At 73.5% G+C, this 56,455-nt stretch carries 49 protein-coding genes (2 of these 49 only partly in view); 31 read left to right on the top strand and 18 right to left on the bottom strand.

Going from position 1 to position 56,455, the window contains the following annotated elements; all coding sequences use genetic code 11:
- Nucleotides 1–1,121 carry the 5' portion of a sensor histidine kinase gene (locus tag ACIRRS_RS17930; protein ID WP_402971621.1) on the bottom strand. 139 nt of this gene lie to the left of the window's left edge, so 1,121 of the gene's 1,260 nt are visible here — the first part of the coding sequence; its start codon is at nucleotides 1,119–1,121; its stop codon lies off the left edge, out of view.
- 260 nt (nucleotides 1,122–1,381) lie between these two features.
- On the opposite strand from ACIRRS_RS17930, the gene ACIRRS_RS17925 reads away from it, so the two are divergent.
- A complete protein-coding gene (locus ACIRRS_RS17925) occupies nucleotides 1,382–3,586 on the top strand; it encodes an MMPL family transporter (RefSeq protein WP_402971620.1) in 2,205 nt (734 codons plus the stop codon).
- Nucleotides 3,587–3,962: 376 nt separating this feature from the next.
- A complete protein-coding gene (locus ACIRRS_RS17920; protein ID WP_402971618.1) occupies nucleotides 3,963–5,054 on the top strand; it encodes a vWA domain-containing protein in 1,092 nt (363 codons plus the stop codon).
- A 78-nt stretch (nucleotides 5,055–5,132) separates the two neighbouring features.
- On the opposite strand, the gene ACIRRS_RS17915 is transcribed toward ACIRRS_RS17920, so the two are convergent.
- On the bottom strand, nucleotides 5,133–5,939 hold the full coding sequence (locus ACIRRS_RS17915; protein WP_402971653.1) for an NAD(P)H-binding protein: 807 nt from the start codon (nucleotides 5,937–5,939) through the stop codon (nucleotides 5,133–5,135).
- A 92-nt stretch (nucleotides 5,940–6,031) separates the two neighbouring features.
- On the opposite strand from ACIRRS_RS17915, the gene ACIRRS_RS17910 reads away from it, so the two are divergent.
- The 11 genes from ACIRRS_RS17910 to ACIRRS_RS17860 all read left to right on the top strand — a co-directional run bounded on the left by ACIRRS_RS17910 (nucleotide 6,032) and on the right by ACIRRS_RS17860 (nucleotide 19,040).
- Nucleotides 6,032–6,451 carry a winged helix-turn-helix transcriptional regulator gene (locus ACIRRS_RS17910; protein WP_402971615.1) on the top strand — a complete coding sequence of 140 codons (420 nt, stop codon included), beginning with the start codon at nucleotides 6,032–6,034 and terminating at the stop codon, nucleotides 6,449–6,451.
- A gap of 66 nt (nucleotides 6,452–6,517) precedes the next feature.
- Nucleotides 6,518–7,192: a TetR/AcrR family transcriptional regulator gene (locus tag ACIRRS_RS17905; protein ID WP_402971612.1), complete on the top strand. Its 675-nt coding sequence runs from the start codon at nucleotides 6,518–6,520 to the stop codon at nucleotides 7,190–7,192.
- A 50-nt stretch (nucleotides 7,193–7,242) separates the two neighbouring features.
- On the top strand, nucleotides 7,243–8,802 hold the full coding sequence (locus ACIRRS_RS17900; RefSeq protein WP_402971609.1) for an FAD-dependent monooxygenase: 1,560 nt from the start codon (nucleotides 7,243–7,245) through the stop codon (nucleotides 8,800–8,802).
- An 82-nt stretch (nucleotides 8,803–8,884) separates the two neighbouring features.
- On the top strand, nucleotides 8,885–10,156 hold the full coding sequence (locus ACIRRS_RS17895; protein WP_402971606.1) for a serine/threonine-protein kinase: 1,272 nt from the start codon (nucleotides 8,885–8,887) through the stop codon (nucleotides 10,154–10,156).
- A 158-nt stretch (nucleotides 10,157–10,314) separates the two neighbouring features.
- Nucleotides 10,315–11,073, top strand: coding sequence for a class I SAM-dependent methyltransferase (locus ACIRRS_RS17890; RefSeq protein WP_402971603.1), 759 nt, complete (start codon nucleotides 10,315–10,317; stop codon nucleotides 11,071–11,073).
- A 290-nt stretch (nucleotides 11,074–11,363) separates the two neighbouring features.
- Complete coding sequence (locus tag ACIRRS_RS17885; protein WP_402971600.1) at nucleotides 11,364–12,941, top strand: Y4yA family PLP-dependent enzyme; 1,578 nt, start codon at nucleotides 11,364–11,366, stop codon at nucleotides 12,939–12,941.
- Complete coding sequence (locus ACIRRS_RS17880) at nucleotides 12,938–14,278, top strand: pyridoxal-phosphate dependent enzyme (RefSeq protein ID WP_402971598.1); 1,341 nt, start codon at nucleotides 12,938–12,940, stop codon at nucleotides 14,276–14,278. Before ACIRRS_RS17885 ends, ACIRRS_RS17880 begins: the two co-directional genes overlap by 4 nt.
- A 12-nt stretch (nucleotides 14,279–14,290) precedes the next feature.
- Nucleotides 14,291–15,505, top strand: coding sequence for an aminotransferase class V-fold PLP-dependent enzyme (locus tag ACIRRS_RS17875; RefSeq protein ID WP_402971595.1), 1,215 nt, complete (start codon nucleotides 14,291–14,293; stop codon nucleotides 15,503–15,505).
- Nucleotides 15,506–15,623: 118 nt separating this feature from the next.
- Nucleotides 15,624–16,361, top strand: a complete 738-nt coding sequence (locus tag ACIRRS_RS17870) for a Mut7-C RNAse domain-containing protein (protein ID WP_402971594.1) — start codon at nucleotides 15,624–15,626, stop codon at nucleotides 16,359–16,361.
- A gap of 160 nt (nucleotides 16,362–16,521) precedes the next feature.
- Nucleotides 16,522–18,378, top strand: coding sequence for a CocE/NonD family hydrolase (locus ACIRRS_RS17865; RefSeq protein ID WP_402971591.1), 1,857 nt, complete (start codon nucleotides 16,522–16,524; stop codon nucleotides 18,376–18,378).
- Between the two features lie 161 nt (nucleotides 18,379–18,539).
- On the top strand, nucleotides 18,540–19,040 hold the full coding sequence (locus ACIRRS_RS17860) for an inorganic diphosphatase (protein ID WP_402971652.1): 501 nt from the start codon (nucleotides 18,540–18,542) through the stop codon (nucleotides 19,038–19,040).
- Here ACIRRS_RS17860 and ACIRRS_RS17855 read toward each other — a convergent pair.
- The gene (locus ACIRRS_RS17855; protein WP_402971588.1) at nucleotides 19,037–20,323 is read right to left on the bottom strand and encodes a pyroglutamyl peptidase; all 1,287 of its coding nucleotides are present in this window, start codon (nucleotides 20,321–20,323) and stop codon (nucleotides 19,037–19,039) included. The two genes, ACIRRS_RS17860 and ACIRRS_RS17855, sit on opposite strands and share 4 nt — an antisense overlap.
- A 165-nt stretch (nucleotides 20,324–20,488) precedes the next feature.
- Here ACIRRS_RS17855 and ACIRRS_RS17850 point away from each other — a divergent pair, with 165 nt between their 5' ends.
- On the top strand, nucleotides 20,489–21,505 hold the full coding sequence (locus tag ACIRRS_RS17850) for a TerD family protein (RefSeq protein ID WP_402971586.1): 1,017 nt from the start codon (nucleotides 20,489–20,491) through the stop codon (nucleotides 21,503–21,505).
- On the opposite strand, the gene ACIRRS_RS17845 is transcribed toward ACIRRS_RS17850, so the two are convergent.
- Nucleotides 21,475–22,194, bottom strand: a complete 720-nt coding sequence (locus tag ACIRRS_RS17845) for a TetR/AcrR family transcriptional regulator (RefSeq protein ID WP_402971583.1) — start codon at nucleotides 22,192–22,194, stop codon at nucleotides 21,475–21,477. The genes ACIRRS_RS17850 and ACIRRS_RS17845 overlap by 31 nt on opposite strands.
- 115 nt (nucleotides 22,195–22,309) lie before the next feature.
- Here ACIRRS_RS17845 and ACIRRS_RS17840 point away from each other — a divergent pair, with 115 nt between their 5' ends.
- Nucleotides 22,310–23,347, top strand: coding sequence for an aldo/keto reductase (locus ACIRRS_RS17840; RefSeq protein WP_402971650.1), 1,038 nt, complete (start codon nucleotides 22,310–22,312; stop codon nucleotides 23,345–23,347).
- Nucleotides 23,348–23,460: 113 nt separating this feature from the next.
- A complete protein-coding gene (locus tag ACIRRS_RS17835) occupies nucleotides 23,461–24,030 on the top strand; it encodes a Uma2 family endonuclease (RefSeq protein ID WP_402971580.1) in 570 nt (189 codons plus the stop codon).
- Between the two features lie 47 nt (nucleotides 24,031–24,077).
- Here ACIRRS_RS17835 and ACIRRS_RS17830 read toward each other — a convergent pair whose 3' ends face one another.
- Nucleotides 24,078–26,144, bottom strand: coding sequence for an MDR family MFS transporter (locus ACIRRS_RS17830; protein ID WP_402971577.1), 2,067 nt, complete (start codon nucleotides 26,142–26,144; stop codon nucleotides 24,078–24,080).
- A 144-nt stretch (nucleotides 26,145–26,288) separates the two neighbouring features.
- Between ACIRRS_RS17830 and ACIRRS_RS17825 the strand changes: the two genes are divergently transcribed.
- Nucleotides 26,289–27,779 carry an MFS transporter gene (locus ACIRRS_RS17825; RefSeq protein ID WP_402971574.1) on the top strand — a complete coding sequence of 497 codons (1,491 nt, stop codon included), beginning with the start codon at nucleotides 26,289–26,291 and terminating at the stop codon, nucleotides 27,777–27,779.
- A 3-nt stretch (nucleotides 27,780–27,782) separates the two neighbouring features.
- Here the strand turns inward: ACIRRS_RS17825 and ACIRRS_RS17820 are convergent, their stop codons facing one another.
- The 3 genes from ACIRRS_RS17820 to ACIRRS_RS17810 all read right to left on the bottom strand — a co-directional run bounded on the left by ACIRRS_RS17820 (nucleotide 27,783) and on the right by ACIRRS_RS17810 (nucleotide 30,005).
- Nucleotides 27,783–28,535 (bottom strand): hypothetical protein, encoded by a 753-nt coding sequence (locus ACIRRS_RS17820; protein WP_402971571.1) that lies wholly within the window; start codon nucleotides 28,533–28,535, stop codon nucleotides 27,783–27,785.
- Nucleotides 28,536–28,641: 106 nt separating this feature from the next.
- Entirely contained in the window at nucleotides 28,642–29,661 is a 1,020-nt protein-coding gene (locus ACIRRS_RS17815; protein WP_402971568.1) for a DUF1648 domain-containing protein, read from the bottom strand.
- Nucleotides 29,658–30,005: a GntR family transcriptional regulator gene (locus tag ACIRRS_RS17810; RefSeq protein WP_402971565.1), complete on the bottom strand. Its 348-nt coding sequence runs from the start codon at nucleotides 30,003–30,005 to the stop codon at nucleotides 29,658–29,660. The genes ACIRRS_RS17815 and ACIRRS_RS17810 overlap by 4 nt, the downstream gene beginning before the upstream one ends.
- Nucleotides 30,006–30,098: 93 nt before the next feature.
- On the opposite strand from ACIRRS_RS17810, the gene ACIRRS_RS17805 reads away from it, so the two are divergent.
- On the top strand, nucleotides 30,099–32,474 hold the full coding sequence (locus ACIRRS_RS17805) for a DUF4118 domain-containing protein (protein ID WP_402971562.1): 2,376 nt from the start codon (nucleotides 30,099–30,101) through the stop codon (nucleotides 32,472–32,474).
- 16 nt (nucleotides 32,475–32,490) lie between these two features.
- On the opposite strand, the gene ACIRRS_RS17800 is transcribed toward ACIRRS_RS17805, so the two are convergent.
- Together ACIRRS_RS17800 and ACIRRS_RS17795 are read right to left on the bottom strand one after the other, a co-directional pair.
- The gene (locus ACIRRS_RS17800) at nucleotides 32,491–33,678 is read right to left on the bottom strand and encodes an MFS transporter (protein WP_402971559.1); all 1,188 of its coding nucleotides are present in this window, start codon (nucleotides 33,676–33,678) and stop codon (nucleotides 32,491–32,493) included.
- Nucleotides 33,679–33,810: 132 nt separating this feature from the next.
- A complete protein-coding gene (locus ACIRRS_RS17795) occupies nucleotides 33,811–35,601 on the bottom strand; it encodes an oleate hydratase (protein WP_402971556.1) in 1,791 nt (596 codons plus the stop codon).
- Nucleotides 35,602–35,877: 276 nt separating this feature from the next.
- Between ACIRRS_RS17795 and ACIRRS_RS17790 the strand changes: the two genes are divergently transcribed.
- Nucleotides 35,878–36,432 carry a universal stress protein gene (locus ACIRRS_RS17790; protein ID WP_402971553.1) on the top strand — a complete coding sequence of 185 codons (555 nt, stop codon included), beginning with the start codon at nucleotides 35,878–35,880 and terminating at the stop codon, nucleotides 36,430–36,432.
- A 208-nt stretch (nucleotides 36,433–36,640) separates the two neighbouring features.
- Here the strand turns inward: ACIRRS_RS17790 and ACIRRS_RS17785 are convergent, their stop codons facing one another.
- A complete protein-coding gene (locus ACIRRS_RS17785) occupies nucleotides 36,641–36,934 on the bottom strand; it encodes a hypothetical protein (RefSeq protein ID WP_402971551.1) in 294 nt (97 codons plus the stop codon).
- Between the two features lie 219 nt (nucleotides 36,935–37,153).
- Between ACIRRS_RS17785 and ACIRRS_RS17780 the strand changes: the two genes are divergently transcribed.
- From ACIRRS_RS17780 to ACIRRS_RS17765, 4 genes are all read left to right on the top strand, one after another.
- Nucleotides 37,154–37,543 carry a hypothetical protein gene (locus tag ACIRRS_RS17780; RefSeq protein ID WP_402971549.1) on the top strand — a complete coding sequence of 130 codons (390 nt, stop codon included), beginning with the start codon at nucleotides 37,154–37,156 and terminating at the stop codon, nucleotides 37,541–37,543.
- Nucleotides 37,544–38,227, top strand: a complete 684-nt coding sequence (locus ACIRRS_RS17775) for a GPP34 family phosphoprotein (RefSeq protein ID WP_402971546.1) — start codon at nucleotides 37,544–37,546, stop codon at nucleotides 38,225–38,227.
- A 145-nt stretch (nucleotides 38,228–38,372) separates the two neighbouring features.
- A complete protein-coding gene (locus tag ACIRRS_RS17770) occupies nucleotides 38,373–39,395 on the top strand; it encodes a hypothetical protein (RefSeq protein WP_402971543.1) in 1,023 nt (340 codons plus the stop codon).
- Nucleotides 39,396–39,499: 104 nt separating this feature from the next.
- Complete coding sequence (locus ACIRRS_RS17765) at nucleotides 39,500–39,901, top strand: SMI1/KNR4 family protein (RefSeq protein WP_402971540.1); 402 nt, start codon at nucleotides 39,500–39,502, stop codon at nucleotides 39,899–39,901.
- A 97-nt stretch (nucleotides 39,902–39,998) separates the two neighbouring features.
- On the opposite strand, the gene ACIRRS_RS17760 is transcribed toward ACIRRS_RS17765, so the two are convergent.
- The 3 genes from ACIRRS_RS17760 to ACIRRS_RS17750 all read right to left on the bottom strand — a co-directional run bounded on the left by ACIRRS_RS17760 (nucleotide 39,999) and on the right by ACIRRS_RS17750 (nucleotide 41,781).
- Complete coding sequence (locus tag ACIRRS_RS17760) at nucleotides 39,999–40,457, bottom strand: hypothetical protein (RefSeq protein WP_402971537.1); 459 nt, start codon at nucleotides 40,455–40,457, stop codon at nucleotides 39,999–40,001.
- A gap of 666 nt (nucleotides 40,458–41,123) precedes the next feature.
- A complete protein-coding gene (locus ACIRRS_RS17755; protein ID WP_402971534.1) occupies nucleotides 41,124–41,525 on the bottom strand; it encodes a DUF3592 domain-containing protein in 402 nt (133 codons plus the stop codon).
- A 31-nt stretch (nucleotides 41,526–41,556) separates the two neighbouring features.
- Entirely contained in the window at nucleotides 41,557–41,781 is a 225-nt protein-coding gene (locus ACIRRS_RS17750) for an oxidoreductase C-terminal domain-containing protein (protein ID WP_402971531.1), read from the bottom strand.
- A gap of 106 nt (nucleotides 41,782–41,887) precedes the next feature.
- Here ACIRRS_RS17750 and ACIRRS_RS17745 point away from each other — a divergent pair, with 106 nt between their 5' ends.
- The 5 genes from ACIRRS_RS17745 (at nucleotide 41,888) to ACIRRS_RS17725 (ending at nucleotide 45,854) form a co-directional block, all read left to right on the top strand.
- Nucleotides 41,888–43,102 carry a multiprotein-bridging factor 1 family protein gene (locus ACIRRS_RS17745; protein ID WP_402971529.1) on the top strand — a complete coding sequence of 405 codons (1,215 nt, stop codon included), beginning with the start codon at nucleotides 41,888–41,890 and terminating at the stop codon, nucleotides 43,100–43,102.
- A 595-nt stretch (nucleotides 43,103–43,697) separates the two neighbouring features.
- Entirely contained in the window at nucleotides 43,698–44,135 is a 438-nt protein-coding gene (locus ACIRRS_RS17740; protein ID WP_402971526.1) for a hypothetical protein, read from the top strand.
- Between the two features lie 141 nt (nucleotides 44,136–44,276).
- Nucleotides 44,277–44,423, top strand: coding sequence for a hypothetical protein (locus ACIRRS_RS17735; protein WP_402971523.1), 147 nt, complete (start codon nucleotides 44,277–44,279; stop codon nucleotides 44,421–44,423).
- 419 nt (nucleotides 44,424–44,842) lie between these two features.
- Nucleotides 44,843–45,421: a hypothetical protein gene (locus ACIRRS_RS17730; RefSeq protein ID WP_402971521.1), complete on the top strand. Its 579-nt coding sequence runs from the start codon at nucleotides 44,843–44,845 to the stop codon at nucleotides 45,419–45,421.
- Nucleotides 45,422–45,623: 202 nt separating this feature from the next.
- On the top strand, nucleotides 45,624–45,854 hold the full coding sequence (locus ACIRRS_RS17725; RefSeq protein ID WP_402971518.1) for a hypothetical protein: 231 nt from the start codon (nucleotides 45,624–45,626) through the stop codon (nucleotides 45,852–45,854).
- Between the two features lie 141 nt (nucleotides 45,855–45,995).
- Here ACIRRS_RS17725 and ACIRRS_RS17720 read toward each other — a convergent pair whose 3' ends face one another.
- The 4 genes from ACIRRS_RS17720 to ACIRRS_RS17705 form a co-directional block, all read right to left on the bottom strand.
- Nucleotides 45,996–47,237, bottom strand: coding sequence for an NAD(P)/FAD-dependent oxidoreductase (locus tag ACIRRS_RS17720; RefSeq protein ID WP_402971515.1), 1,242 nt, complete (start codon nucleotides 47,235–47,237; stop codon nucleotides 45,996–45,998).
- 116 nt (nucleotides 47,238–47,353) lie between these two features.
- A complete protein-coding gene (locus ACIRRS_RS17715; RefSeq protein ID WP_402971513.1) occupies nucleotides 47,354–47,785 on the bottom strand; it encodes a nuclear transport factor 2 family protein in 432 nt (143 codons plus the stop codon).
- Nucleotides 47,786–47,792: 7 nt separating this feature from the next.
- A complete protein-coding gene (locus tag ACIRRS_RS17710) occupies nucleotides 47,793–48,596 on the bottom strand; it encodes an MBL fold metallo-hydrolase (protein ID WP_402971510.1) in 804 nt (267 codons plus the stop codon).
- A gap of 101 nt (nucleotides 48,597–48,697) precedes the next feature.
- The gene (locus ACIRRS_RS17705) at nucleotides 48,698–49,933 is read right to left on the bottom strand and encodes an MFS transporter (RefSeq protein ID WP_402971508.1); all 1,236 of its coding nucleotides are present in this window, start codon (nucleotides 49,931–49,933) and stop codon (nucleotides 48,698–48,700) included.
- 101 nt (nucleotides 49,934–50,034) lie between these two features.
- Here ACIRRS_RS17705 and ACIRRS_RS17700 point away from each other — a divergent pair, with 101 nt between their 5' ends.
- From ACIRRS_RS17700 to ACIRRS_RS17690, 3 genes are all read left to right on the top strand, one after another.
- Nucleotides 50,035–51,138 (top strand): DUF5937 family protein, encoded by a 1,104-nt coding sequence (locus ACIRRS_RS17700; RefSeq protein ID WP_402971506.1) that lies wholly within the window; start codon nucleotides 50,035–50,037, stop codon nucleotides 51,136–51,138.
- A 36-nt stretch (nucleotides 51,139–51,174) separates the two neighbouring features.
- Nucleotides 51,175–52,041 carry a PhzF family phenazine biosynthesis protein gene (locus ACIRRS_RS17695; protein WP_402971503.1) on the top strand — a complete coding sequence of 289 codons (867 nt, stop codon included), beginning with the start codon at nucleotides 51,175–51,177 and terminating at the stop codon, nucleotides 52,039–52,041.
- A gap of 238 nt (nucleotides 52,042–52,279) precedes the next feature.
- Nucleotides 52,280–56,455: the start of a LamG-like jellyroll fold domain-containing protein gene (locus ACIRRS_RS17690; RefSeq protein ID WP_402971500.1), read on the top strand. It continues 7,434 nt past the right edge of the window; the window shows 4,176 of its 11,610 coding nt (coding positions 1–4,176); the start codon lies at nucleotides 52,280–52,282; its stop codon lies off the right edge, out of view.

The raw sequence follows: 56,455 nt of genomic DNA, 5'->3' as shown, positions 1-56,455 counted from the left end.
TCGGCCAGCACCGCGAACCCGCCGCCCGGCCGGGGCCCGGCCTCCAGGGTGCCGCCGTGCAGGGCGACGCGTTCGCGCATGCCCACCAGGCCGTAGCCCGCCGGGCCCGTCTTCTCCGGCGGGGGCGCGCCCCCGCCGTCGTCGCGCACCTCCACGGTGACGCTGTCCGGCCCGTACTCCAGGCGGACGGCGGCCCGGGCGGGGCCCGCGTACTTGCGGGCGTTGGTCAGGCCCTCCTGGACGATCCGGTACACCGTCAGCCCGACGGTCGGCGGCAGCGGGCGCCGGGGCCCGTCCACGGTGAGCTCGGTGGGCAGCCCGGCCAGGCAGGACTCGTCCACCAACTGCTGGACGTCCTCCGCCCCGGGCTGCGGCGCGGGCGGGGCCGCCTCCGTCTCGTCGTCGGCCCGCAGGACGGTCAGCAGCTGGCGCATCTCGCGCAGCGCCAGCCGCCCCGAGGACTCCAGGGTGACGAGGGAGTCCCGGACGACCTCCGGCCGGGCGAGGTTGGCCCGGGCGCCGCCGGCCATCAGCTGCATGGTGGTGATGTGGTGCGCCACGATGTCGTGCAACTCCCGTGCGATGCGCCGCCGTTCCTCCGCCACCGCGCGGTCGGCGAGCAGCCGGCGGTTGGCCGCGACCTCGCGCTGCCAGCGGGCGACGGCCAGGCCCGCGCTGCTGACCATGACGGCGGAGATGAGCGAGGCGAGCGAGTCGGCCACGGACGTCGGGTGGTAGTGGCTCTGGTTCAGCGCCGTGACCACCGCCGTGACGAGTGTGGCCGCCGCCGTCACCGGGAGCGTGCAGGTGCTGCTGACGGAGTACAGCGCGATGACGAGCACCGCGCCGAAGTGGACGGTCACCGGCCCGGACAGGTCGGTCGCGGCCTGGAGGACCAGGACGCCGGCCAGCGCCGTCAGGGGGTGGGTGCGCCGGGCGAGCAGCGGCAGGCCGGACACGGCGACGAGGAGGAAGCTCAGCACCGTCACCTGGTGCCCCTCCACGACCTGGCCGACGAGCACCCGGGCGAGCAGGTCCAGCGCCGTGGCGACGACGACCACCAGGGCGTCGGCCTGGCTCCAGAGCGGTGCCCCGCGCCCCTGGCCCCGACGTCCGTCCATCTGTTTCCTCCCGGGTCATCCGTGCTGACCTGGCCATTCTCGCATCGGCCGGCAGGCGCGGGGCTCGTCCCCAGGGGCGAGGAACGGGGAGGGCGGACCAGGACCACGCTCCCAGGTGGGGGCCCGCCGGGGGAGCCAGGACCCCGCTGCGGATCGTCCGCGACTCGGACGCCCGGCGCCGATTCCCCTGATGGTCTGGATACAGGCCGGGAACCCCCGGCGCCGAAGCCGACGCAAGCGTCGCTGAGCCGGAGGACAACGTGATCCGCGCACTGACCGGATTCTCCACGAGACACGCCTGGAAGGTCATCATCGTCTGGGTCGTGGTGGCCGTGGGGATGAGCGTCGTCGCCCCGATGCTGCTGCCCCGGGTGACGCAGTCCCAGACCGGGGACTTCCTGCCGAAGAGCTACGACTCGGCCGTCGCGATGCGCATCGCCGAGGAGAACTTCGGGGTGCGGTCGGACGCCGTCACCGTCACCGTGCTGGTCGCCCGTACGGACGGGGCCAAGCTCGGCGCCGCCGACCAGCACCAGATCGAGGACGTGGCGGCGAAGCTCGCCAAGCGCCGGGTCGTGATGCCCCGGAACCACGACGAGCCCGACTTCATGACCAACGACCGCTCCCAGACGCCCAAGATCGCGCCCGCCGCGATGGCGCCGGACCGCAGCTTCGAGCTGCTCACCGTCGAACTGACCGGCAACCCGCAGGAGGAGGGCGTCCAGGGCGTCTACCGGGCCTTCCGCGACAGCGCCCGCACCGAGTTCGCCGAGACGGGGATGCGCACCGGGTTCACCGGCTCCCTCGCCCAGCTCAACGACACCGTCAAGGACCACGAGACGGCCGCGAAGATCGGCGGCGCGCTGATCATGGGCCTGATCGTGCTGCTCAACGTGCTGGTCTTCCGCAGCGTGCTCGCGGCCCTGCTGCCGCTGCTCGCCGTCTCCTTCGTCGGGATCGCGGCCTCGGGCGTGGTGGCCGCCGCGGCCGACCTCGCCGGCCTCAAGCTGGACGCCGGCACTCCGACGCTGATCACCACCGTGCTGCTCGGCATCGGCATCGACTACCTGCTGTTCCTGCTCTTCCGCTTCCGCGAGCACCTGCGCTCGCACCCCGACCAGCCCGCCCGGACGGCCGCCGCCGAGGTCTCCGGCCGGGTCGGCACCGCGATCACCTCGGCCGCGCTGACCATCGTCGCCGCCTTCGCCACCCTGGGCGTCGCCAGCTTCGGCCAGTTCCGGTCCATGGGCCCGGCCATCGCGCTCGCCGTCCTGGTCATGCTGCTGGCCAGCCTCACCCTGATGCCCGCCCTGCTCGCCGCCTGCGGCCGCAAGATGTTCTGGCCCTCCCGCACCCTGCGGCACACGCCCCGCGAGGGCGTCGCCGCCCGGTACGGCCGATTCGTCGCCCGCCGTCCGCTGATGGTGCTGGCCGCCTCCGTCGCCCTGCTGGGCGCGCTGGCCGCCGGGACGGTCGGCATGAAGATGGACTACAGCCTGGGCGACGACAAGAAGACGGCCGCCGCCGCCACCGCCGCCGAGATCGCCCGGGCCATGCCGGCGGGCATCTCCGACCCGACCAGCGTCTACCTCACCGCCAAGGACGGCGCCGCCCTCGACGCCGGGCGCTTCGACGGGCTCGCAAAGGCCCTGGGCAAGGTCGAGGGCGTCGGGCAGGTCGCCCCGACCGTGATCAGCCAGGACCACCGGGCGGCCCGGATCGACCTCTACCTGAACGTCGACCCGCAGAGCGACAAGGCGCGCGCCCTCGCCTCCGGCCCCGTCCGGGCCGCCGTCGCGGCCAACGCCCCCGCGGGGACCAGCGGCCACGTCGGCGGGATCGCGGCGATCTTCGCGGACGTCGCCGACGCGGTGGACCACGACCTGGCCGTGGTCTTCCCGGTCGCGGCCGGCCTGATCGCGCTGATCCTGCTGCTGCTCCTGCGCAGCCTGCTCGCCCCGCTCGTGCTGATGATCGCCGTCGGCCTCGGCTTCGCCGCGACCCTCGGCGCCGCCACGATGGTCTTCCAGCACGGGCTGGACCGGCCCGGCGTCACCTTCACGCTGCCGCTGGTGCTGTTCCTGTTCGTCGTCGCGCTGGGCACCGACTACAACATCCTCATCACCGACCGCCTGCGGGAGGAGATGGGCCGCCCCGGCCCGGCCCGCGCCGCCGTGGCCCGCGCCGTCCAGCACACCGCCCCGGCCATCACGGCGGCGGGCATCGTCCTGGCGGGCTCCTTCGCCTCGCTGGTGGCCACCCCGGGCACCGAGCAGATGGCCTTCGCCCTGACCGTCGGCATCCTGCTCTCCGCCCTCGTCCTCTCCCTCGCCACCGTCCCGGCCGTCGCCGCCCTCCTCGGCCGCTCCCTCTGGTGGCCCCTGCGCCCCACCCACACCCCGACGGAGCCCCCGCGCACCGTCCCGACCCCCCAGCCCGCCCCGGACCACTTCGCCTCCTACTGACCGCCCCGCCCCCCGAACCCCGCAGGCCCGGCCCCCTCTCCCCGAGGGCCGGGCCTGCGGCCTTCGCCCCACCGGCTCGCGACCACTCCTCCACCCGCCGACCCCACCCTCGGAGCGTCGCAGGCCCGGCCTCCTCCCCCCCGGAGGCCGGGCCCGCGGCCGCCGCCACCCTCAATGCCCCGCAGGCCCGGCCGCCACCCCCGCGGAGGCCGGGCCCGCGGCTTCGGCCGGCCCCCGCCCGTCCGACCTGCTCTGCCCCCCGCAGGCCTGCCCCGCCGCAGGCCGGGTTCGCGGGAGGAGGGGGTGTCAGTGCTGGTTCGTAGGGTGGGAAGCACGTCGGAGGGGGCGCCGAGAGGCGTCGGGAAAGGGGCGGGCCATGGCTGCGAACCGGATCAAGCACAAGGTCAACCACGTGTCGCTCGTGGTCGACAAGTCGGGCTCGATGGGTCCGCACGAGGGGCAACTCGTGCGGGTGGTGGACGAGTTCGTGAAGGGGCTCCAGGAGGAGTCGGACCGGCTCGGGCACGAGACGCGGATCAGCCTCTACGCGTTCGACCACCAGGTGCAGAACCTGGTGTGGGACATGGACGTCAAGCACCTGCCGTCGCTGCACGGCCTCTACAAGGTCGACAGCGGGGCGACGGCGCTGATCGAGGCGGCCGTGAAGTCCGTCGACGACCTGAAGAACATCTGGGAGGGCTACGGGGAGCACTCCTTCCTCCAGGTCGTCGTCACCGACGGCGAGGAGAACGCCTCCGGCTGCTCGGAGACCGGCGAGATGCACACCCGGATGAGCGCCGGCCGGGGCTCCGCCGTGCTGAAGAAGTGGCTGGGCCGGATCCAGAACGCGATGGACGAGCTGCCCGACCACTGGACGTCGGCGATCCTCGTCCCGAACTCGCTCGCCAAGCGCACCGCGCAGGAGTACGGCTTCCCGGCGGGCAACATCGCGATCTGGGACGCGGACTCCAGCCAGGGCGTGGAGGAGGCCATCGGCACGGTCAAGTCGGCCGCGACCAGCTTCCTGCGCGGCCGCGAACAGGGCGTGCGCGGCACCAGGAACCTGTTCGCGATGGGCCAGGACCTCAGCACCGCCGACGTGACGGCCAACCTGGACGCCCTGGCCGGCGGCAAGTACATCCTGCTGCCGGTCGACGAGCAGCTGCCGATCCGCGAGTTCGTCACCAGCTCCGGGCACGCCTACACGACCGGCTGCGCCTTCTACGAGCTGTCCAAGCGGGAGAAGATCCAGGGCACCAAGCAGCTCGCCGTGGCGGAGAAGGACCCGAAGACGGGCCGGATGACGGGCCGGGTGTTCTCCGGCCCGGCGGCTCGCCGGCTCCTCGGGCTGCCGAACGCGGAGGCGTCGGTGAAGCCGGGGGAGAACCCGGCGTACACCGTGTTCGTCCAGTCGACCTCCGTCAACCGGAAGCTGGTCCCCGGGACGAAGCTGCTCGTGATGCTCTGAAGGCTCTGAAGGCTCTGACCGCGTGATGCTCCGAGGGCTCCGAGGGCTCCGAGGGCTCCGACCCCGGGGGCCCGGGGCTCAGGGCCGGTTCGCGGCGGCCGCCGCGACGGCGAGGGGCAGCGGGTCCCGGGCCGGGCGGCCCAGGAGGGCCGCCAGGTCCGGGGCGGGGGCGGCGAGGAAGCCGTGGCGGACGGCGGTGGCGATGGAGGCGGCCATCGGGGGCTGGAAGGGCAGCAGGCCGGGGGCCTGCGCGAGGCGGCGGCGGTGCTCGGCCAGGCCGATGGTGCGGTGGGGGACTCCGAGACGGGCGGCGACCTGGCCCGCCGTGACGGGCGCGCCGACCAGGTCGTAGACCCGTCCGGCGTGCGGGCCCGGGTCGGTGGCGACGGCGGCCGCGGCCTCGGCGAGGTCCGCACGGGCCACGGCCGCCAGGGCGCCCTCGCCGAACGGGGACTCCAGGGCCTCGCCCGCCCAGGTCAGCAGGCCGCCGAACAGTTCGGCGTACAGGCCGTTGCGCAGGATCGTCCAGGGCAGGCCGCTCGCCCGGACGAGCCGTTCGGTGGCGCGGTGGGCGAGGGCGAAGGCGAGATGGTCCCCGGCGGTGGTGAGGCTCGTGTAGACGAGGTGGCCGACGCCGTCCCGTACGGCGGCGTCCAGGACCGCCGCGTGCCGTGCGATGACCTGGTCGTCCTCGCCGACGCCGGCGGAGACCAGCACCAGGGTGGAGACCCCGGTGAGGTCGAGGCTCGCGGGATCGTCGAAGTCGAGGCGCCGCCCGCCCTCGCCGGGGGTGCGGCTGCCGCCCGTCGCGGGGGTGCCGGCGGACCGCAGCGCCGCGAGGGTGGCCGAGCCGAGGTGCCCGCCGGTTCCGGTCACCAGGATCATGGGGCTCATGGGGATCACGCCTTCCGTGGTTCTCTTCGGTAACTAGGCTTGATCCTCGACCGACCGTCCGGCGGCCACAAGGAGGCAGTTCCGTGTCACCCACGCACACCGGGGTAACCACCCCCGCCGCCCTCGACCCCTGCGGCCGTCAGGACCACCCGGACTGCGGCATCCGGGACGTGCTGGACCGCATCGGCGACAAGTGGTCCGTCCTCGTCATCGTCGAACTGGCAAGCGGGCCACGGAGGTTCAGGGAGCTCCAGCGCGCCGTCGAGGGCATCTCCCAGCGGATGCTGACCCTCACCGTCCGCCGCCTCGAACGCGACGGGCTGGTGCTGCGCACCGTCTACCCGACCGTCCCGGCCCAGGTCGACTACCGCCTCACCGGGACGGGCGCGGGCCTCACCCACCTGGTGAAGGCCCTCGCCGACTGGTCCCTCGCCCACCGCGCCGTCATCGCCGAGGCGCGGCACGTCTACGACGAGGCGCACCCGGACCACGACATCCGCTGACGGTTCCTAAAACTTGCCGCCACGGAAACATTGCCGTGGCGGCAAGTTTTGCCCTACGCTGCTCCCATGGCACCCGCAGACGAGACCCGTACGACCGCCGAGCGGCCCGAACAGCCCGGACGGCTCGAACAGCCAGAACAGCCCGGACTCCGCGAGCGCAAGAAGCAGGAGACCCGGGCCGCCCTGAGCCTGGCGGCGATCAGGCTCTGCGTCCTGCACGGCTGGGACGCGGTGACGGTCGACCGGATCGCGGCCGAGGCGAACGTCTCCGTCCGCACCTTCCGCAACTACTTCGCGGGCAAGGCCGAGGCGATCGCCTCCCGGCACGAGGAGCGGATGCGCCTCGTCGCCGCCGACCTGCTGGAGCGCCCGGCCGACGAGCCGCTCTGGGACGCGCTGCGCCACGCCGTCCTGGGGCGCTTCGCGCCACCCGGCGAGCCCGCGCCGCAGGACGGGCGCTGGCGCGAGGGCGTGCGGCTGATGCTGGCCGAACCGGCGCTGGCCGGGGAGCTGGTCAAGGCCAACGCCGCCGCCCAGCAGGAGCTGGCCGCGGCCGTCGCCCGGCGCACCGGCACGGACCTCGAGCGCGACCTCCACCCGCACCTGGTCGCGGCCGTCGTCGCGGCCGGCACCGGGGTGGCCGTCGAGCGCAGCCTGCGCGCGGACGGGTCGTCCGCGCCACTGGGCGCCGTCCTGGCCGAGGTCTTCGAGCGGCTCGCCGCCGGTCTGCCCGTTCCGTAGCGAATCGACGAGTGCCATGGTCCGTACCGCTTGCAGCGAGGAGATATGACATGAGCGCGACAGATATCGAGAATGTGATCATCGTGGGAGGTGGGCCCAACGGCCTCATGCTCGCCTGCGAACTGAGCCTGGCGGGCGTGCGCCCGATCGTCCTGGAGCAGCTCGACGAGCCCAGCACCGAACCCAAGGCCAACGGCCTCCTCGGCCAGGTGGTGCGCCTGGCCGACCACCGCGGCCTGTACGAGCCGCTCAGCGGCAGCGCGGAGCCCCCGAAGGCGAACTCCGCCTACTTCATGTTCGCGGCCATGGGCCTCAACCTCGCCCTGCTGGACGACAGCCCGATCCACGCCCTGCCCGTCCCGCAGCTGCGCATCGTCCAGGTCCTTGAGCAGCGCGCCCTCGAACTCGGCGTCGACCTGCGGCGCGGGTACCGGGTGGACGGCGTCTCCCAGGACGAGGAGGCGGTGACCCTCGACGTCACCGGCCCCGACGCCGCCCGGCGGCTGCGCGCCCGCTACGTGGTCGGCGCGGACGGCGCGCGCAGCCTGATCCGCAAGCACAGCGGCATCGGGTTCCCCGGCGTCAGCTACGACCGCCGCACCAACCGCACCGTCCACGCCACCGTCCCCGCCGACTGGATCGACCCGGCGAACGGCGCCCTCGTCGTCCCCGGCCACGGGCCCATCCTGCCCTTCCTGCCCCGGCGCACCGAGGCGGGCGGCTTCACGTACGCGCCGCTGCCGGGCCACCCGCCGCTGATCAGCACCACCGAATGGGACCAGCCCGCGACCGAGGAGCCGATGAGCCTGGCCGAGATGGAGGCGAGCGTGCGCCGCGTCCTCGGCGTCGACCTGCCGCTCGGCCCGCCGCCGGGGGAGGGCCCGCACGTGCTGCGCCGGCTCGACGGCGGCAACACCCGGGTCGCCGACCGCTTCCGCGAGGGCCGGGTGTTCCTGATCGGCGACGCCGCCCACGTCTATACCGCCGGCGGCGGCCCCGGCCTCAACCTCGGCCTCCAGGACGCCGCCAACCTCGGCTGGAAGCTCGCCGCCGCCCTGCGCGACACCGCCCCGCCCGGGCTGCTCGACAGCTACGACACCGAGCGCCGCCAGGCCGCCCGCCGCATGGTGCTCAACTCCGAGGCGCAGTCCGCCCTCACGGCCCCGGGCAGCGACATCACCGCCCTGCGCGAGCTGTTCGGCGAACTGCTCGCCCAGAAGGAGGTCGTCCGGCACCTCGCCGACCTCACCGCCGGTACGGACGTGCGCTACGAGATGGGCGTGGCCGACCCCCACCCGGCCGTCGGCCGCTTCGCGCCGGACCTGGAGCTGGGCACCGCCGCGGGGAAGGTCAGGATCGCCGAACTCGCGCGCGGGGCACGGCCGTTGCTCATCGACCTGACGGAGGACGGGAGCCTGGTGGCCGCGTTGGAGGGCGCCGAGCGCGAGGCCGTGGAGCCCGTCCTCGCCGAGGGCGGCCCGGAGGGCCTCACCGGGCTGCTGATCCGCCCGGACGGCTACGTCGCCTGGGCGGGCGCCTCGCCGAGCACCGACGCGGAAGCCGACCGGGACGGCCTGCGGCAGGCGATCGGGCGCTGGTTCGCGAGCTGACGGACCGCCACCCCGACCGGCCGGGGCCGAACGGTACGGCTACGCTCTGCTCTTGACCGTCGGCGGACAGGGGAGTCGGGCAGTGGTGGCGCGTGAGGTGCAGTCGGGGCAGGTGGTCGGCGGGAGGTACCGGCTGATCGCCCGCCTCGGGTCGGGCGGGTTCGGCCGGGTGTGGCGGGCCCGCGACGAGCGGCTCCGGGTGGACGTGGCCGTCAAGGAGCTCCGGCTCGCGGAGGAGGGCCGGCAGGCGGCCGGGCTGCGCGGCCACCCGAACATCCTCGCCGTGCAGGAGGTGCTGGTCGACGAGGGCCGGCCGTGGGCCGTCATGCCGCTGGTCGACGGCTGCTCCCTGGAGGAACTCCTCGACCGGTACGGCCCGTTGCCCGCCGACCGCGCCGTCCACCTCGCCCGGTGCCTGCTCACCGCGCTGGGCGCCGTGCACCGGGAGGGCCTCGCTCACGGCGGGGTGAACCCGGCCGCCGTACTGGTCGCCTCGGACTGGCAGGTGCTGCTCACGGGCTTCGGCGCGGAGCACCGGCCGCCGGAGTACGCGGCTCCGGGGTTCGCGGCTTCGGAGTACGCGGCCCCCGAGCGCCTGCGGGGCCAGGTCGGGCTGCCCGCGAGCGACCTGTTCTCGGTGGGCGCGACGCTGTTCCAGGCCGTCGAGGGCTACTCCCCGTTCCGGCGGGGCTCGGCCGAGGCCTCGCTCACGGCGGTACTGACCGAGGGGCCGCCGCCGGTGCGCGCCGGGTGGCCGCTGGACCGGCTGCTGCCCGCGCTGCTGCACAAGGACCCGGCCGGGCGGCCCTCGCCCGCCCAGGCGTTGGCGATGCTGACCGCCCCGTCCTCCCCTTCGGCTTCTTCGGGGACGGCGGCGACGGGCTGGCCCGCCGCCGCCGCGAGGCCCGCCCGGGGCGCGCTGGCGACACTCGACGAGCTGCGCGAGCGCGCGGCCCGGCGCAGGGCCCGCCGCCGGGTGACGCTGGCGGCCGCGGGCTCGGTGGTGCTGCTGGTCGCCGGGATCGGCGTCCCGGTCTACCTGCACGTGCAGGACTCGGGCCCCTGGCGCTCGGTGGACACCAAGGCCTGCCGGCTCGCGACGGGCCGCCTGACGGCCTTCGACAACGAGCACCCGACGGCGGGCGTCTTCCACGACTTCACGGAGGCCGACGCCGTCAGGGGCCTCTCCTCCGACCTCGCCGACGCCAGGCGCCAGGCCCACAACGCCGACCTGGTCGCGGCGCTGGACCGCGCCCACGCCTACCTGGACGACGGCATGATCCGCGTGACCGACAGGTCGGTCTGGCAGACCCGCCGGCAGGCCGTCCTCGACACCTGCAAGGGGCACTCCTGAGGGGGCGACAGGGGTCCGGCGTGCCAAGCTAATTGAAAACGGATATCATTACGCTCGGGTCTTCCTCCTTGTGCCCCATTGCGGCTCGGGGTGGACATGACAAACACTGGCAACGAGCGGAGCTCTCGAAGATGCGCGCGAACACGGCGGGAGTGGACATGCCAGTCGATGCGGCCCTGGCCGAGACCTGGATCGAGCGCTGGGAACGCCAGCAGGAGCGGTACGCGGTCGAGCGCGAGGAGCGCTTCACCGTCGTCGCCGACGTGGTCGAGCAGATCGCCGGGGACCGCGAGCGCCCGCTCGTGGCCGACCTCGGCAGCGGGCCCGGCTCGCTGTCCGCGCGGGTCGCCGCGCGGCTGCCGCACGCCGAGGTGGTCGCCGTCGACATCGACCCGCTGCTGCTCGGCCTCGGCAAGGCCCTGCGGCCCCAGGTCACCCGCTGGGTCGAGACGCTGATCGGGCGGCCGGGCTGGCTCGACGCGCTCGCGCTGGACCGTCCGCTGGACGCCGTGGTCTCCTCCACCGCGCTGCACTACCCGCCGCCGGAGACCCTGCTGGAGATCTACCGCGACCTCGCGGGCGTGATGCGCCCCGGCGCCGTCCTGGTCAACGCCGACCACCTCGTCCCCGAGGAGCCGTCGCTGGCCGAACTCGCCCTCGCCGTCGAGCGACGCTGCTCCCAGCGCCGGGGCGGCGCGAACTCCGAGGACTGGTCGCAGTGGTGGGACGCCGCCGCCCGCATCCCCGAGTTCGCCGAACTGCTCGCGGCCCGCGAGCGGCAGCTGCCGCCGAGCGAGGGCGACGGCAACGGGCTGTCGGCCGCCCGGCACGCGGACCTGCTGCTGCGGGCGGGCTTCCGCCAGGCCGGGCCGGTGTGGCAGTACGGCACGAGCGCAGTGCTGGTGGCCCTGCGCTGACAACGAACTGACGCACCGTCAAGCAGGGGTAACTGGACGTCAACTCTCCGCATTGGCACAGTCTTTGCGATGGCGTGACAGAAAATCCTGTCGCTTGAAACTGAAAACAGTTACCGTTTCCCTCGGTGGCCGACGCCCCACGCGGTGACTTCCGCGCGCGGTGTCCGACCTCCCGCGCGCCGGCGGTTCGGCGCGCGGACGACCGGGGACGACGGCCGACAAGGGGCAGCCTGTCGGTGGCTGCCGTACCCCTTCATGCCGATTTCCGATGACGGGGAGCTGTTTTCGCCATGCGGTCATCACCGCTCTTTCTCGAACCACGGCTGGAGCCCCGGCTCCGAACCCTCCTGGAAGCGGGCGACTTCCTGCACCCGCTGGTCGACGCGCTCGGGTCACCCCTGAACGTGCTCCTGCCGGAACAACTCGCGGACAACCTCGCCCGCTTCCGCGCCGTCTACCGCAAGCACCACCTCACCGGCCCCATCCACTTCGCCCACAAGGCGAACCGCTCCCGCGCGCTCGTGCGCCGCCTCGCCGCCACCGGGGCCGGGCTCGACGTCGCCTCCCTCGCCGAACTCCAGCACGTCCTCGGGGACGGCTTCACCCCCGACCGGATCATCGCCACCGGCCCCAAGAACCGCGAGTTCCTCTGGCTCGCGGCCCGCACCGGCGTCACCGTCGGCCTCGACTCCCGGGGCGAACTCGAGGAACTGGCCGAGCTGGTGCGCAAGAACGCCCTGCCCCGGGTGCGCGTCATGCCCCGGCTCTCCGGCTTCCGGGCGCCGGGCGTCACCCGGCTCAGCCGTCCGAGCCGCTTCGGCACGGACGCCGCCGAGCTCGACACCCTGCTCGACGCCCTGGAGCGCCACCGGGGCGCCGTCGAACTCACCGGCCTGGCCTACCACCTGGACACCATCGACCTGCCCGAGAAGGCCGTCGCCCTCGAAGGCTGCATCAAGGCGATGAACGAGTGCCACCGCCGGGGCTTCGCGCCCCGCACGATCGACATCGGCGGCGGCTTCGGCGTCGACTACCTCGCGGACGGCGCCCAGTGGGAGCGGTACACCACCGAACTCACCAACGCCGTGCTCGGCAGCCGCCCCCCGCTCACCTGGCAGGGCCACGGCTACGGGCTGCGCAACGAGGCCGGCACCCTGCGCGGCGCCCTCGGCCTCTACCCGGCGCACCGCCCGCTCGCCGCCGACGCCTACCTGGACGCGCTGCTCTCCTCCCCGGCCCCCTCGCTCGGGCGCCCGCTCGCCACCCTGCTGCTGGAGAGCCTCTACGACCTGGCCGTGGAGCCCGGCCGGGCTCTGGCCGACCAGTGCGGCGCGGCCCTCGCCAAGGTCCTGGAGGTGCGCCGCACCCCGGACGGCGAGTACCTGGTGCGCCTGGAGATGAACGCCCGCGACGTCAGCCTCGAGGAGCACGGCGTCCTGATGGACCCGCTGCTCGTCCCCGGGCCCGGCGCGCCCGCCGTGCCCGTGGCAACCGAGGGCCCGACCGGGGTCTACCTGATCGGCAACCTCTGCCTGGAGGCCGACCTGATCACCCGGCGGAAGGTCTTCCTGCCCCGACTCCCGGCCCCCGGTGACCTGTTGGCCTTCGCCAACACCGCCGGGTACTTCATGGACTTCAGCGCCGACCGGGCCCTCCAGCAGCCCGTCGCGCGCAAGGTCGCCGCCTGGCGGCAGGACGGCGCCTGGCACTGGCGCCTCGACGAGCAGTACTGGCCCATCGACGCGACGGCGCCCGACGGCACGGACATCGGCACCGGCACGGACACGGACACGGACGCCGGCACCGGCACGGACACCGATACGGACGCCGACGCGGTCGCGGCGGGAGCGGGGGAGAGACGCGCATGAGGTACGACAGCATCACGGACGCGATCGGCGACACCCCGCTGGTCCGGATCGACCCGGCGGTGACCGGTCTGCGACACATCGACCTGTACGCCAAGCTGGAGATGCTCAACCCGTTCGGCTCGGTCAAGGACCGCGCCGCCTGGGCCATGACCCGCGACGCGCTCCCGGCGGCCGTCGAACGCGGCGACACCATCGTCGAACTGTCCAGCGGCAACACCGCCAAGGCCCTCGCCGCCATCGCCGGCATGCACGGACTGCCGTTCAAGAGCGTCACCAACCGGATGAAGGTCCCCGAGGTCAAGGAACTGCTGCTCCTCCTCGGCGCCGAGATCGAGGAACTGCCCGGCCGCACCGAGTGCCTCGACCCGACCGACACCGACGACCCGCTCACCCGCATCCACCGGATGCTCTCCGAGGCGGACTCCGGGTACCTGCACACCGACCAGTACTACAGCCCGCTCAACGTCGAGGCGCACCTCACCGGCACCGGCCCGGAGATCCTGCGCGACCTCGACGGCCGCGCCCCGGACCACTTCATCGCCTGCGTCGGCACCGCCGGCTCCTCCACCGGCGTGGCCTCCGTGCTGCGCGGGCAGGACCCCGGGATCGAGGTGGTCGGCCTGGTCGCCCACAAGTCCGACTTCATCCCCGGCATCCGCACCATCGACGAGGTGCACGAGGTCGGCCTGTTCGACCCCGCCACCTACGACGTCATCGAGTCCGTCACCGCCGACGAGGCCATCGACGGCATGCTCACCCTGATCCGCCGCTGCGGTCTGTTGGCCGGCCCCACCGGCGGCGGCGCCTTCTTCGGGGCGCTGCGCCATCTGCGCCCGGTGGACGAGCAGTTGGACGAGCAGGTGGAGGAGAGCGGCGAGCGCAGGACGGCCGTCTTCATCGTCTGCGACAGGGTGGAGAGCTATCTGAGCTACGTTCGCCAGCGCCGCCCCGAGCTGCTCAACCAGCCCGCGCGGGCCGACTCCCTGGCCTCGCTGACGGCGGCCGAGCTCGACGCCGCCACGTCCCTGGACGTCGAGGCCGCCCGTACGTGGATCGCCGAGGAGCGCCCGCTGGTCGTCGACCTGCGCGGTTCCTTCGCCTACGCGGCGCTGCACATCGAGGGCTCGATCAACATCGTCGACGAGCTCTTCGACGAACTCCTGCGCGGCGGCCTCCCGTTCGGCGCCGGCCGGCCCGTGCTGCTGGCCTGCCCGGTCGGCGAGAAGTCCGTCCGGTACGCGGCGCTGCTCACCCGGATGGGACACCGGGACGTGCGCAGCCTCGCGGGCGGCGTCATCGGCTGGCGCGACGCCGGCGCACCCCTGGTCCGGGACTGAGCGGAGGCGGCCATGACCATGCACGAAGAACGATGTACCGTCCACGACCTCGACGAACTCCAGGACTGGCAGCGGGAGTTGCGCGCCCAGTTCCCGATCGTCACCGGCAGCCCCGACCTGGCCTACCTCGACAGCGCGGCCACCTCCCAGAAGCCGCGCGCGGTGCTCGACACCGTCCAGCGTTACCTCACCACCGCCAACGCCAACGCCGGTCGCGGCACCTACACCTGGGCCAACGCCACCACCGCCCTGGTCGAGCGCACCCGCGCCAGGGTCGCCCGCTTCCTCGGCGACCCGGCGCCGCTGGAGCGCTCCGGCGTCCACTTCACCAGCGGCGCGACCGAGGGCCTGCGCGCCGTCGCCCGGGACTGGCTGCCCCACCACCTGCGCGACGGGGACGAGATCGTCGTCCCGTTCGCCGACCACCAGGCCAACGCCCTGCCCTGGCTGGAGGCCCGCGACCTGCTCGCCCAGCGCGGCGTGCGGATCACGGTGCGCGAACTGCCGTACGAGGCCGCCTCGCACGACTACGACCCGGCCGCCCTGGCCGACCTCGTCACCGAGCGCACGGCCTTCCTCGCCGCCACCCACGTGCACCACGTGTACGGCGCCGACATGAACGTCCACCGCCTGCGCGCCGCCGTCGGCCCCCGGGTGCCGATCTGCCTGGACGCGGCGCAGAGCGTCGGCCACCTGCCCGTGGACCTCGGCGCCCTCGACGTCGACTTCCTGGTCTTCTCCGGGCACAAGGCGATGGCCCTGCCCGGCACCGGCGCCGTCTGGGCCCGCAACGCCCGGGGCCCCGGGTTCCGCCCCGGCGGCTGGTCCGGCACCCCCAACACCTGCGGCATCGCCAGCCTGGAGGCCGCCCTGGACTGGCTCGACGCCGCGGGCCCGGACCGCATCCGGCGCTGGGCCACCGCCCTCGCCGCCCGCCTCACCGACGGGCTGTACGGCGCCGAGGCGTACGAGGTCCTGGGCTGCCAGGAGAGCCTCGCCCCCGACTCCGCCGTCCAGCGGCGCGAGGGCATCGTCACCTTCCGTCACCGCCGGATCAGCTCCAACGACCTCGGCTTCGTCCTCGCCAGCCACGGCCTGATGGTGCGCGCCGACGGCCACTGCCAGGGCCGGGCGGGGGAGAGCGAGAGCTCGGTGCGGGTCAGCCTGCACGTCTACAACACCCCCGAGGAGATCGACCGGCTGCTCGCCGTCCTGCTCACGCTGTGACACCGGGGCGCCGTCACCGCCCGGCCGCCCCGCCCGGCCGGTGACGGCGCCTCACCCCGCGCCCGGCCTGGCCGGAAACCGCTGGCCACCGCCCGGCGGGCCCTGGCATGCTGGCCGTGTGGACCGACCTCAGATCTGGCTCGAATTCGCCCCCGAGCTGCACCTCTTCGTCTCCTCGCCCCGCCGTGGCGGCCGTTCCGCGCTGCGCACCGACGGCGCCTCCACGCTCGGCCACGTCGTCGAGTCGCTCGGCGTGCCGCTCACCGAGGTCGGCGAGCTGCTCGTCGGCGGACGCCCGGTGCCCGACTCGCACATCCCGTCCGACGCCGAGGAGATCACCGTCCGGGCCGTCGCCCGGCCGCAGCCCGCCACCGCCGCCCCGCCGCGCTTCCTGCTCGACGTCCACCTCGGCACCCTCGCCCGCCGGATGCGCCTGCTCGGCATCGACGCCGCCTACGAGAACCCCGACATCGGCGACGCCGCACTCGCCGCCCGCTCGGCCGCCGAGCAGCGCGTGATGCTCTCCCGGGACCGGGGGCTGCTGCGCCGCCGCGAGCTGTGGGCCGGCGCGTACGTGTACAGCCACCGCCCCGCCGAGCAACTGCGCGACGTGCTCTCGCGCTTCGCGCCCCCGCTCGCGCCCTGGAGCCGGTGCACGGCCTGCAACGGCGAGCTGCGGCCCGCCAGCAAGACGGCCGTGCGCGAGCAGCTGCACGACGGCACCGAGCGCTCCTACGACGCCTTCGCCCAGTGCGTCGAGTGCGGGCAGGCGTACTGGCGCGGGGCGCACCACGCCCGGCTGGAGGCGATCGTGGACGACGCGGTGCGGGAGTTCGGCGGCGCGGCGGCCGTCTAGGGGGTCTTTTCGTGCCCTGGCGCCCGACCCGGTGGGCGTGGTCTCATGCGCGGTGGGGGACGAGCCCGAAACTCCGTGTGTGTGACGAGAGAGGCCGGGTCGTCGTATGAGCCGTTCCAGCGATCAGTCATCGCGATCTTCCGAGCAAACCGTTCAACCTTTGAACCGCCCGCTGCGCCGTCCGGTGCGCCGCCCGCTGGCGGCGTTGGTCGCCGCCGCCACCCTCCTCGGCCTCGCCGCCGTTCCTGCGGCCGCCGCCGACCGGGGAGCCGCCGCGCCGCACCGCCAGTCACGCTACGTGGCCATGCCCGACGGCGTCCGCCTCGCCGTGGACGTCTTCCTCCCGGAGGGGACCAGGCCCGGCGCCAACCTGCCCACCGTCCTGGTCACCCAGCGCTACTGGCGCGCCCGGGTCTTCCCCGGCACCCCCGACGAGGGCGTCAACGGCTCCGCCGAGGCCTGGAACGCCCGCGGATACGCCTACGTCGTCGCCGACCTGCGCGGCACCGGCGCCTCCTTCGGCACCCTGAGCGCCGAACTCGGCGAGCAGGTCACCGCCGACAGCGGCCCGCTCAGCGACTGGATCGCCGCCCAGCCCTGGTCCAACGGCCGGATCGGCACCACCGGCGTCTCCTACGGCGGCGACACCGCGATGCTCGCCACCTCCCTCGGCAACCACCACATCGCCGCCGCCGCGCCGATCTCCTACGACTTCGACCCGTACGAGGACCTCGTACGCCCCGGCGGCGTCGAGATCCAGCCGCGCGTGGCCCCGTACGCCCTGCTGCTCACCATCCTCGACGGCCGCGGCGGCACCACCTGCGACACCAGCGCCGAGACCCGGGCGCTGTGTGCGGAGGCGGGCCTGACCGGCGCCACGCCCCGCCCGGTCGACGGCCCGGACGGCCCCGCCCTGCTCGCCGCCGCGCGCGCGGAGCACGTCGGCAACGCCAACCTCGTCGAGATGGCGCACGCGGGCAGCTACCGGGACTACCAGGACGGCCCCAAGAACTGGACCTCCGGCAGCGTCGGCGAGCGCACCGAGGCCGTCTCGGACGGCGGGGTGCCCGTGCTCACCGTCAGCGGCTGGCTGGACGCGGGCACCGCCAACGGCGTGCTCTCCCAGTTCACCGCCCTCGACAACACCCAGGAGGCCTGGATCGGCCCGTGGAACCACGGCGCCTCCCGCCTCGCCGAGCCGTTCCAGCCCGAACGCCGCCTCACCGACCAGGAGCGGGCCGAACTCAACCAGCGCGTCTACGCGTTCTTCGACCGGTACGTCCGCGACGGCGAACAGCCTGGTGGCAAGCGGCAGTTGCACTACTACACCTTCAACGAGGGCGTCTGGCGCACCACATCGCGCTGGCCGCTTCCCGGCACCCGCACCCAGCGGCTCCAGTTCGGCGCGGGCGGCGTCCTCGCCCGGCAGCGGCCCGGGGGCGACACGGGCACCGACCTGCTGCGGCTCGACCGGACCGCCGGGACCGGCCCGCTCGACCGCTGGAACACCAACCTCTCCGGCGGGCCGGTCAGTTACCCCGACCGCGCCGCCGTCGACGCCAAGCTCCTCAGCTACACCACCGCGCCGCTCACCGCCGACACGCGGATCGCCGGGAACGGCCGCGTCACCCTCGACGTGACCGGCCTCGCCGGATCGGCGCGCGGCGCCCTGCACGTCTACCTGGAGCACGTCGCCCCGGACGGGAAGGTCACCTATCTGACGGAGGGCCAACTCGCGCTGGAGGACAGGGCCGTGGCGCAGGACAACCCGGACTGGCGGCAGCTGCGCACCCCGCGCACGTACGCCTCCGGGGACGCCCGCCCGCTGCCGCAGGGCCGCGCCGAGTGCGTCACCCTCGACCTGCAGCCGACCGCGGCGCTGTTCCGGGCGGGCGACCGCATCCGGCTGACCGTCGCCGCCGCCAACCCCGACTCCTTCGAGCTGCTCCCGGCCGACGGCAACGCGAGCTACCTGATCGGGCACGGCAGCACGCTGGACCTCCCCGTGGTGCGCTGAGTCACGCGATGGCGGCACCCCTCGGCCGTACGGCGGCCGAGGGGTGCCGCGCGGGCGGGGACGGCGGAGAATTCCACCAGGGAGCCCGGGAGGAGGCAGAGGTGGAGTCCGAGGTGGAGTCGGAGCTGGAGTCCGAGCTGGAGTCCGAGCCGGAGCGCGCGGTGGAGTTCGAGGTGATGATCGAGATCCCGCAGGGGTCGCGGAACAAGTACGTGATGGACTTCGCGGCGGGCCGCATCCGCCTCGACCGCACGCTGTTCACGGCCACCCGCTACCCCGCCGACTACGGCTACGTCGAGCGCACCCTCGGCGGGGACGGCGAGCCGCTGGACGCCCTGGTGCTCGGCGGCGAGCCGGCCGTCCCCGGGTGCGTGCGCACCTGCCGGGCGGTGGGCATGTGGGTGATGCGCGACGAGCGCGGCCCGGACCAGAAGGTGCTCTGCGTCCCCGTGCACGACCCGCGCTACGCGGGCGTGCGCGACGTCGGGGACCTGAGGGAGTTCGACCTGCGGGAGATCGCCCACTTCTTCCAGGTGTACAAGGCCCTGGAGCGCGGCAAGTCCGTCGAGGGCTCCCACTGGGCCGGCCGGGACGCGGCCCACGCCGAGATCGCCGCGTCCCGCGCCCGTGCCGTCGGCACCCGCTTCGAGAGCCCCGTCTAGCCGTCCAGCCGCGCGCTGCTCAGGATCGCCCGGACCTCGGCCGCGATCGCCGCCTCGTTGCGCTCGAAGTCGGGCGCGGTGAGGCGGCCCTGGTCCGCCGGCAGGCCGGTGAGCACGGGCGTGTGCAGGTGCCCGCCGGGCAGGTCGGGGGCGAGGTCGAGGCGCAGCCGGTTGGAGCGGTAGGCGACCTCGTTGGAGAGGTAGCCGCCCCCGCCGCCGTTGACGGCGCGCGAGCCCTCCGTCGGCCCGTCCTCCCGGTCGACGGGGTACTCGTCGCCCTCGGCGATCTCGGTGACGGTGGTGTTGAGGTACACCGGGAACGGCTTCTGCACGGCCGTCATGGCGTCGGTCGGCAGGCTGGTGCGGATGAACTCCGGCCCCTCCGCCAGGCCCGGGGCGTCCACGGGGTGCATCCGGGTGCCGCCGGAGTGCGCGGCCACGTTGTCGGTGGCCGGGTCGGCGGAGCGGGCGCGGCCGGCCCAGGCCTCCAGGGTGAACACGTCGGGGTAGCCCTGGCTGATGCTGGCGATCAGGTCGGCGGCCTGCGGGCCGGGCTCCAGGTGGCGGCCGTAGGCGCGCTCGACGATGCCGCGGTCGAAGTCCCCGTAGCGCACGGGCAGGACGACGGCGCGCACCTCGGCGGTGCTGCCGTCGGCGAGGGTGATGCGCTGCCCGTGCAGTTGCAGGACGGCCGCGCCGGCGGGGTTGGCGCGGCGGGGCTCGGTGTCCAGGCCGTACGGGTCGAAGCCGCTGACGAACACGTGCCGCAGGCCGGGGGAGTCGGCGAAGCCGTCGTCCAGGCCGCGCGAGGCGTCCTCGAAGCGGCTGCGCAGCGCGGCCGGGTCGACGGTGAATCCCGGCTGCCAGCGCGCGAGTTGGACGGTCATGGCGAGCCTGGTCCAGTACAGCGGGCGGTCGTCGAGGGCGGGCAGCTCACCGGCCGGGCGGCGGCCCTGGGCGCGGTCCACGCCGGCCTGCCACAGGGCCCGGCCCCAGGTGGTGACGACCCGTTCGGCCCGGCGGGCGTCCCTGGAGGCGCAGAGCGCGGCGGGGAAGCCCTGCGGCAGGTCGGCCAGGCCGGAGCGCTCGGTGAACGCGGCCGTGCGGCCGTCCTGGAGGCGGGCCTGCTCGGGGTCGGGCCGTACGGCGGCGGCCGGGCTCAGGCAGTCGGCGGAGCCCGGGGCGGGGGCTGGGGCGGCCTGGGCGGCGGCCGGGGCGAGGAGGGCGGCGAGGGCGCCGGTGAGGGCGGCGGCCAGCCCGGCGGCGCGGCGAAGGCGTGTCATGTCCGCTGACAATAAAGGGGATCGAGACACCCCGCCAGGGTGCCTCACCCCGCCCGTAGGACCGTGATCGATCGGACGGGAACCGCCGTGTGCTCTACAGCGTTGTCGTCGTCGAACGGGGATACGACGGAGAGCCGTCATCGGCACGGGTGTGGAGGAAGTCCCATGAGTGTGGCCCTGACCAGGGGCGCCAACGTCTCGCTGAGCAAGCTGGCTCCCGGGCTGCGCACCGTCCGGGTCGGCCTCGGCTGGCAGGCCGGCGCCGGCTACGACCTGGACGCCAGCGCGCTGCTGTGCGGGCCCGGCGGCAAGGTGCTCTCGGACCAGCACTTCGTCTTCTTCAACAACCTGCGCAGCCCGGACGGCTCGGTGCGCCACGCGGGCGCCTCCGGCGCGGTCGGCGGGGACCAGGAGCGGATCGAGGTCGGCCTCGCCGAGGTCTCCGCAGGGGTGGAGAAGATCGTGTTCGCGGTGGCGATCTACGACGCGGCGCCCCGCCGGCAGACCTTCGGCCAGGTCCGCGGCGCCTTCATCCGCCTCTGCGTCGAGGACGGCGAGGGTGCCGAGCTCGTCCGCTACGACGTGGCGGCCGAGGCGGGCAGCGAGACGGCGATGGTGTTCGGCGAGCTGTACCGGAACGGCGCGGAGTGGAAGTTCCGCGCGATCGGGCAGGGGTACGCCTCCGGGCTCGCCGGGATCGCCACCGACTACGGGGTGGACGTGCTCCAGCCCTCCGCGCCCGCCCCCGCGCCGGTGCCCGTGGTCGCCCCCGTTGTTCCCAAGACCCAGCCAGTGACAGGGAGTTCCCCCGTGACGTGCTTCTTCGACCCCTCGCACGGAATCGGCTCCACGGCGGTGCTGTGGCAGCCGCAGTGGGGCGTGCCGCGCCAGATCGAGGCCTGCGCGGCCTGCGCCCAGCGGGTGCACACCACCGTCCCGCCGTTCTACACCCCGCCGCAGGCGCAGGCCCCGGCCCCGGCCCACGCCCACCTTCCGGCGCAGGCCCAGGGCCACGGCCAGCCGGCCGAGGGCGGCGGGCGCCGCTTCGGCACCGGTGCCATGATCGGCGCGGGCGCGGCGGGCCTGGTCGGCGGGATGCTGATCAACGAGGCGCTCAGCGACGACGCGCCCGAGGTGGTCGTCAACAACTACTACGAGAGCGACGACGACGACTTCTTCTGAACCGGGTCCGCCTTCCCCCGAACGGCCGTACGGCGCGCGCTCGCGCCGTACGGCCGTTCGGCGTTACCGGCCTGTGCGCGGCGGAACACCCCTGCCCGGGCGGCGGCCTCGGCGGCGTCGGCCGCGCGGTCGGCGTCGGCCTCGTCCAGGGGCTCGGCGGTGGTGAGCATCCGGTAGTACAGCGGCGCCGAGACGGCCCGCACCACCTCGAACGGGTCGGTGTCCGGCGGGAGTTCGCCGCGCTCCACGGCCTCGACGACACAGGGCGCCCACTCCTCGACCCGCCGCCGGTAGAACCGGTGCAGCGCCTCGGCGGTCCCCGCGTCCCCGTCGGCGGCGAGCAGGACGGCCCGGAACAGCGCCCCCTGCCGGGGGTCCGCGAGGGTGCGCCGCACGAGCCGGGCGTTGGCCCGCAGGTCCCCGGAGAGCGAGCCGGTGCGGGCGCGGGGGAGCGACTGCTCGGCCATGTCCGCGAGCAGGTCCGCGACGAGGGCGGTGGTGCTGCCCCAGCGGCGGTAGACGGTGGTGCGGCCGACGTCGGCGCGCTGGGCGAGGTCGCCGAGGTCGAGCCCGGCGAAGCCGCGCTCGACGAGGGCGTCCTCGGCGGCCCGCAGGACGGCGGCGCGGACGCGGGCGGTACGGCCGCCGGGGCGGACGGTGCCGGGCTGCTCTTCGAGGCCTTCTGTCATTAACGGGATTCCTGTTCCATTAGCCGCGCGCAGTCTGCTAGGTTCAAGGCATCTTAACGGAACGTGAGTCCCATTAGGGACTCTCGGGAGGAGAACCGCCATGCCCACCCCCGCCATGGAACACCGCCGGCTCGGCTCGTCCGGCCTCCAGGTCCCCGTCCTCAGCCTCGGCACCGGCACCTTCGGCGGGCGCGGCCCGCTCTTCGGCGCCTGGGGCACCACCGACGTCCAGGAGGCCCGCCGCCTCCTCGACATCGCCATCGACGCCGGGGTCACCCTCTTCGACACCGCCGACGTCTACTCCGACGGCGCCTCCGAGGAAGTCCTCGGACAGGCCGTCCGGGGTCGCCGCGACCAGGTGCTCATCTCCACCAAGGCCGGCCTCCCGACCGGCGACGGCCCGTGGGACGCGGGCACCTCCCGCTCCCGCCTCATCCGTACGGTCGAGGACGCGCTGCGGCGCCTGGACACCGACCACCTCGACCTCTTCCAGCTCCACGCCTACGACGCCGCCACCCCGATCGAGGAGGTGCTGGCCACCCTGGAGGACCTCGTCCGCGCGGGCAAGATCCGCTACACCGGCGTCTCCAACTTCTCCGGCTGGCAGCTGATGAAGTCCCTCGCCCTCGCCGACCGCCACGGCCGACCCCGCTACGCCGCCCACCAGGTCTACTACTCCCTCGTCGGCCGCGACTACGAGTGGGAGCTGATGCCCCTCGCCCAGGAGGAGGGCGTCGGCGCCCTCGTCTGGAGCCCCCTCGGCTGGGGCCGCCTCACCGGCCGCCTCCGCCGCGGCGAACCCCTGCCCGCCGGCAGCCGCCTGCACGACACCGCCGACTACGGGCCGCCCGTCGAGGACGAACTGCTCTACCGCGTGGTCGACGCCCTCGAGGAGGTCGCCGCCGAGACCGGCCGCACCGTCCCCCAGATCGCCATCAACTGGCTGCTGACCCGGCCCACCGTCTCCTCCGTCATCATCGGCGCCCGCAACGAGCACCAGCTCCGCCAGAACCTCGGCGCCATCGGCTGGACCCTCACCCCCGACCAGCTCACCCGCCTCGACACCGCCAGCACCCGCACCGCCCCCTACCCCCACTTCCCCTACCACCGCCAACCCGCCTTCGCCCGCCTCAACCCGCCCCTGGGGGTGTGACCGAATCGATCATGGTTCGATCGCGTGCGACCAGGACGCGCCAACACCGGTCGATCGGCCGGAGGGCCGCACGGGACAGGGCAGAATCACAGGAAGGAGGAAGGAGGCTCGTCGTGAGTACAGCACCCCAGGTCCCCGGCGACTACAGCACCGTCAGCGACCCCGAGCGGGCGTTGAAGTACGCGATCCGGCATTTCGCCGGCGACCGCACCGAGATCATCGAGGGAGTCATCACCCCCATGTCGCCCTCCTGGGCGCACGAGTCCGCCGCCGAGATCGTGCGCCGCCAGATCACCGACCGGATGAACGAGCTCGACCTGGTGTCCGGCTCGGGCAATCTCGACCTGCCCGGCAGTGAGAACTGGTACATCCCGGACCTCGCGGTCGTCCCCGCCGAGCTCGCCACGAAGACCGAAGGCGCGCTACTGCCCGACCAGACGCTCCTGATCGTCGAGGTCAGCTCCCCGTCCAACGCCGACACCGACCGCGTGGTCAAGCGCCGCCGCTACGGCCAGTACGGCGCCCCGCTGTACCTGCTCGTCGACCGCCAGAACCGCACCTGCAGCCTGTTCAGCGAGCCGAGCCGCCTCGGCTACGCGAGCGAGAGCGGCCCGTACCCGTTCGGCACGCCCGTCCACCTCCCGGCGCCCTTCGACGTCGACCTCGACACCACCCGTCTGTAGCCCGACGCGTCGGAAGCCGCCTCCTCCGGGAGGCGGCTTCCGACGTCTCAGGGGCGGGCCGACTCCTTGGTGCGGGTGTGGGTGGGGAGGCCGTTGGCGAGGTCCTCGGTGAGGAGGCGCCAGGCGATGGCGGTGGCGGCGGTGCGGAGTTGGGGGCTGCGGGGGCGGCCGGCGTCGGCGTCGAGGCGGGCGTTGAGCCAGTCGGACCAGGCGCCGGCGAGGGTGCGGACCTCGTGGGTGCCGGCGTCGGTGAGGGCGAGGCGGTCGCCGTCGCGGGTGAGGTGGCCCTCGGCGGCCATCCGGTCGAAGACGGGTTCCAGGACCTCGGGCGGGACGCGCTTGCGCCCGGCGATGAGGTCGAGGGAGGCGTGCCCGACCGCCTTGGTGTGCCCGGCGACCTCCATGAGCGCCCAGGCGCCCGCGAGGTCGACGCCCGCCCCGGCGCCGCCGACGATCGAGCGGACGGTGGAGAGGTCGACGTTGCGCACGATCTTGCCGACGGCGTACTCCAGGTGCGGGTCGGAGTCGCTGGTGGTCGGCTGGGCGAAGCCCTCGCCCATGTCGGTGGAGCCGGCCCGGGCGGTGTCGCGCAGCTGCACCTGCTTGAGGAACAGCGCGACCACGAACCCGACCGCCGCCACCGGGATCGTCCACAGGTACACGGTGTGCAGCGCGTCCGAGTACGCCTGGACGATCGGCGCGGCCTGGTCGGCCGGCAGGTGGTGCAGCCCCTGCGGGCTCTCGGCGGCGCGGGTGAGGACGGCCGGGTCCGCGCCGGTGAGGCGGGCGGAGGCGCCGACGCCCTTGGTGAGCTCGGTCTTGAGGCTGTTGGCGTAGATGGTGCCGAACACGGCCGTGCCGAAGGAGCTGCCGATGGTGCGGAAGAACGTCACCCCGGAGGTGGCGGTGCCCAGGTCCGCGTAGTCCACGGTGTTCTGCACGGCGATGGTGAGCACCTGCATGCTCAGCCCGATGCCGACGCCCAGCACGAACATGTACAGCGAGGCGAGCGCCGTGCCGGTGCCGGGCTCCAGCCGGGAGAGCAGGTAGAGGCCGAGGGCCATGACGGCGGTGCCGACGATCGGGAAGATCCGGTACTGACCGGTCTTGCTGACGATGTTGCCGCTGGCGATGGAGGCGATCAGCAGGCCGATGACCATCGGCAGCATCCGCACCCCGGAGACCGTCGCCGAGTCGCCGTCCACGTACTGCAGGAAGGTCGGCAGGAAGGTGAGCGCGCCGAGCATCGCGAAGCCGACGATGAAGCTGAGCACCGAGCAGACCGCGAACACCGGGTTGCGGAACAGCCGCATGGGCAGCATCGGTTGGGCGGCCCTGGTCTCGACCACGCAGAACAGGGCGAGGGCGACGGCGCCGCCCGCGAACAGGGCGATGATCACCCCGGAGCCCCAGGCGTACTGGTTGCCGCCCCAACTCGTCGCCAGGATCAGGGCGCTGGCGCCGACGGAGACGAGCGCGATGCCCAGGTAGTCGATCACCGGGCGGACGGCCGCCCGCACGGAGGGGATCGTCCGGGCGGCGGCGATGACGACCACGATCGCGATCGGCACGTTGACGTAGAACGCCCAGCGCCAGGACAGGTGGTCGGTGAACAGCCCGCCCAGCAGCGGGCCGATGACCGTCGCCAGGCCGAACACCGCGCCGATCGCGCCCTGGTACTTGCCCCGGTCGCGCAGCGGGATGACATCGGCGATCAGCGCCATGGCGGTGACCATCAGGCCGCCCGCGCCGATGCCCTGCACGGCCCGCCAGGCGATCAGCAGGGTCATGTTGGTGGACAGGCCGCACAGGAACGAGCCGGTGATGAAGACGATCGCCGACACCTGGAAGATCAGCTTGCGCCCGTACAGGTCGCCGAACTTGCCCGCGAGCACGGTGGCGACGGTCTCGGCGAGCAGGTAGGCGGTGACGACCCAGGACATGTGGGCCGCGCCGCCGAGGTCCGAGACGATGGTGGGCAGCGCGGTGCCGACGATCGTCTGGTCCAGCGCGGCCAGCAGCATGCCGAGGACGATCGTGGCGAAGACGACGTTGCGCTGCCGTACGTCCAGGACCGGTGGGGCGGACGGCTGGGGCTCGGTGGCGACTGTCATGGGCTCAGCCTCCGGGGCGGGCGGGCCGGTCGCGATCCGGTTCGGCCGTACGGGTGAAGCCGGGCGCGGCCCTGCCCGGGTGGCGGGGCCGTACGGGCCGGGCGACGATGGCCGCGACCAGGGCCCGAGGACGAAGAGGCTCCGATGACCACCCACCCCGAGAACCCGCCGCCCGGTGCCACGGCCGTGACCGGACGGGCCGGGCGGGCCGGGCGCCGGCGCTGGGAGGCGCTCGCCGTCTGCCTGGTCGCCGGGTTCATGACCCTGCTGGACGTCAGCATCGTCAACGTCGCCCTGCCGACCGTCCGCGCCGGCCTGCACATGTCCGACAGCGGCCTCCAGTGGGTGCTCAGCGGCTACGCGCTGGCCTTCGGCCTGGTGCTCGTCCCGGCCGGGCGCCTCGGCGACGCGCGCAGCCGCCGCGCCGTCTTCCTGACCGGCCTCGCCCTGTTCACCGCCGCCAGCGCCCTGGCCGGGGCGGCGCAGAACCAGGAGTGGCTGGTACTGGCCCGGCTGTTCCAGGGCGCGGCGGGCGGGGTGCTGGTGCCGCAGGTCTCCGGCTTCATCCAGACCCTCTTCCAGGGCGCCGAACGTGGACGGGCCTTCGGCGCGCTGGGCGCCACCATCGGGCTGTCGACGGCGGTCGGCCCGCTGCTCGGCGGGCTGCTGATCCACCTGGCCGGCACGCGGGACGGCTGGCGGTGGGTGTTCCTGGTCAACCTGCCGATCGGCCTGGCCGCCCTGCCCGTCGCCCGCCGGCTGCTGCCGGCGCCCCCGCCCTCCGCCGAGCGGGCCGGGCACCGCGACTTCGACCCCGTCGGCGTGCTGCTGCTCGGCGCCGGGACGGTGGCGCTGCTGCTGCCGTTCGTCCAGGAGCAGCAGTGGCACGGCGCGCGGCGCTGGCTGCTGCTGCCGCTGGCGGCCCTGCTGCTGGCCGCCTTCGTCGGGTGGGAGCGGGTCTACGGGCGGCGGCGCGAGCCGCTGGTGAGCATGGCGCTGTTCGGGGTGCGCTCGTACGCGGCGGGGGTGCTGCTGTCGCTGGTGTACTTCGCCGGGTTCACCGCGATCTTCTTCATCTTCACGCTCTACCTCCAGGCGGGCCTGCACTACGCCGCGCTGACGGCGGGCCTGGCGATCACCCCGTTCGCCGTCGGCTCGGGCGTGGCCGCGGCGGTGGGCGGGCGGCTGGTGGGCCGGCTGGGGCGCCGGCTCGTCGTCCTCGGCCTGCTGCTCGTCCTGCTCGGGCTGCTGGCCTCCGCGCTGGCGGTGCAGCTGTGGTCGGGGCCCTCGATCGGCTGGTGGACGGCGCTGCCGCTGCTGGTCGCGGGCACGGGCAGCGGCCTGGTGATCGCCCCCAACCAGACCCTGACCCTCCAGCAGGTCCCCCTCGCCCGCGCGGGCAGCGCGGGCGGCGTCCTCCAGACCGCGCAGCGCGTCGGCTCGGCGGTCGGCATCGCCGTCGTCGGCTCCGTCTTCTTCGCCCACGCCGCCGGGCCCCACCCCGACTGGGCGCACGCCTTCCAACTCGGCGTCACCGTGGCGGCGGGCCTGGTGCTGGTGGCGCTGCTGATCGCGGTGGCGGACGTCCGGGCGGGCGGGAGCCCGCCGGACGCGCGGCCTGTCGAGCGGGGGTAGGGCCTACGACCCCAACGCCCCCGACTGACGGGGGAGCAGCGGCCGCCGGGTGAACCGGCCGGTGGCGGAGGCGAGTTCGACGGCCGCGCCGAGCCAGGCGGCGCCGAAGGCCCAGGTGCAGAACCACTCGCACAGGTAGAGCGGGCGGATCGGCCACGTCCTGCCGAAGCCCGTCACCCCGGCGAGGACGGCGAGCGCCAGCAGCGCCAGGATCACCACCCCGGCCGTCAGGTAGGCGCGGTCGACCCAGGCGGGCTGGGCGGTGCTCTGGTTGCGGAAGGAGTGCAGGCAGAACATCGCCAGCAGGAGGAGCAGCAGCGCGGCGAAGACCAGGTGCAGCACGCCGATCGTGGTCTGGAACGCCGTGGCCGGGCGCGGCGCCGTCGGGCAGAGGGCGACGCCGAGCGCGAAGAACCCGGCGGCGCTGCTCCAGCGGTCGTCGCGGCGGTCGAAGCGGTAGCAGATCAGGAAGACCCCGAGTGCGCACAGGCCGCCGACGAAGAGGTTGCGGGTGCTGGTGTAGTACGAGCCGCTCATCGAGGGCGGCCAGAAGCCGGCCGTGCTCTGCCCGCGCAGTTCGGCGAAGAGCCAGTTGCCGAGGGGCAGGACGATCGGCAGCAGGATGCCGATCAGGCCGACGCCCAGGCGCAGGAACGTGACGGTGCGTTCGTCCTGCGTCTGGGCCGGTGTGGTGTCGGGTGTGGTGTCGGTGGTGGTTTCACGGACGGACTCGGAGGATTCCTGTGGACGGGTCATGACGGCCTCCCTGCGCCGGACTGCTGTCACAAGGTGTACCCGCACAGTGTCGAACAGTCACCACCGGATCGGGCGGTTTCCTGATCAACTCCCGGCGTCCACGCGGTTAATGTTTCGCCGTGGTCGTGGCCCCGGCCGTCGCCGCGATCAGCGAGTTGAGCAGGCCCGCGCCCCGCTCGGCGTCGTCCACGCTCACCGCGAAGTCCGTGCCGCGCCGGGTGCGCACCACCAGGCACTCGCCCCGGCGCAGCATCACCGTGGCGCCCCGGTCGTTGATCCGGTAGCCGTAGCCCCCGGACTGGCGGATGGTGCGCTCCTCGACCCGGGCCGACTCCAGGTCGGCGAGCGCGAAGCGCCGGGCGGGCCGGCCGAAGGGGCCGAAGCCGACGTGCAGGCCCCGCGCCGTCACCCGGACCTGGACGGAGGAGCCGAACAGCAGCGCCGTCGCCACCAGGGCCAGGACGGCGGCGATCGGCCAGAACCCGTCCGTCAGGCCGGTCGCCGAGGTCAGCAGGACGGCGAGCGCGCCCAGCCCGAGGAGGGCGGAGACCACCTGCATCGGGGCGTTGGCGGTGTGCGCCAGCCACACTGCCCGCTCGCCGGGCGGCAGTTCGAGCAGCGGCGCGCCCGGCGGGAGGGCGGCCGGGGCGGCGAGGGGCTGCCGCGCGGCCAGCCAGGCCAGCAGGCCGGCCGCTCCGGCGGCCAGGATGATCAGGGCGACCTCCCAGCTCATCGGCTCCGCGTCCTGCCAGCGGGCGCGGTCCAGGTTGGCGTGGACGACGCTCGCCTGCGCCCCCGTCAGCAGGACGCCGGCGGAGGCCAGCGTCCCCGCGAACACGGCGCGGGACTGGCCGGGCCGGAAGCGGAAGAGGGTGGCGACGAGCAGCGCCAGCAGCAGCCAGATGCCGGTGGGGAACAGCACCGCCGCCGTCCGCGACATCGACCCGTCCGGGGTGCTGCCGCTCCAGTGGGTGGCCATCTGTTCCGGCAGCCGGCCGCGCGCGGCCAGCGGCATCACGACCAGCAGCGCCGCGACGCCCAGCGTCCAGGCCACCGCGCCCCAGAGCGCTCCCCGGCGCACCGGCGGGTGCGCGGTGGCCGGTCCATCGTCCTTCACGGTTGTCACGACATCCCCCTGATGAGATCCACGAGATCGTTCCTGCTGTACCCGGCCCTGGCCGCGTCGGCGATCAACTGCCGTACGCGCTCCGCCAGTTCCGCCTTCGCGCCGGCGTCCGTCGCGATCGTGATGCCACGGCCGCGGCGGAACTCCAGCACCCCCTCGTCCCGCAGGGCGCGCAGCCCGCGCAGGACGGTGTTGGTGTTGACCCCCAGCGCCAGCGACAGCTCGCGGGCGGGAGGCAGTTTGTCCCCGGGGGCGCACTCGCCCTCGGCGACGGCGCGTCTGATGGCGCCCGCGACCTGTTCGTGCAGTGGCCGGGCGTCTCCGATGTCCAGCTTCAGCAACATGATGCTATCGACAGTAGCACCATTCTGAGATGGTGCCACTGCGGCTCGCGCCCGCCCGCGCCGCGTCGGACCATGGACCAGGAGGCGAGGCCGGTGACCGGACGGCTGCGGGTGTTCCTCGGGGCGGCCCCCGGGGTCGGCAAGACGTACGCCATGCTCGCCGAGGGCCGACGGCTGCGCGACGAGGACGGCCTGGACGTGCTCGTCGGCCTCGTCGAGACGTACGGCCGCCGGGGCACCGAGGCCCAGCTCGGCGACCTGCCCGTCCTGCCCCGGCGCACCGTCCTCCACCGGGGCGTCGTCCTCACCGAGCTGGACGTGGACGCCGTGCTCGCCCGCCGCCCCCGGCTCGTCCTCGTCGACGAACTCGCCCACACCAACGCCCCCGGCGGCCCGCACCCCAAGCGCTGGCAGGACGTGCGGCAGCTCCTCGACGCCGGGATCGACGTCGCCACCACCGTCAACGTCCAGCACCTGGAGAGCCTCACCGACGTCGTCGAGCAGATCACCGGCGCCGCCCAGCGCGAACGCATCCCCGACGAGGTGGTGCGCGCCGCCGACCGCATCGAACTCGTCGACCTCAGCCCGCAGGCCCTGCGCGCCCGGATGGCCCGCGGCGAGGTCTACCCGCCCGACCGGGCCGAGACGGCGCTCGGCCACTACTTCCGCGCCGGCAACCTCGGTGCCCTGCGCGAACTCGCCCTGCTCTGGCTCGCCGACCGGGTCGAGGAGGAACTCGCCGACTACCGCGCCCGGCACGGCATCCGCGCCCCCTGGGAGACCAAGGAGCGCATCGTCGTCGCCCTCAACGGCGCCCCGCAGGGCGAGCACCTCATCCGCCGGGGCGCCCGCACCGCCGCCCGCGTCCACGGGGACCTCGTCGGCGTCCACGTCCGCCCCGACGACGGCACCGCCGTGCACGAACCGCCCGGGCTCGCCGCCCAGCGCGACCTGCTCCACGAACTCCACGGCAGCTACGTCGAGGTCAGGGGCACCGACGCGGCCCGCGCCCTCGTCGACTTCGCCCACGCCGAGAGCGCCACCCAGATCCTGCTCGGCCCCACGACCCGCTCCCGGCTGCGCGAACTGCTCACCGGCTCCGTCATCAACCGCGTCGTCCGGCTCGCCGGGCCCATCGACGTCCGGGTGCTGCCCCCGCCCGAACCCGGCCTGCTCGCCGTCCCGCCCGCACCCCGGCGCCGCCGCCCGGCCGCCGTACCGAGGCTGCGCCGCCGGCTCGGCTGGCTGCTCGGCCCCGCCGGGGCCGCCGCCCTCGCCTGGGCGCTCTCCCCGCTGCGCGGCTCCCTCGGGCTCGCCGGCGCCCTGCTCTGCCTGCTGCTCGCCGTCGCCGCCACGGCCCGGCTGGGCGGGCTCGCCCCGGCCGCCGGGGCCACGGTGGCCGGGGCGGTGGCCGCCGACTGGTTCTTCACCACGCCCTGGCACAGCCTCGCCGTCCACCGGGGCGTCGACCTGGCGGCGCTGCTGGTCTTCCTCGCCGTCGCCGGAACCGTCGCCCACCTCGTCGACGGCCTCGCCCGGCGCTCCCAGCAGGCCGACCGGGCCCGCGCCGAGGCCGCCGTCCTCGCCCGGCTCGCCGGGGAGACCGCGCAGCCCGGCGCCCGGGCCCTGCCCGACCTGGTCGCCGACCTGCGGCAGGTGTTCGGGCTGGACGGCGCGGCCGTCCTCGTACGGGCCGGGCAGCAGTGGCGCACCGCCGCCTCCTCCGGGGCCGACGCGCCGCAGCGGCCCGAGGAGGCCGTCCTCGCCGTCGACCTCGGGGCCGATGCCGTCCTCGCCCTGCGCGGGCCCGCCCTCGGGGAGGAGGACACGCGGCTGCTGGGCCCCTACCTCAACCAGCTGCGGCTCGCCCGCGACCGCGAGCGGCTCGCCGCCCGGGCCTCCGCCGCGGAGACGCTCGCGCGCGGCGACGCGGCGCAGACCGCGCTGCTCGCGGCCGCGGGGCCGGAGCTGCGCGCCCCGCTCGCCGCGCTGCGCCGCGAGGCGGCGGACCTGCCCGCGGGGCCGCGCGAACGCGTCGAGGCGGGCGCGCGGGAGGTGGAGCGGCTGCACGCGGGGCTGCTCGAACTGGGGCGGCTGCGGGCGGGGGAGGTGCCGGTCCTGCTGCGGCCCGCCCCGCTGGGGCCGCTGCTCACCGCCGCCCTGGCCGGGGACTGTGCGGGCGTGCGGCTCGCCCTGCCGCCCGGGCTCCCGCCGGTGCTCACCGACCCCCGGCTGCTGGAGCGCGCCCTCGCGGACGTCCTCGCGGCGGCGGGCCGGCCGGTGGTCCTGACGGCGACCACGGCCGACGGCCGCATCCACCTCCGCATCGACACCCCGGCCGCGGCCCCGGGCCGGGGGGAGCTGACGATCGCCCGCGGCCTCCTGGAGGCGCTCGACGCGACCCTCGAGTCCACCCCGACGGCCCTCCGCCTCGACCTCCCCTCAGCCGCGGCCACGGCGCCCGGCTGAGGGGGCCACGGGGGTGTCAGCAGGCAGCGGCGGCCGGGGGCGTGGCGGGGGTCGTGGCCGGGGCGTGGCGTTCGAGGGTGGCGGAGCAGAGGGCCAGGGCGAGGGCCGAGGCCGCGAGGAGGGCGCCGACCCAGTTGGGGGCGGTGTAGCCCAGGCCGGCGGAGATGGCCTGGCCGCCGAGCCAGGCGGCGAGGGCGTTGCCGAGGTTGAAGGCGCCGATGTTGACGGCGGAGGCGAGGGTGGGGGCGCCGTGGGCCTGGTCGAGGACGCGCTTCTGGAGCGGGGGGACGGTGGCGAAGCCGAGGGCGCCGACGAGCAGGATGCTGACGGCCGCGAGGGGCTTGGAGTGGGCGGTGAAGGTGAACAGGGCGAGGACGACGGCGAGTCCGCCGAGCGAGGTGTAGAGCATCGGCATCAGCCTGCGGTCGGCGTACCGGCCGCCGAGGAGGTTGCCGAGGACCATGCCGACGCCGAACAGGACGAGCAGCCAGGTCACCGCGCCGTCCGAGTACCCGGCCACGCGGGTCATCATCGGGGCGATGTAGGTGATCGCGGCGAAGACGCCGCCGAAGCCGAGGACGGTCATCGCCATCGCGAGCAGCACCTGCGGGTTTCGGAAGGCGGTCAGCTCCCGGCGCAGGTGGGCGCCCTCGGTGCGGGGCAGGGCGGGGACGAGGGCGGCGACGCCGACCAGTCCGGCCACGCCGAGCGCGGCGACGGCGACGAAGGTGGCGCGCCAGCCGACGTTCTGGCCGATGAAGGTGCCCAGGGGCACGCCGACGACGTTGGCGACGGTGAGCCCGGTGAACATGGTGGCGATCGCCCCGGCCTGCCGGCCCGGGGCGACGAGCCCGGCGGCGACCACCGAGCCGATGCCGAAGAACGCGCCGTGGGCCAGGGAGGCCACGACCCGCCCGGCGAGCATGACGCCAATGCTGGGGGCGGCGGCGGAGAGCAGGTTGCCGACGATGAACAGGCCCATGAGCAGCATGAGCATCTGCTTGCGGCCGATCCGGGTGCCGAGCGCCGTCATCAGCGGGGCGCCGAGGACGACGCCGATCGCGTAGCCGGTGACCAGCAGCCCGGCGGAGGGGATGGACACCCCGTAGTCGTCGGCGATCTCGGGCAGCAGGCCCATGATCACGAACTCCGTCGTGCCGATGCCGAAGGCCCCGATGGCCAGGGCGAGGAGCGCGAGGGGCATGGTTGCCGCCCTCCGTACGATTGTCGATGCTTCTTACGAGCTTCGACAATATTTGCACGCGCTGGCTATATGCAAGGGCGGGCATGCGTCGGCCCCGGGGCGACCGCCCCGGGGCCGGCTCCGGACGCCGCGCTACTTCCTCTCGTCCTCGATCAGCCCGTACTCCTGCAGCAGCTCCCCGATCTCGGTCGCGTCGACCCGGCGCAGCAGCCGCTTGCGCAGGAACTCCGGCCCCGGCAGGTCGAGTTCGGCGCCGTCGCGCAGCCGCGTCGTGGCGGCGAGCAACTTCCGTACGTCATAGGTGGAGTTGAACACCTCCGGCACCCCGCGCTCGACGCCCAGCAGCTGGTAGGCGGCCTCCATGCCGGTGCGCACCGAGTACTCGGTGGTGAAGATGCAGTCCCGGGTGGTCTCCGCGAACTGGCCGATGAAGGCGAAGTTGACGGCGCCCTCGGGCACCACCTGCGGGCGGTCACCCGCATGCCGGGGGAGGAAGAAGGACGTGACGTACGGCATCATCACCGGCACGGCGCGCGCCGCCTCGGCCGCCAGCTCGTCGATCTCGCCGACCGGCACGCCCAGGTGGTACAGCCACTCGCGGGTGATCTCCTCGCCGGTGCACTCCTGCATCGGCTTCTTCACGTAGTCGCCCGGGCGGTCGACGAACAGCGAGTACACCCAGACCACGATCTGGTCGGCGGGCTGCGCCTTGAAGTGCGGCTGGCGGTTGACCGTCCAGCTCAGCAGCCAGGAGGAGTCGCGGGCGGTGACGATGCCGCCGGTGACCACGCCGCCGCTGAACGGGTCGCGCTTGGCGACCTTCTGGATGTAGCGGGGGATGCGCGCGTCCAGGGTGGTGACGGTCGCGGACTCCCACTTGCTCCGGGCGATGTCGCCGCAGAACACCTCGGGACGGCCGAAGGCCGGGTCCTTGGCGGCGATCCGGCGCCACAGGTCCCAGGCGGGGGCGGGGCCCTCGTCCAGGCGGGCCGGGGTGTGCTGGTCGCCGTTGTCGGAGTTCTCGGTGAGGGAGCCGATGGTGGTGAACACCAGGTCGTCCTCGCCGAGGTCGACCCCGCCCTCCTCGCCGGCCTCGCGCCAGTGCAGGCGGGTGGCCTGCTTGCGGCCGGGGGCGTCAGCGGTGCCCGGGGTGATGGCGAAGTCGATGTCCGTGACCTCTACCTCGAAGCGGAAGCGCACCCCCTGGTCCATCAGCCAGCGCGTCAGCGGGAGCACCATCGACTCGTACTGGTTGTACCTGGTGAACTTGAGCGCCGAGAGGTCCGGCAGGCCGCCGATGTGGTGGATGAAGCGGTGGAGGTAGAGCTTCATCTCCAGGGCGCCGTGCCACTCCTCGAAGGCGAACATGGTGCGCCAGTACAGCCAGAAGTTGCTGTCGAGGAAGTCCCGGGAGAAGACCTCGTCGATCCGCTTGCCCTCCACCTCCTCGCGGGTGGCGAGGAAGACGCGGACGATGTCCTTCTGCGCCTTGTCGTTGAGCGCGAACCTGTTGTCCGTACGGGCGTCCTCGCCCTGGCGCTCGGTGACGCGCTGGAGGGAAAAATTCGGGTCATCTTTGTTCAGCCAATAGAACTCGTCGAGGACGGAGGCACCCTCGATCTCCAGCGAGGGGACGGAGCGGAAGAGGTCCCACAGGCACTCCATGTGGTCCTCCAGCTCGCGGCCGCCCCGGATCACGAAGCCCTTCTTCGGCTCCTTGATGCCGTCCAGCGCGCCGCCCGCCAGCTTGAGCCGCTCCAGGATCGTGATCCGCTCCCCGGGCACCTGCCCGTCGCGGACCAGGAACGCCGCTCCGGACAGTGAGGCGAGCCCCGCGCCCACGAACCACGCCCGCTTGCGCTCGGCCCCCTCGGGCTTCCTCGGCCGGGCGAACGCCTCGTAGTTGCCGCTGCTGTAGTACAAGCCCGCACTCCCTAGAAAGGTCCGGCTGGAAGAGTTCGCTGTCGAACGGCCCTTGGGGTGTCGCTAAACCCGTGGGCGCTTCCATCCACCCATCCGGCGATGATCTTCGCGCGCTGACTAGGCCGAACGGGTGAGCACGGGAGGGGGCGCCCCGCGTAAAGGCCTCGTTCGAATCGGCCCCCGGAGCGTCAGGAAGCCGTCAAGGAGGGACGGGAGGCGGGCCGCGGGGCGCTTGGCTGGAGCACGGACACCCACGGAACCACGCGAGGACGGACCATGCACGGCAGCGAGCGGCACGACGGCGGCCCGGCACCCAGGGTGGTGGTCGGGGTCAGCGGCTCACTCGGCAGCCTGGCCGCCCTCCACCGGGGCGTCGCCGAGGCCCGGCGGCGCGGCGCCGAACTGTGGGCCGTCCTCGCCTGGGAGCCGCCCGGCGGCGAGCACGGCTACCGCCGCTCGCCCTGCCCGCCGCTGCTCGCCGCCGTCCGCGAGGACGCCGAGCGCCGGCTGCACGAGGCGCTGGACGCGGCCTTCGGCGGGACGGACCCGGGCGTGCCGCTGCAGCCCGTCGTGGTGCGGGGCGAGAGCGGGCCGGCGCTGGTCCACCTCGCCGACCGGCCGGGGGACCTGCTCGTCCTCGGCCAGAGCGGCGGGCTGCTGCGCCGCAGGCTCCGTCGCTCCGTCGCCGCGTACTGCGCCCGCCGGGCCGACTGCCCCGTGCTCACGGTGCCCGTGCCCGAGCTGCTCCACGACCTGGAGGCGCTCCACCGCCGCACCCGCTGGCACCTGCCGCTCCCGGCGGAGGGCGAACTCGCCCCTGTCGAGCGGTAGTTCACCCCCCTGAGACGGTCCGCCCCCGGCGGGCGGGCCAGGCCGAAACCGGGGCCCGGCCGGTATCCGGGCCCTCGGCGACCGGTGGAACACAGGTACGGCGGCGGGGCGCGCGGGCCCGGAGGTTCGGACGAACCGGCCCGCGCGCCCCGTCAGCCGTGTGCCGCAGGCCGTGAGTCATCAGTTGTGAGTCATCAGCCGTGAGTCGTCAGCCGCCGAGCGCCTGCCCGGCGAAAGCCACCCCGGCCAGCGCGCCGGCCACCAGGAACACCCAGCCGAGCACCGTGATCAGCACCGGTGCGACCACCGTGTTCCAGTGCTCGCTGCTGCTCTGCGCGCCCATCGTCCGGAACCGGGTGGCCAGTCCCCGGAAGTCCGTCACCAGTGCCAGGCCGAGGGCGATCACCACGAGCAGGAACAACCCGGCCTGCGCCCGTTCGACGCCGCTCAGCTCCGAGAACTTCCTGCCCTGTGCCGCGAGTGCGGCCGCCGCCTGACGCATGGTGTGTGGCCTGCCCGTCGGTTCGTTCGAATGCGGCGCACATCGTACGCGACCGGGGGCGCTCGGTCCTCCCCGCACGGCCCCGGGGCCGCGCCGGGCGACGGCGCGGGGCGTTCCTCTGCCCGATCCTGACGGGATCTTGACGCCCCGACCATGGCAAAGAACAGGCAAAGACGGAGTATGGTTCGGGAAAATCCGCTGGCAGGGGAGGGGACGGGATTGACGCCACGCTGGAAGCGCCTGCTGCGCCCGGGCGACCGGCTGCGCAGGGAGGCCGACGACCAGGCCGCGCGGCTCGGCCGCCGCACCCCCGGGACGGAGCACGTCCTGCTGGCGCTGCTCGCGGCGCGCGAGATCGGGCCCGAGGGCATCCTCGACGCCCCCGGGGACGCCCGGCTGGCGGCCCTCGGCCTCGGCTACGACCGGGCCCGCGCCGCGATCGCGGACGGGGAGGTGGCCCTGCCCTCCGACCCGCGCTCGGTCGAGGCGTACCTTTCGATCACCGGCCCCGGGGAGCCGGTCCGCGCGCTGCTGGAGGACGACACCCGGGCCAGGCGCCTCGCCGAGGCGCTCGGCGGCGGCCGGGCGAACGACGGAGGGGAACGGTAGATGAACGGGCACGTCACGCTCGCCGAGGAGGTCCTGCTCCTCACGCTGGACGACGGGACCGGGGTCGCGAAGGAGCGCGCCGGGGCGGCCTGCGCGATCCCGGGCGCGCTGCTGGCCGAACTGGCCCTGGCCGGGCGGGTGGCCGTGGAGGCCGGCGAGCTGACCGTCACCGGACGGGAGCCCACCGGTGAGCCGCTGCTCGACGGCCGCCTCGACCGGCTCGCCACCTGGGCCGAGGGCCGGCGCACCGCCAAGGCCTCCGACTGGCTCCTCACGGACCGCGCCACCGCGACCACCGACACCCTGAAGCGGCTGGTCGAGCGCGGCCTGGTCGTCGAGGAACGCCACCGGGCGCTCGGCATCTTCCCCGTCCGCCGCTACCCGGAGGCGGACGGCAGCGTGGAGCGCGCCCTGCGCGAGCGCCTGGCCGCCGTCGTCCTGCACGGTGCCGAGCCGGACGCGCGGACCAGCGCCCTGATCGCGCTGCTGCACGCCGGCAAGCTGTACTGGTCGGCGTTCCCGGACGTGCCGCGCAAGCAGGTCGAGCCGCGCTTCGCCGAGATCGCCGAGGGCGACGGGGCGGGTGAGTCCGTCCAGCAGGCCGTCCGCACCACCCAGGCGGCGCTCACGGCCATCGCCGCCATGACGGCCGCGACCGCCGCCACCACCGCCGCGACGATGTGACGGCGCGGGCCCGCCCTTCGTCGGGAAGGGCGGGCCCGGCGCGGTTCACCGGCGGGCCGGGGGCGCTGAACCCACCCGAACGAGAAAGGCCACACGGAGGATTGTTGACGAACGATCAGCTCCCGCGCTGGCTACGCTGGCGCCCATGCGATCGACCTTCAGCGCCACCGGGCCCACAGGGCTGGGCACTTCGGCCGCCCGGCTCCACCCCTCGGTCCGGGACGCCGACCTCTCCGACTTCCTGCGCGCGGTCGTCCGGGCCGGGTTCCCGCAGCGGCTGGAGGCACTGGCGGACGGCTACGCCCCCTTCGCCGACCCCGAGCGGGTCCGGGCCGAGGCCGCGTTCCTCACCGCGGAACTCGCCGCCTTCGGGATCGAGCACGACCAGGCGTACCTCGAAGTCATGGCCGACTACCGCCAGTTGATGATCCCGGTCGAAGACCCGGAGCTGGGCCTCGCCCTCACCCGCGACTGCCTCGTCCCACTGATCGTCGACGACGCCTGCGGCCGGAGCGGGGGCGACGCGTACCGGGCGCTGGGCGCCGCGATGCTGCGGGGTGTCGTCCAACTCCGCCACGGCCGGGCCGTCCTCGACAGCGTCATGCACCCGCCGTCCGTCTACACCGAGCACTCCTTCAACGAGCTGGCCCGGTTCTGCTCGCCCGAACTCCTCAGCCTGCACAAGGAGTTCTACTACCAGTCCTTCATCGGGGTGATCCTGGAATCCGGCTTCACCCCCGACGTCCGCGACGGCATCGACACCGAGTACGTGCGCGGGCGCTCGGGCTTCTGCGAGTTCTACGCCACGGTGGCGGCCGTGGCGTACGACTGCCTCGACTTCGAGCGCAACCTCCCGCTCTGGGGCGCCACGCTGAGCGCCTGGGTGGACTACCTGAACCTCGTCAACGACCTGATGTCCTGCTACAAGGAGGTGCTGAGGGGTGAGTTCACCTCCAACAGCATCTACCGCAAGGCCGTCCAGCAGGGCACGACCCTGCTGGACGCCTACGCGGCGACCTTCGCCCGGGCCGAGGCCGCCTACCACCGCATCCTGGAGCACGCCGACGTGCGGCAGCGTCCGCACCTGCTGCGGTACCTCCAGGGGTACGTCCACTGGCACGCCACCTCCGGGCGCTACCGCTGGGCCGAGTTCACGGCCTTGCGGTAGCCGGACCCTGGTGGCAGTGTCCGTTCCACGCTTTGTTGTGGTGGCCGAGGCTGCTTCGGGTCCCCGGGGCTGTGAGTCCGGCAGGGTGGAGGGGTGACGTCGACATGACGGAGTCGGTTTCCGGGTCGACGGCGGCCACGTCGGCTGATGTGGCGCGAGCCCGGGCCGAGATTGCGCTGGGCCTTCCAGCTCCGCTGGTGGCGCTGTGGAAGGTGACGGACGGCCTGATGACTGATGCCGGTGTGACCGTGTACTCGGCCGGATGCATCGGCGAACGCAACGCCAGCTACGAAGTCGAGCAGTACGCACCGGGTTTCATCCTCATCGGCGACGACAGTGGTGGCCGCGGGTTTCTCGTGCGTGCCGACCGTCCGGGCTCCGCCGTATTCTCCTCGGACCTGGGCGATCTGGGTCCTGAAGACTTCGAAGTCGAGTCCGCGGACTTCGCGTCCTGGATCGAATCGTTGTGTCCTGCACCTGGCGGAAGGCAGCCGGCGCGCCCGTGACGGAGGCAAAGGCGGCCATCGACCTCCTTCTCGACCAGGTGGGGGCAAGATCCGGGAAGCGCGCTCCGGGAGGGCATCGCGGAACGCGCTCGCGGGTTCACCTGCGGGTGCGTCCGGATCGTGTGAGGCTGCTCTGATGGCCCTCCGGTGTCGCACACGCCGGACATTCGACGGCGCACCTTGCCGGAACGGGTGTGGCCGGCCCGGTGTACAGGACCTCGTCGCTCTCGGAGTCGGCTACCTCCCAGCCGAGCAGGGCGGCGATTTCTGCTGCCAGTGCCAGTGCGGTGTCGTAGGCCGGGCTGCCATCGGCCGAGCAGATCAGCTCTACCGTGGTGACTCGCTCCGGCACCCGGTCCGTGTGGGCAACGTAGTTCCCGGTGCTGTTGCACGCGGCGATGGTCACAGTGAGCCAGTCGAGATCGTCTGCGGCCCGGTAGGAAGACGAGTCGGTTCTCCGAAGGCCGGGCACCGAGTCCAGGTACGTCACCAGCACACAGGTCGACACGCTCTTGCCATAGCGAGAGTCCGAGCGAACAGTCAGGTACCAGTACATACCCGCATCCTCGCACCCGCCCCGAGGAAGAAAGCCGGGGCAGAATCAGAAAGCTCCAAGGACGGCCTCGCGCAGGTTCCCAGACGCTCTCCGGTGCCCGCCAGGCGGTCGCGACCTTGCCCGCCTGCCGGAGTGCGGATGCGCGCTGCGTGATCATCGGGTTGTGCGGATGGCCAAGGATCAGCCGGCGGTCGCCGGCCACGGCGTAGACCCTGCCGCCACCGAACGGACCGTCAGTGTCTCACCGTCCGAACTCGTCCCGCTGACCTGCAACGAGATCCGACGCCTGTTCACTTCTCGCGGCGGCCGGTTCCTCGCCGCCAGCGCGCGAAGCGGCGTCGCCTCCGGGCCGAGCGTGCGGGGCGCTGAGGGTCGGAAGCCGGGCCCGCCCGAAGCGTCGGGCGGGCCCGGGCACTGCGCGTCAGCATCGCGTTTTTTGACGGAAGGCCGGGCCGGCAGAGCCAGCGGGTCTTCACGCAAGTAATGGGTTGATCTCAAGGAGTCGGGATCATGAGTGAGAAACGAACGAACCCCGATGTGCGGACCGCTGGTTCTCCTGATTCGCCGTCCGTCGAAGCCATCCCCGCCGAATTGCCTGGGCGGGGAAAGGAGCGCCAGCGGCCGATGCTGCAACTGCTCGTGAGGCAGCCCGGCAGGGCGGGGGAGTCAGAGCGCTACGGCGCCGACGGTGATCGAGGCGAGGGCCATCAGGAGGCCGAGGGCGACGAAGGCGTACTCCAGGCGGAAGCGCTCGCGGCCGTCGACCACGACCAGGCGGGGGTCGGCCGGGTCGTAGTGGACGGGGACGTGGCCGCCGTCGGGGAGGGGGTGGCGGGGGGTGGAGGGGACGGGGGAGAAGACCTCGACGACGCGGCCGTCCGCCGTCTCGAACTGGAGCAGGGGGCGGGGCGCGCCGTCCTGCGGGCCCGGGACGCGGGCCCGCACCAGGGCCTGGGCGGGCAGGCCGACCCGGCGGAGGCGCCGCAGGTCGCGCAGGCCGACGACTCCGGCGAGGTAGGCGACCGCGCCGCCGAGCAAACCGAACACCATGACTGCGATACCGCCCACCGCGCCTCCCGTCTCGGGTTCCAGTATCGCGTTAGAGGTCGCCGAGCGGGACGGACGGGTCGGCCAGGCGGGCCGGGTCCACCACCCGCTGAGAGAGGACGAGTTGGCGGATCGGGTCGACCACGTCCCAGGCGTTGACGTTCATGCCCGCGAGGACGCGCCCGCCGGAGAGGCGGAAGGCGATGAACTCGCGGGTGGCCGGGTCGCCCCGGAACACCGGCTCGAAGTACCTGTCCCGGGCAGCCGGTCGGCGCACGAGTGCCAGGGGCAGGACGGGCTGTGCGGGCGGCCGGTACGGGCCGTCGGAAGTTTGTGCCCAGCTTGTCGTGACTGAGCGCGGAAGGCGGCTCTAGGCTGGCGTCATGGCTCTTGACCCTGCCCTGCCTGTGGGCCGTCGGATCCGGTACTACCGGGAACGTGCCGGCAAGTCCAGGGAGACGCTGGCGGCGCTGCTCGGCCGATCTGCGTCCTGGCTGAAGCAGATTGAGAACGGCACATTGCTGCCGCCCAGGCTTCCGATGCTGATGCGGATCGCGGAGCGCCTCGGGATCGAAGACCTGTCGCTCCTGACCGGCGACGTCAGCATGCCCCGAACGCTGTACTCCTGGATAGAGCATGAGTCGCTGGCAGCCGTCCGCCGAGCCGTGGACGGTGCCCCGCTCGGGCCGGCTGGCGGACCGGCTCCGCGACTGGAGCACATCGCGGTGCAGCTGGACAGCGCTTGGCGCACTCGGATGAGCAGGGGCGACCACCGCACCGCGCTGGCTGAGTTGCTGCCTCCGCTCGTCTCGGCAGCGTCCGTTGCGGCGTCGCACTCCGAGTGCGGAGATCGGCGGCGAGCCGAGATCATGTACGCCTCCGCGCTGAACCTCACCCAGATGTACGCCGCGTTTCAGGGGGACGGCCACCTGGTCTGGCGGGTGGCGGAGAGGGCGCTCGCTACGGCGCGAGCATCGGGTGATCCGGGCGCGATCAGTCAGGCGTGCTGGTTCTTGGTGGAGGCATTCAGAAAGAGCGGCCAGTGGGAGAGCGCACAGACCCTGACCGAGGACACCCTCCGGCTTCTCGATCCGGTGCGGACTGAAAGCGCTGCCCTGGCCTGCGCATGGGCCGATATGGCTTACCACGCCGCGATCACCCACGCTGTCGCCGGAGAAGGGGGAGACGCGTGGAGGTGGATCGACAGGGCATCCGCCGTGTCGAACGCCCTCCCGGTCGGGTACTGGCGTCCGTCCACCTCCGGCTCTCGTCAGGCTGCTGCCATGCATTCGGTCACCGTGGCCGTGGAACTCCGGCAGGTGGGCACCGCGCTGCGTTGGGCGCGGCGACTGCCGGAGGCTGACGTGATCGCGATTCCCAGGCGTGGTAGGCACCTCATCGAGGTTGCGAGGGCGCACTCCATGAAGGGGGAGCACGGCAAGACGTCGGAGCTGCTCACCACGGCCGTAGAGGTGGCACCCGAGACCGCCCGATGGAACGAAGAGGCTCGGAGCCTGATCCGCGACCTCATGAAGGGTGTGACCACCCACCAACCCGCAGGGCGTCGGCTCGCGGAGGCTATCGGGATGGCAGCCTGAAACAGGGGGCAGAAACTCTGCCCCTTCGCTCCGTAGAGGGCCCGTAACGTCGTGTGACGAAGCGGGCCCTGACCGTGAGGGAGCGATGATGGCTGAAGCACGTATGTCTGCGGGATCGAGTCCGGACCTCGGGTCCGACGTCCAGGCCCGCCGGAGGACGTCGAAACGTCCTCCGAGCAAGCCCGCGAGCGCGGCCCTGAGGGCGAAGTGCCGCGAGGACTGGGAGCAGGCTCAGACCTTCCCGCACCCGCTGGACGAGGCTTTCAAGCTCGCCCCGCTGGACTGGGAGGACAGCCATCGTGACCCCTCCTGACGGTCATCAAGGTGCCGCGCTGCCCTCGTCCTGGATGGCGTTCTTCGGCGGACCGGTGCCGTACGGCGAGGACGAACCTGAGGACCTTCCGCTCCCGGAAGACCTTCTGGTCGGTCTCTTTGAGCGTCGGGACGCCCGCGAAATCCCGGTGCACCCCGGCCGCGTGCTTCCCCCGGTTCTCAGTCCGGAGGAGCACGCCGGGGTTCCCCTGACGCCGGAACAGCGCGAGCGGCGGGCCGCTCTCCTGGCCCAGGTGCGCGAGAAGAACCACAGGTGGCCCCGGTGGACGTAATCAGTGCGCCGGCCGACGAGGCCCCGGGTGAGGTTCCCTTGCCCCGCAGATCGCCCGGTGCAGACCTGCGCACGTTCACGGACGATCGGACCCCGAATGCCGACGAATCCACTGCCTGCCAGTGCCCGCAGCGCCCCACGGGCTGCGTCGAGAGGCTCGAACTCCCGGAACGGGGACGGCAGTTCGCCGACGCCGGCGGTCGGCGGTGGACGGTGCTGCGGCGCACCAGAACTGCCGACCCGGTGAGCGGCCTGATCAACCGCACGGAAATCGTGATCAGCCGCACGGGCGAGGGCGGGCAGGAGATTCGCAAGCAGTACCGGTGCGTGGGTCCCGTGTCGATCGAGAACCAGTACGAGAAGAACCGCCAAGGACGGCCGCCCCGCCCCCGCTTCGACCCCACGAACTCCCGTCTCGGCTCCACCTAGTACGTCGTCACAGCACAGCCGAGACGGGGCTACACCCCGTGCCCCCGAACCGGCGGCACGGGGGGTCTGTCCGTCCGCACCTCCCCCGTCGCGGACGGACAGACCCGCCACCACTTCTAGGACGGGAGTCGCCCCATGGTCATGGGCAGGAGCACCAAGAAGACCACCAAGAACAAGACGGACCGGAAGGCCACCGACGACCGCGTCAAGCAGGCGATCAAGCAGGACGATCTGGTCCAAAAGTACAAGGACAAGTCCAAGGGCGGGACGGGCTCGGACAAGGCCTAGCCGGCAGTCTCCCGCGTCCCCCACAGACCCCCGCTCCGACCGCCGGACCTGGACAGCTCGAACGGTCGGAGCGGGCTCCGCAACACCGAACGACCCGGTCACCAACCGGTGACCGGCCCACAGTGTGAGGAGACATCAGTATGCGCTACGACCCGCCGAACAAGCCGGAGCGCCCGCCCGGTCCGATGGACCCCGGAACGTCCACCACCGTCAACGCGGAGTAGGAGGGGTCAACATGGCCGACAGGGAGAAGCACAAGGGCAACGAGAAGCCCCCGCCCAAGCACGCGGGCAAGCCCGCCAAGGAAGGCCCGCAGGAGCCCCCGTCGAAGTAGCCTGCCCGCCAGGCTGACACCGAGTCAGGCAGGCCCCCGTCCTTCCGGGCGGGGGCCTGTCCCCACTGCAAGGGAGACACCCCTCATGAGCACCCCCACGGACAACCGAACGGTCATCTCGTACGCGTCGCGCCACTTCTCCGGGGAGCCGTGGACCGACACGGCCGACCGGTGGACGGCGACGTTCTACTACAACGGGGCTGAGGAGCGTCTCGGTACCGCCACGATCACGCGCGTCATCCCCAACGTGTCCCCGAACCCCCGGGAGGCCCTCGCGTCGGACCCCGGGTTCCTCGACCGCATCCCCCGCGTGATCTTCGACGAGGACGGGAGCCTTGCCCCCGCGCTGGATGAGCTGGAACCGGCCATGCTTTTGCTGCTGGAGTCGGTCGAGGTGCGCGAGGAGTGGCGCGGGACGGGTCTCGGCTCCCTGCTCGCCATGGAGGCCCTTAAGCACCTGGCCGTGCCCGGCACGGTGGCCGTGACCTACCCGGCCCCTCTGCACGACGTGCACGCCCCGGGGGAGGTCTGCCCGTACGAGTCGGACGATCCGATGGTGCGGCGGCTCGATGAGGAAGGCGTGGGCAAGCTGCGGAAAATGTGGGAGGGGCACGGCTTCCTCCCGCTGGCCGATGGCGTGTACGCCTGCCGGATCGAGCCGTGACGCCCCGCTGGGCCCAGCCGTCACGGCCGGCCCCGTAACACTGGCCTGGCGCTAAGGCTCGTCATCTCGAAGCACGCTGACCAACTGGGCGGCTGCGGGCCGATCAACCCCGGTGGGTGCGCTTCGCACTGCAACGGTGGAGGCGGAGGGGGCGGTGAGGCCCACTAGCCTGGGCGCACCGAGAGTGGAAAGGGCGGAAGAGATGGACGAGCACAAGGCCCGTCGAGTAGCCGACACCATCCGGCAGTTGGGTATCCGGGGCGTCGTCTCCCCCGAAGACCCCGACAAGCCGGACGGACGTTGGAGGGTGTACGACAGCGCCGATGCCGCTACGCGGCGGGACATCACCGATGAGGTGCTGACCGTCATCGAGGGCCGGTCCCGACCGCAGACCGGCCCGGCGCGAGGGTTCGTCGTCCCGAAGTCCCACTGAGCCACCAGACGGCCCCTCAACTGCGTCGCCGTGGAGGCGCAGGGGAGCGGGCAGAGCGGAGCCCCCTGGAGACACTTGGCGGTGTCATTCCGGGGGCTCTGTGCTGTTCTCGTCTGGGCAGACGAGAACAGCGATCCTCGGTCAGATGTCCCCAAGTGGGACGCTCGGGTTGGTCAAACGATCGATGCTCACCACCCGTTGGGAGAGGACGAGTTGGCGAATCGGGTCGACCACGTCCCAGACGTTGACGTTCATGCCCGCGAGGACGCGGCCGTCCTTCGTCCAGAAGGCGATGAACTCGCGGGTGGCCGGATCGCCCCGGAACACCACCCGGTCGTAGCCGTCCGGTTCGACGTAGCCGACGTACTCCAGGCCGAGGTCGTACTGGTCGCTGAAGAAGTACGGGACGCGGTCGTACACCGCGTCCGCCTCTCCGAGCAGGGCGCGGGCGGCGGTCTGGGGCTGGTTGAGGGCGTTGGCCCAGTGCTCGACGCGGATGTGCCGCTCGAACAGCGGGTGGTAGGCGTTGGCCACGTCCCCCGCCGCGTAGATGTCGGGGTCCGAGGTGCGCAGGTGCTCGTCCGTGCGGATGCCGTTGTCGATCTCCAGCCCGGCGGCTTCGGCGAGGGCGGTGGCGGGGGAGATGCCGATGCCGACCACGACGGCGTCGGCCTCGACGACCGTCCCGTCCGCGAGGCGCACGCCGCTCACCGAGGCGCCGTCGCCGGTGAGTTCGGCGACCTGCACACCGAAGCGCAGGTCCACGCCGTGGTCCCGGTGCAGGTCGGCGAAGACCTGGGAGACCTCGCGGCCCAGCACCCGCAGCAGCGGCAGTTCGGCCGCCTCCAGGACGGTGACCTCCGCCCCGGCCGTACGGGCGGCGGCGGCCACCTCCAGGCCGATCCAGCCCGCGCCGATCACCGCGATCCGGGCGCCGGGGCGCAGCGCGGCCTTGATCCGGTCGCTGTCCTCGACCCGGCGCAGGTAGAGCACGCCCTCCTGGTCGGCGCCGGGCACCGGCAGGCGGCGCGGCACCGAGCCGGTGGTGAGCAGCAGCTTGGCGTACTCGATCCGGCCGTCGTCGGCGAGGGTCACGGTGTGCCCGTCCGGGTCGATCGCGGCGACGGCGGTGCCCAGGCGCAGCGTGACGTCGTGCTCGGCGTACCACTGCGGCGGGTGGACGTAGATCTTCTCCCGGGGCTCCTTGCCGAGCAGGTACCCCTTGGACAGCGGCGGCCGCTCGTACGGGCGCTCGTGCTCCTCGCCGATCAGCACGATGCCACCCTCGTACCCGGCCGCGCGCAGCGCCTCGGCGGCCTTGGCGCCGCCCAGGGACGCGCCGACGATGACGATGGGACGCTCCCGGCCCTCCGTACCCGACATGCTCGACTCCGTTCTGTCCGTGGGGAATTCGGGGCCAGCCTGCCGCCGGGCGCGGGCCCTGTCGAGACCGCGCCGGGCGCGGCGCGCGTGGCTCGCCCGTTCGAGTGAACGTCGGCCTACGGGGTCATCGCCTCGCGAACCAGCAGGGTGTCGGTGAACTGCTCGAAGCGGACGATCCGGCCGCCGCGCACGGTGAAGTGGTGCGCGACGCGGACGGCGAGCGGCTTGCCGGTGCGGCGGTGGACGGCGGTGTAGCGGGCGAGGACGACCACGTTCTCGCCGTCGGCCACGTAGGTGTCGTCGTGGGCCGTCCAGTCCGTCCACTCGGCGGCCAGGCGCTCCATGACGTGGGAGGTGACGCCCTTGGGGGTGCGGTAGGTGCCGGCGAGGGGGAAGCCGGCCATCTCCGTCCACTCGACGTCGTCGGCGAGGGTGGCGCGCAGGGCGGCCAGGTCGCCCCGGGCGGAGGCGAGGTACTGGCGGCGGACGACGTCGGCGGGGGCGGGGGACTCGGCGAAGGAGGCGACGTCCCGGGGGATCTCGATCATCGTGTGCTCAGCCCCAACTCATCTCGCCCATGGCGACCTTGGTGCCCAGGTCGACGGCGATCCTCAGCCCGTAGTCGGGGAAGCGGCGCTCCAGGGCGGCCTTCGCGGCGGCGGCGTCGGGGGCGCGGCCGATCTCCGTCTCGAAGGCGCGCAGGTAGTCGCGGGTCTGCCGGAGCGCGGTGAGGTCGGTGGGGGTGTCGGCCTGGCGGTGGCCGGCCGCGAGCCAGAGCGGGTCGAGGGCCTCGATGCCGTCCAACAGGTCGATCCACGCGGTGCGTTGGGCCAGGTCGGGGGTGTCGGCCGTCCACACGTGCAGGCCCTCGAAGAGCAGCACCCCGCCGAGGACGGCCCGGTGGTGGTGCTGCCAGAGGTAGTGCCGGTCGGGGAGGTGGAAGTCGGCGCCGCGCAGCTCGAACCGGTGGCCCTCGAAGACGAGTTCGTCGCCGGGCAGCACCTCGGGGCGCACCAGGCGGGTCGGCAGTTCGGGGCCGAGGTGCTCCCAGGCGCGGAGCTTGGCCTCGTACGTCTCCTGGATGTGCTCGACGGTGGAGGCGGTGGCGAGGAACCGGGCCTGGGGGAAGGCCTCCTGGAGCTCCTGGGCGCCGAAGTAGAAGTCCGGGTCGCCGTGGCTGACGAACACCGTGGTCAGCCGTTTGCCGCTGGCGCGGACCCGCTCGACGAGCCGCCGCCCGTCGGAGCGGGTGAACCCGGCGTCGACCAGCAGGGCGTCCTGCGGGCCGGTGACCAGGACGGAGGTCTTGTTGAGCGAGCTGTCGGGGCTGTCGACGATCTCGAAGTCGAGCGCACTCATGCGGGGGCCGTCCTTCCTCGGGCCGGGCGTGCGGGGCCGGGCACGCCACGCCGCCAGGATCGGCGCTCGGCGCCCGGCCCGCATCCCGAGACCTGCGGACGTCACGCCTGGGGCGCCAGGCGGCGGACGGCCAGGGCGGCGAGCCCGGTGGCCAGGGCGAGCGCGGGCCAGCCGAGGTCGGGGGCGGCGGTGAGCACGGCGGTGAGGGCGGCCGGGGCGGCGGCGCGGCCGATGCCGGAGGAGAACTCCCAGCGGGCGAGCGCCCGGCCGAGGAGGTGCGGCGGGGCGGTGGCGGCGATCAGCGCGGTGCCGGAGCCGGTGTAGAGGATCTCGCCGAGGGTGTACGGGACGGCGACGAGGGCGACGGCGACGGCGCCCGGGACGCCGCCGAGCGAGCCGGCCGCCCAGAAGCCCAGGTAGGAGGCCGCGAGGACGGCACCTGCGGCGGTCAGGACGCTGCGCCGGGGGTGCTTGGCCAGGCGCAGCACCAGGGGCAGCTGGAGGGCGATCACCAGGACGGTGTTGCCCACGAAGATCCCCGAGGACCAGGCGGCGGACACGTGCAGCTGCAGCACCAGCAGCGCGGGCAGCGCCACCTCCAGCACGTCGAAGCAGAACGCGTACGGGATGTTGGCGAGGCTGAGCAGGCCGAGGCGCTCCAGCGGCTCGCCGCTCTCGGAGGCGGCCTCGGCTGCGGGCCGCTGCGGCGCCCGCACCCGCAGGGAGGCGACGAGCAGCGCGGAGACCAGGCAGGTCGCCCCGGTCACCCCGGCCAGGACGCGCAGCGCGTCCGTGCCGCCCGCCACGGCGACGGTGGCCAGCAGCGCGCCGGCGCCCATGCCCGCGTTGCGCAGCGAGCGCCCGGCGGCGAGGGCGGCGTCGCGCAGCCGGCCCTCGGTGAGGGTGGCGACCACGGCCCCGTGCGTGGTCGGCCAGGACTGGCTGCCGATGCCGAACAGCACGGAGGCCACGGTGAACAGCGGCAGCGAGCCCGCGGCCAGCAGGGTCAGCGCGCCCGCCCCGCGCAGGGCGAGGCTGACGGCGGCGGGCAGGGTGCGGGCGCCGCGGTCGATCCAGCGGCCGGTGAGCGGCACCCCCAGCAGGCCCGCGACCATCCCCGCGGACAGGGCCAGCCCGACCGCCCCGGCGTCCAGGTGCAGCACGCCGACGCCGTACAGCAGCATGAACGGGCGCAGCAGGCCGCCGCCGATCGCGTCCACCACCAGGGCCGTGGCGTAGCGGGGCCCGCCGGCGGCGGTGAGCAGGCGGAGCAGGGCGGGCGGCCGGTGGTCGTCGGTGTCGAGGGGCGGGGCGGACTTCTGCTGGATCAGCGTCATGGCCGGTACCGTCCGCCCCGCGCACCGGCTCTGGCACGCGGATTGACGCTCACCGTCAATCCGCGCGGGCACCCTCACCCGGGGGTGGCAGGATCGGCCGGGTGAGCCTGACCATCGACATCACCGGCCTGCCCGAGGAGCGCCTGCTCTTCACCCCGTCCCCGCTCGCCGAGCTGAACGCCATGCTGCACGTGCTCGCCGAGCCCGCGCACCACCCGGCGCTGAGCGGCTGGGCGGCGAGCACCACGGCCGTGATCCCGCCCGAGCTGTCCGAGCGGCTCATGGAGGCGGACTTCCTCTGGCGCTCCTCCCGGGCCGACTTCCTCGTCCCCGGCCTGCCCGGCGCGACCCTGGCCGAGGAACTCGACGCCGTCGACCGGATCGACGACGAGCTGTACGTGGCCGCCGCCCTGATCACCACCTGCGGCTCCTCCCGGCTCACCCACAAGCTGGAGTCCCCGCTCACCGACCCGGCGGCGGGCGAGCGCGCCCGGGAGCTCGCCCTCGCCCGGGGGCCCCGGCAGGCGGCCTTCGCCGACCGGCTGCTCGCCGACCCGCCGGCCGTACGGGCCCTGGTGCGGCGGATGCTGGAGGAGTGCCGCTCGGCCTTCTTCGCCGACGCCTGGCAGCGCGTCCTGCCCGACCTCGCCGCCGACGCCCGCCGCAAGGCGGACCTGCTCGCCCGCCACGGCCTCGCGGAGGCGCTCGCCGCCGTGTCGCCCTCCGTCACCCTCGACGAGGGGAGGGAGGGGGACGGACGGCGCCGGATCGTCATCGACAAGCTCCAGGACAACGCCACCACCGCCGCCACGGGCGGGGGCGTGACCTTCATCCCGACCGCCTTCGGCCGCCCGCACCTGCTGGTGGTGCACGCCCGGGGCTGGCGGCCCGTCCTGCAGTACCCGGTCGCCGAGGCCGGGCTGCCCGAGCCCGTCTCGCTGGCCCTGGTGCAGCAGCGGCTGGAGGCCCTCGCCCACCCCGTACGGCTGCGGCTGGCCCGGACGATGGCGCGCGGGCCGCACACCACCGGCGAACTGGCCGCCGCCTGGCAGCTCACCGCGCCCGAGGTGTCCCGGCACCTGGGGGTGCTGCGCCGGGCCGGGCTGCTGACGACGCGGCGGCGCGGGCGGTACATGCTGTACGAGCTGGACCTCGGCGTCGGCGCCCGGCTGGGCTCCGACCTGCTGGAGGCGGTGCTGCGCTGAGGGAACAGCGGCGGGGCCCGAGGTGTTCGTCCGGGCATGACAGCCGCTGACGCCACCGCCGAGATCCTGCGCTACGCCGCCTTCGCCACCGCCCCCGAGGGCGGGAACCCGGCCGGGGTGGTGCTGGACGCCACCGCCCTGACGGGGGAGGAGATGCTCGCCGTCGCCGCCGAGGTCGGGTACTCGGAGACGGCCTTCCTGACCCCGGGCGAGGGCGAACGGACGTACCGCGTCCGGTACTTCAGCCCGCTGGCCGAGGTGCCGTTCTGCGGCCACGCCACCGTCGCCTCCGCCGTCGCCCTCGCCGACCGCCGGGGCCCGGGCGGCTACCTCTTCGAGACGGCGGCCGGCCCGGTGCCCGTCGAGGTCGAGCGCGGTACGGACGGCGTGCTGCGGGCCACCCTCACCAGCGTGGAGCCGCACGTCGAGCCGGTGCCCGAGCAGGCGGTGGCGCGGGCGCTGGCCCTGCTGGGCTGGTCGGAGGGTGAACTGGACGGTGCACTGCCCCCGCGCATCGCCTACGCGGGCGCCCGCCACCTCGTCCTGGCGGCCGCCACCCGGGACCGGCTGGCCCGGCTGGACTACGACTTCGACGGCCTGGCCGCCTTCATGCGCGAGCACGACCTGACCACCCTCCAACTCGTCTGGCGCGAAGCCCCCTCCGTCTTCCACGTCCGCGACCCGTTCCCCGTCGGCGGCGTCGTGGAGGACCCGGCCACGGGCGCCGCCGCGGCCGCCTTCGGCGCCTACCTGCGCGAACTCGCCGCCGTCCGGCCCCCGGCGACCCTGACCCTCCACCAGGGCGAGGACCTGGGCCGCCCCGGAGTCCTCACGGTCGCCCTCCGCACCGAGGACACCCGCATCCGCGTCTCGGGCGCGGCGGTGGCGATCCCTCAGCCCTGACGAGGATCGATCTGTAGACAAAGCGGCGGACCCGCCCCCCGCCGCGCGGTTGCGGTGTCCCTGGCAATCAATCGGTAAAACTTTCCCCCTTCGGATGCGGATGATCATCACCAAACACCCCCAAAGCCCGACCCGCCCCTCAAGACGGCTCTGTACGCCCGGAGTCCGCCACCGGTAGGAAGTGCGCTGATCGGGCACCCGTCCAGGCTCGGTCGCCGCAGCCTGGAGGGGGCCTCGCATGCGCAGTTCCGACACGTCCGTCCTCGACCGGGGCCGGAGACCGGGGCTCGGGGCCCGTGCCCGGGCCCTCGCCCTGGTCAGCGCACTGGCCCTCACCTTCACCCTGGGGCTCCAGGACGCGGCCGCCTTCGCCGCCGTCCACGCGCCGACCCCGCAGACGGACGTCACCACCCCCGAGCAGCGCACCGGCGGCGCGGACGGCCGGAGCCACCGCGTCGGCGCCGACCAGACCGGTCGCACCCCCGCCGGCCCCGGTGCCGGGCACCGGCCCGCCCCCGGCGAGCTGCCCGAACGCCGCCCCGGCGACACGGACACCACCCCCCGGCAGTCCGGCGCCGCCCAGGCCCCCGTCGAGGGCAAGGCTGTCCAGGCCCCGGGCGCCGCGGACCATCGCGCCGCCCCGCAGGACAGGGGCGGTGTCGAGGTGCCCGCCGCCCGCACCGACACCACCTCCACGTACCAGAACCCGGACGGCACCCACACCGTCCGCGTCTACCCCCGCCCCGTGCACTACAAGAAGCCCGACGGCACCTGGGCCGACATCGACACCGCCCTCACCCAGGACAAGGACGGCCGCTGGGCCGAGGGCGCCAACGACCTCAGGGCGAGCTTCGCCGTGAGCGCCGACGACCAGGCCCTGCTCACCTGGACACTCGACGCCGACCACCAGGTCTCCTACGGCCTCAAGGGCGCCGCCCCCTCCCGCGGCACCGCCAAGGGCGACCTGCTCACCTACGCCGGCGCCCGCCCGGGGGCCGACGTCACGTACAACGGCCTTGCCCAGGGCATCAAGGAGACCCTTGTCCTGCGGGACGCCTCCGCCCCGACCCGCTGGACCTTCCCGCTGCGCACCACCGGCCTGACCGCCGTGCTCGGCGAGGGCGGCGAGATCCAGTTCAAGGACGCCTCCGGCACCGTGCGGATGTCCATCCCGCGCGGCTTCATGATGGACTCCGCGATCGACCCGGCCTCAGGCGACGGCGCCCGCAGCGGCGGCATCACCTACCACCTGGTCACCGAGGGCGGCGGGCAGGCGATCCAGCTTGACCTCGACGAGGCCTGGGTGCACGACCCCCGGCGCGTCTACCCGATCCAGGTCGACCCGACGACGCAGAGCGGGATCAACGTCGGCCAGTCCACCTACGTGATGACCAACGACTCGGCGAACTACTCCACCGACTCCGTCCTCAAGGTCGGCACCTGGGACGGCGGCAAGGACGTCGCCAACTCCTACCTGTACTTCCCGGCCGTCGCCAACATCGGCCAGAACTACATCGAGGCCGTCGACCTGACGATGGACAACGTCCACTCGTTCTCCTGCGACGCCAGGCCCGTCAACATCAACCAGATCACCTCCGCCTGGAACCCCTCGGGGATCAACTCCTTCCCCGGCGTGAGCATCGGCCAGCAGATCGGCTCCGCGAGCTTCTCCGTCGGCGACACCTGCGGTGGCGCCCAGTGGCAGACGATCCACCTCGGCCAGTCCCACACCGACGCCGGCTCCCAGCTGATCGAGAGCTGGGCCCACGGCGGCTGGAACTACGGTCTGTCGGTCACCACCAGCAGCAGCGACTCGTACTCCTGGAAGAAGTTCGCCAGCGTCAACAGCGCCTGGCCGCCCTACCTGTCCATCGTCTACAGCGACTGGGCCGCCGCGTACACCCCGGACAACACCTACACCCCGCCGACCAACACCACGGCCGGCTACCAGACGCTGCACATGACCAACCTCGCGGCCAACTGGTGGAACTCGAACAGCATGCAGGTGCTGCCGCGCTACTTCGACAGCGCCTGGCACGAGCAGTGGCCCGCCGGCAACGCCCCGCGCACCGGCGTGCCCGGGCTGGTGAAGACCGGGGACACCGTCACCTTCAACGCCACCCTGCCCGCCATGCGCCCGGGCACCGGCTACACGCTCTGCTGGGACGGCTACGTCAACGGCACCACCTCGCTGCACGACTCGTACAACGTCCCGTTCGGCAACTGCACCGGCAACGTCTCCGCCGTCAACGCCGCACCCCAGCTCGACGCCACCGCCCCGCCCGCCAACACCATGGTCGGCACCCTGACCCCGCAGCTGTACGCCACCGGCCACGACCCGGACAACTACCCCGGCACCGGCCTGTCCTACGACTTCCGGGTCTACTCCACCGCCTCCGGCAGCCCGCAGGTGATCGCCGACTCCGGCTGGCAGTCCAGCACCTCCTGGTCCGTGCCCGCCGGCAAACTCGACTGGAACACCACCTACCTGTGGAACGCCGAGATCGGCGACGGCCAGACCGGAAGCCCCTGGTCGAGCATGGCGCCCTTCTCCACCCAGGTGCAGCAGCCGGTCATCACCTCGCACCTCGGCGGCTCGGCCGGCGACGGCGCGGGCCGGCCTTTCGACGCCAAGGTCGGCAACTACACCACCCAGGCCACCGACGCCTCCGTCGTCGCCGTCGGCCCGACCCTCGCCGTCAACCGCTCCTACAACTCCCTCGATCCGAGCACCGGCCACCTGTTCGGCGCCGGCTGGACCAGCCCCCTGGACATGCAGCTCGTCGGGGACAACGACGGCACCGGCGCCATGGTGCTCACCGACCAGAACGGCCGCTCCGCCCGCTTCGGCCAGAAGCCCAACGACCAGCAGTTCTACGTCTCCCCGAGCGGCGAGTACGAGAGCCTGGCCGCCTACTCCGCCGGCTTCGGCGGTGGCTTCAACCTCACCACCAAGGGCGGCGTCCGCTACGACTTCAAGACCCAGTCCGGCAATACCTGGCTACTGACCGCCGTCTACGACGCCGCCGGCCACAGCCAGCAACTGCACTACACCAACGGCAAACTGGACACCGTCACCGACACCTCCTCCACCCGCGCCCTGCACTTCACCTGGACGGCGGACGGACGGCACGTCGCCTCCGTGGCCACCGACCCGGCCACCGGCACCGACCCGACCACCGCCCAGACCTGGACGTACGCCTACAACGCCGCCAACCCCGACGAGCTCGACCAGGTCTGCGCCCCGCCCACGGGCGGCAACACCGCCCCCGCCTGCACCGCGTACGGCTACACCCCCGGCTCCCACCTGCGCTCCGCCGTCGTCGACTCCACCCCGGTCTCGTACTGGCGCCTCGGCGAGGCGAGCGGCACCACCGCCGCCAGCGAGATCATCGAGAACCAGGGCGCCGACAACGCGAGCTACTCCGCGAGCGGCATCACCCTCGGGGTGCCCGGCCCGACCGCCACCGGAGCCACCGCCGCCCAGTTCGACGGCAAGTCCGGCGTGGTCTCCCTGCCGCAGAGCATCCTGGACACCTCCTCGTACACCTCGGTCGGCCTCTGGTTCAGGACGACCTCCTCCGGCGTCCTCTTCGGCTACCAGACCGGGCAGTTCACCACCCCCACCACCCCCGGCTACTACACGCCCGCCCTGTACGTCGGCACCTCCGGCAAGCTCTACGGCGAGTTCTGGAACGGCTGGACCACCCCCATCGCCTCCGGCGCCCCCGTCAACGACGGCACCTGGCACTACGCCCTGCTCACCGCCGCCGGCGCGAGCCAGACCCTCTACCTGGACGGCAACGCCCAGGGCACCCTGAGCGGCCAGGTCATCGCCCCCGGCCAGCGCGTCGAGACCGTCGGCGCAGGGTTCATCGGCGGCGGCTGGCCCGACGAGCCGTTCCAGAACGGCACCGACAACACCGGCCACGCCTCCTACTTCAACGGCGCGATCTCCGACGTCGCCTTCTACAACCGCGCCCTCGGCCAGCCCGCCGTCACCACCCTCGCCCAGACCGGCGCCAAGCCCTCGGCGGAGCTCACCGGCATCAAGCTGCCCTCCGGCAAGTCCAAGCTCTCCGTCGCCTACGACGCCGCCGGCGACCGCGCCCAGCAGGTCACCGACGCCAACGGCGGCACCTGGAAGATCGCCAGGCCGAGCGTCTCCGGGTCCGCCGAGGAGTACCGGGGCCAGGTGATGGGCGCCCACCCCGGCGGCTACTGGCGCCTGTCCGACGGCAGCGGGGCCTCCGCCGCCAACCAGGTCTACGCCGCCCGGCCCGATCCGGCCAACGGCACCTACGCCAACGTCCAGCTCGGCGCCGCCGGGCCCATGACCGGCTCGGCCGGCTCCGCCACCTTCGACGGCGCCACCTCCGCCGTCCAGCTGCCCGCCACCACGATCCCCACGCAG

Origin of the sequence: Kitasatospora sp. NPDC101183 (assembly GCF_044767945.1) — a bacterium.
Classification (GTDB): Bacteria; Actinomycetota; Actinomycetes; order Streptomycetales; family Streptomycetaceae; genus Kitasatospora.
This window is presented reverse-complemented; position numbering and strand designations above follow the sequence as displayed.

What these genes read in the sequence shown, in the direction of transcription:
- ACIRRS_RS17845 (WP_402971583.1), bottom strand. Translation starts at nt 22,194, where the DNA reads ATGACAGAAGGCCTCGAAGAGCAGCCCGGCACCGTCCGCCCCGGCGGC.
- ACIRRS_RS17825 (WP_402971574.1), top strand. Translation starts at nt 26,289, where the DNA reads ATGACCACCCACCCCGAGAACCCGCCGCCCGGTGCCACGGCCGTGACC.
- ACIRRS_RS17735 (WP_402971523.1), top strand. Translation starts at nt 44,277, where the DNA reads ATGGGCAGGAGCACCAAGAAGACCACCAAGAACAAGACGGACCGGAAG.
- ACIRRS_RS17920 (WP_402971618.1), top strand. Translation starts at nt 3,963, where the DNA reads ATGGCTGCGAACCGGATCAAGCACAAGGTCAACCACGTGTCGCTCGTG.
- ACIRRS_RS17890 (WP_402971603.1), top strand. Translation starts at nt 10,315, where the DNA reads ATGCCAGTCGATGCGGCCCTGGCCGAGACCTGGATCGAGCGCTGGGAA.
- ACIRRS_RS17850 (WP_402971586.1), top strand. Translation starts at nt 20,489, where the DNA reads ATGAGTGTGGCCCTGACCAGGGGCGCCAACGTCTCGCTGAGCAAGCTG.
- ACIRRS_RS17830 (WP_402971577.1), bottom strand. Translation starts at nt 26,144, where the DNA reads ATGACAGTCGCCACCGAGCCCCAGCCGTCCGCCCCACCGGTCCTGGAC.
- ACIRRS_RS17720 (WP_402971515.1), bottom strand. Translation starts at nt 47,237, where the DNA reads ATGTCGGGTACGGAGGGCCGGGAGCGTCCCATCGTCATCGTCGGCGCG.
- ACIRRS_RS17905 (WP_402971612.1), top strand. Translation starts at nt 6,518, where the DNA reads ATGGCACCCGCAGACGAGACCCGTACGACCGCCGAGCGGCCCGAACAG.
- ACIRRS_RS17855 (WP_402971588.1), bottom strand. Translation starts at nt 20,323, where the DNA reads ATGACACGCCTTCGCCGCGCCGCCGGGCTGGCCGCCGCCCTCACCGGC.
- ACIRRS_RS17760 (WP_402971537.1), bottom strand. Translation starts at nt 40,457, where the DNA reads ATGTACTGGTACCTGACTGTTCGCTCGGACTCTCGCTATGGCAAGAGC.
- ACIRRS_RS17880 (WP_402971598.1), top strand. Translation starts at nt 12,938, where the DNA reads ATGAGGTACGACAGCATCACGGACGCGATCGGCGACACCCCGCTGGTC.
- ACIRRS_RS17745 (WP_402971529.1), top strand. Translation starts at nt 41,888, where the DNA reads ATGGCTCTTGACCCTGCCCTGCCTGTGGGCCGTCGGATCCGGTACTAC.
- ACIRRS_RS17765 (WP_402971540.1), top strand. Translation starts at nt 39,500, where the DNA reads ATGACGGAGTCGGTTTCCGGGTCGACGGCGGCCACGTCGGCTGATGTG.
- ACIRRS_RS17705 (WP_402971508.1), bottom strand. Translation starts at nt 49,933, where the DNA reads ATGACGCTGATCCAGCAGAAGTCCGCCCCGCCCCTCGACACCGACGAC.
- ACIRRS_RS17775 (WP_402971546.1), top strand. Translation starts at nt 37,544, where the DNA reads ATGAACGGGCACGTCACGCTCGCCGAGGAGGTCCTGCTCCTCACGCTG.
- ACIRRS_RS17820 (WP_402971571.1), bottom strand. Translation starts at nt 28,535, where the DNA reads ATGACCCGTCCACAGGAATCCTCCGAGTCCGTCCGTGAAACCACCACC.
- ACIRRS_RS17730 (WP_402971521.1), top strand. Translation starts at nt 44,843, where the DNA reads ATGAGCACCCCCACGGACAACCGAACGGTCATCTCGTACGCGTCGCGC.
- ACIRRS_RS17800 (WP_402971559.1), bottom strand. Translation starts at nt 33,678, where the DNA reads ATGCCCCTCGCGCTCCTCGCCCTGGCCATCGGGGCCTTCGGCATCGGC.
- ACIRRS_RS17810 (WP_402971565.1), bottom strand. Translation starts at nt 30,005, where the DNA reads ATGTTGCTGAAGCTGGACATCGGAGACGCCCGGCCACTGCACGAACAG.
- ACIRRS_RS17725 (WP_402971518.1), top strand. Translation starts at nt 45,624, where the DNA reads ATGGACGAGCACAAGGCCCGTCGAGTAGCCGACACCATCCGGCAGTTG.
- ACIRRS_RS17790 (WP_402971553.1), top strand. Translation starts at nt 35,878, where the DNA reads ATGCACGGCAGCGAGCGGCACGACGGCGGCCCGGCACCCAGGGTGGTG.
- ACIRRS_RS17885 (WP_402971600.1), top strand. Translation starts at nt 11,364, where the DNA reads ATGCGGTCATCACCGCTCTTTCTCGAACCACGGCTGGAGCCCCGGCTC.
- ACIRRS_RS17875 (WP_402971595.1), top strand. Translation starts at nt 14,291, where the DNA reads ATGACCATGCACGAAGAACGATGTACCGTCCACGACCTCGACGAACTC.
- ACIRRS_RS17695 (WP_402971503.1), top strand. Translation starts at nt 51,175, where the DNA reads ATGACAGCCGCTGACGCCACCGCCGAGATCCTGCGCTACGCCGCCTTC.
- ACIRRS_RS17715 (WP_402971513.1), bottom strand. Translation starts at nt 47,785, where the DNA reads ATGATCGAGATCCCCCGGGACGTCGCCTCCTTCGCCGAGTCCCCCGCC.
- ACIRRS_RS17840 (WP_402971650.1), top strand. Translation starts at nt 22,310, where the DNA reads ATGGAACACCGCCGGCTCGGCTCGTCCGGCCTCCAGGTCCCCGTCCTC.
- ACIRRS_RS17770 (WP_402971543.1), top strand. Translation starts at nt 38,373, where the DNA reads ATGCGATCGACCTTCAGCGCCACCGGGCCCACAGGGCTGGGCACTTCG.
- ACIRRS_RS17785 (WP_402971551.1), bottom strand. Translation starts at nt 36,934, where the DNA reads ATGCGTCAGGCGGCGGCCGCACTCGCGGCACAGGGCAGGAAGTTCTCG.
- ACIRRS_RS17915 (WP_402971653.1), bottom strand. Translation starts at nt 5,939, where the DNA reads ATGATCCTGGTGACCGGAACCGGCGGGCACCTCGGCTCGGCCACCCTC.
- ACIRRS_RS17900 (WP_402971609.1), top strand. Translation starts at nt 7,243, where the DNA reads ATGAGCGCGACAGATATCGAGAATGTGATCATCGTGGGAGGTGGGCCC.
- ACIRRS_RS17710 (WP_402971510.1), bottom strand. Translation starts at nt 48,596, where the DNA reads ATGAGTGCGCTCGACTTCGAGATCGTCGACAGCCCCGACAGCTCGCTC.